Genomic DNA, 56,237 nt, shown 5'->3' on the forward strand with positions numbered 1-56,237 from the left:
TCAGGGTCAGCTCCCGATCTCGTGTGGCATCCCCATCGAGCACGTCGAGGTCGACGGGCATCCCCGAGCTGCCGAGGTGGCCGATCTCGGTGAGCATCTGCTCTCGCTGGTCTTCATCGGCGAAAGCGATGAGAACGGGGTCCTGCCGCCACATCGTATCGGCGACCCCTCCCTGGGCAAGGTCGTCGTAGGCGTCGAGAGCCTGCCGATTGAGGACCGACAATGCTTGCAGGGCTACCTGCCATCGGCGGTGAGTGCAGTTCCTGGCGAATCGGGCGAGAAACCGTGCGAGAGTCGGATCGACTGGGAGGGGCACTCTGACGGGCGAGGTCGAGGAGAAGGCCTTCAGGCCCACCCGCAGCGCAGAGGGCTCGGGCAGTGGCACCGCGAGAGCAGGTGAGAGCCACCCCGCGTTTCCCCATGAAGCGCCGGCGCCGACATGACCACGGTCGACGACCGTGACCTCCACACCCTCCTGCAGCAGAAACCACGCGGTCGACAGGCCGGCAACACCGGCTCCGACCACGACCGCGGTACGCGGCGAGACAGCACTGGACATGTGAAGGTTCTCCTCATCTGAGTTCTAGCACCAGGCCGACTTTTCGGCGCCGGATGGATGGATCTAACGCACCGAGCATCGTCCTAAACCGGAAAGAAATACGCTAGAGCTTTGGCTCTTTCGGCAGAAAGAGACGAAATGATGGCGAATATCCGAAATCTGCAGGTAGCGCCGTCATCCACGTCGAAAGCCGATGCCGCTGGTCGCGGCCGGGAATTGCGACGCCCCCCAAGTCACGCCGCCACAACACCACTACTTTCTGGGGAAGACACGACGCTGTCCGTCGATGACCACCAGGACACCGTCCTCACGGAGGTTCACGAGCGATCGGGTGCAACACACCGTGCTCACGGACCGACGCCACGAACCACACCGACTTCGCGCCGGTCACCAGTATCGGGCGGCGGCGCTCGGTGCGCTACCGAGTCACCGGTCGCGTTCTGATGCTTCTCTCGTTCGCGCCCTGGCGTGCCGGCTGCGTGGCGCGGTTTCGCCGATCGCCGCAGGGTGTCGCTGCGTAGCGGGGGCGGAAGATCTCGCAGGAGTCCTCGAGTCGGGTCCGCACTGCACGTTGTGCGCACGGATTGCGGGTGCGGGACCCGTCGGATAGGTTGCGCCGGTACGGGCGCGGTGGTGTTGTTGTCCGGGTCCACGGCTTCGTGAGCTCTCCCGGCGGGCAATGTCCTCGTGCCTCGTGCGTTCTCGCGGACAAAAGCGACGGGCAGATACGGCAATCAGTACTTGCGACGATGAGCAATCTGCACGCCGATGACGGTGCGCATCCACTCGCGGTGTTCATCCTGTCAACCGTCGCCGGTCGGTCTTGCATCGGACGTGATCGCCACGCTTTCCCGTAATCGGTTGAAGTGACGTGTGACGACGGGGGATTGCACCATCTGCCCGATGTTGTGTTCTTGGGCGGGAGTGTCATGTTGTGCGCACCTGGCCGTCGAGATCGCCACCCCGTGGACCGGTGACGGTGACGCAGTCCATCCCGCGCGTCCTCGTGAATGAAATGGTTTGCCTGACAGACCGACCCGCGCCTGCGCCGGGTGACCGCCCTGTAGATGGGACGGCCAACTCGATGGATCAACCGTCAGATACTGACGACGCGGCAGATTTTGGGGCCGGGCGGGTGAGTTTGCTGGAGCAGAAGTCCCTCAAGTATGTCCGGGTTGGGAAGTCGACGTCGTTGATCAGGGTGCTGGTCACCATCGCGAGAATGCGTTGGTAGAACACGCTTGGGGTGATGCCGAACTCGGGCAGGATGTATTCGTCTCCTCCGCCGAATCGGGACCATTTGGTGGCGAACGCCAGCATGGCCTGATCGTCTCGGGTCATTGTTCCTCCTCGTCCCCCGGCTGGGTGATGCTGATATTGGTCAGAGATCGTCTGCGGTGAAGCCGTTTTCGAGCCGTTGTTTGACGGTGGTGAGGAAGCGGGCGGCGTCGGCGCCGTCGACGATGCGGTGGTCGTAGGAGATGGACAGGTAGGCCATCGACCGCACCTCGATGCGGAGCTCGCCGTCGTGGCGGCTCGGGACCAGTCGTTCGACCACCGCCCCGACACCGAGGATGCCGGTCTGGGGTTGGTTGATGATCGGGGTGTCGAACAGAGCGCCGCGGCTGCCGGTGTTGGTGAGGGTGAAGGTGCCGCCAGATAATTCGTCTGCGGTGATCGTGCCGGTGCGGACCTTGTCGGCTTTGTCCGCGATCGCCCGGGCCAGGTCTTCGATCCCGAGGGTCTGGGCATTCCGAATGACCGGCACCATCAAGCCTTTTTCGCTGTCGACGGCCATGCCCAGGTGGCAGTGGTCGTAGTAGGTCATCTCGGTGACCTCGGTGTTCAGCGAGGCGTTGAGGACCCGGTGCTCGGCGAGTGCGTCGACGGCGGCTTTGGCGAAGAACGGCAGGAAGGAGAGCTTGAGTCCGGTCCGGTGCAGGAATTCGTTCTTGTGGGTGGCCCGCAACCGGGCGATCGCGGTGACGTCGACCTCGAGCACCGTGGTCAGCTGGGCGGCGGTCTGCAGCGATTCGACCATCCGCTGGGCAATCGTGCGGCGGATGCGCGGCAGCTTTTCGGTGGTCGAGCCGGCCACAGGCTGCGACGCAACGGTGCCTGCCGTGTCCGGCTCCGGCGGCGGCGAGGGAACCGCCGCCGGGGCCGGGGGCACCGCTGCTGCGGTCTGTGCCGGTTCCGCCGCCGGTGCCGGTATGGGTGGGGCCGCGGGAGCCGCAGCCGTGCCGCCGGTTTCGGTGATGATGGCCAGTTCGGCGTCGATGGCGACGACGTCGTTCTCCTCGGCGAGGTGCCGGTGGAGAATTCCGGTGACCGGTGATGGGATCTCGGTGTCGACCTTGTCGGTGGCGACCTCGAGGAGTGGTTCCTCTGCGGTGACGTGGTCACCGGGTTGTTTGAGCCACCGGGTGATGGTGCCTTCGTCGACGTTTTCCCCGAGGGCCGGCATCCGCACCGTGGTGCCTGCGAGTTGTTCGGTTGTCATGGTGGTGTCCTGCTCCTGGCCTGTGTGCGTGCGGGTCTCGGTGAAATCAGGGGATGATGTCGAGCGCCGCCCGCACGATGCTGTCGGTGTCGATGCCGTGGTAGCGGTACACCTCGTCGAGGGAGCCGACCTGCCCGAACTTGCTGACCCCAAGGCAGGTGCTGCGCACCTGGTTGATCCCGGCGAGGAACGCCAGCGTGTGCGGGTGCCCGTCGAGGACGGTGACGATCGGGGTGGCGCGATCGGCGGGGAACAGTTGGTCGAGGATCCAGCTCTCACCGGGTCCGCGGCCCTGCCGCGCCTGCATGGCCTCGAACAGCAACCCGGGGCTGGTGATGCAGACGACGTCGGCGGGGATGGCTTGCTCGGCGAGACGATCGGCGGCCTCGAGGCCTTCGGTCATCATTGCCCCGATCGCGACGATGGTGACCTGCGCATCATCTCGGCGGACGAGGGGGTAGCCGCCGGCCACCACCTGACGGCGACGGCGCTCGCGGGCCGCCGGGTCCGTGGGCACCGCGGCCAGGGTCTGATCGACCGGGCGGGTGGACAGCCGCAGGTAGGCGGAGGTGCCGTCCGGGCGGCCGAGCCGGCCGATGCTGGCCAGCAAGGCCCACTCGGTGTCGATCGCGAACGCCGGTTCGTAGCTGATGCACCCGGGCTGCTCGAGACCGATGGACGGGGTCTTGATCGACTGGTGCGCACCGCCTTCGGCGGCGAGGGTGACACCGGAGGGGGTGCCGACCAGGATCGACTGCCCGCCCGCGTAGATGCCGTACGACCAGGGCTCGAGGGCGCGTTCGACGAACGGGTCGTACATCACCCCGATCGGGAACAGCGGCTGCCCCCACCGGCTCCAGGTGGCGCCGAGCTCACCCATCAGTCCGACCAGGTTGGTTTCGGCGATGCCCAGTTCCATGTGCTGCCCGGTGGGCCGCTCATTCCAGTGCATGATGGTCTCGCGGTCGTCCTCGAACCAGTTGCGGCGCTCGGCCGCCGACCACACGCCGACCTTGTTGACCCACCCACCGAGGTTCGTCGTCGAACTCACGTCCGGGCTGACCGTGACCACCCGTTTCGCGGCCTCGGGAGCCTCGCGGGTCAGGTCCAGCAGCACCCGGCCCAGCGCCGCCTGGGTGGTGGCGGTGCCCTTCGGGGTGCGGCCGATGTCGGTCGGGATCGTCAGCGCGGGCAGCGCCGGGACAGGGTTCCGGCGCAGCCGCTCCGCGTTACTCGCGCACCGCCGCCCGGCTGGGGAGTCGGCGTCGAACCGGCCCCACGGCGACGCCGGGTCCATGCCCAGATCGGCCGCGAGCGAGGCGAATTCGTCCACCGACAGCAGCGACGAGTGGTTCTGCGGGTGCCCCTGTGTGGGCAGCCCGTAGCCCTTGATGGTGTAGGCGATGATCACCGTCGGCCGGGTGTCGTCGATCTGCCGATAGGCCGCGGTCAGCGCGGTCAGGTCGTGGCCGCCGAGGTTGCGGATGGCCGCGATCAGGGTGGCGTCGTCGAGACCGGCGATCAGCGCGCTGATCTCGGCGCTGCCGGGGCCGTTCCCGGGCAGGCGGGTACGGACCTCGTCGGCGCTGCACCGCAGCAACCGCTGGTATTCGGGGTTGGGCATATCCAGGATGCGGGTGCGCAGCGCCTGCCCGCCGGGGCGGGTGAACAGTTCTTCGAGGAGTTTGCCGAACTTGACGGTGATCACCTGCCAGCCGGCGGCGTCGAACATCTTCTCCAACCGGTTGGCGGCGATGTTCGGAATCACCCGGTCCAGGGACTGCCGGTTCAAATCGACGATCCACACGACCTCGCCGAGGTCGGCGATGCCCGGGTCGAGGATAGCCTCCCACACCGCGCCCTCGTCGAGTTCGGCGTCCCCGACCAGCGAGTACTGGCGACCTGTGCCGGCGCCGCCGGTGGTGGTTTCGACGTATCGGCGGGCCATGGCCCCCCAGATCGGCGCGGTGGCGCCGATGCCCACCGAGCCGGTGGAGTAGTCGACGGTGTCGGGGTCCTTGGACCGGCTGGGGTAGGACTGCAGACCACCGAATTCCCGCAGGGTGGTCAGGTACTTCTCGTCGAGTTCACCGAGCAGGTAGTTGATGCCATGCAAGACCGGGGAGGCGTGCGGCTTGACCGACACCCGGTCGCCCGGTTGGAGCTGTTCGAACCAGAGTGAGGTCATGATCGAGACAATCGACGCGCAGGAGGCTTGGTGGCCGCCGACCTTGAGGCCGGTGGGATTGGGCCGGATGCGGTTGGCGTGATGGATCATCGAGGTGGAAAGCCACAACACCCGCTGCCGGATCGCTTCGAGCGTGTCGAGATCACCGGAGATACTGGTCTGCACAGGCAGGGTCGCGGTCTGATCGGCAGACAGGGCGTGATTCATCGATCTTCTCCTTCTTGAAATGCAAATGCTGTGCGAAGCGGAAGGTTCGCGTGGTTCGGACACAGGTGGTTCAGTCGGTCGACCGAACGTTGTGGGTGCGATCGAACTCGAGATGACCTGAGGGGAGAGGATCGGATCGGATCCCTGGGCCGTAGAGTGTTCCCGCTGTGCAGGACTCTCATTCAGTCCAACAGAAGGGGGTCTTATGCGCAATACTGTCGGTTCGCATTAATCAAAATGCGCACTCTTGAGGTAACCCGAAGAACGCTGGGTTGGCAGAATGCCCTGAGAGGACGTCGACGGGGCGGTCTATCCGTCGAGCTGCTGATGCGACTAGATGGTGCCCGGGTGATCGGTGACCACTTCGACAACGAGTTCGATCTCCACCGGGGCATCGAGTGGAAGGACCGCGACTCCGACCGCGGACCGAATGTGTGCGGCGTTGTCGCCGAACACCTCTGCCAGTAGTTCGGACGCCCCGTTGACTACGGCAGGCTGATTCGTGAAGTCAGGTGCGGAGGCTACATATCCGACAACCTTGACTACTCGCACGATCGAGTCAATTCCGACCAGGTCGTCTACTGCTGCGAGCGCGTTGAGTGCGCAGACACGTGCGAGTTCGATGGCTGCGGTGACGTCGACATCGGTCCCCACTTTTCCTTGGATCGGGAGTGTGCCTTCAACGAGCGGTATCTGGCCGGACGTTTGGACCAGGTTCCCCACACAGTTTGCCGGAACATACGCCGCGAGCGGCGCAGCGGTCTGTGGGAGGTGAAGAGCCATGGAACTGAGCTTTTCGGTCCACGTGGGCATATCTATCTCCTTCGGAGGGGCATGTTGAGAGAACCCGGTTACTCGGCGAGCCGCGCCATGAGGGAACTCGCCTCCTGCGACGCATCGCCGCTTTCGGTGAGATGTGCCTGTCCTGCAGGCAATTCGCGGCCGTGGTGGGCCATCGCCTGCGCGTAGAGACGCCCGGCGCGGTAGGAGGAGCGGACGAGGGGTCCGGCCATGACGCCGGCGAAGCCGATTTCCTCGGCGGTCGTGGAGTGCTCGACGAACTCCTCGGGCTTGACCCACCGTTCGACGGGGTGGTGGCGGGGGGAGGGGCGCAGGTACTGGGTGATGGTGATGATGTCGCAGCCGGCGTCGTGCAGGTCGTGCAACGCCTGGGTGACCTCGTCGGGGGTTTCGCCCATCCCGAGGATGGACTTGGTGACGAGGTTGTCTTCGCGGGCGGCGGTGATCACGTCGAGGCTGCGCTGGTAGCGGAACGCGGGGCGGATCCGCTTGAAGATGCGCGGGACGGTTTCGACGTTGTGCGCGAGCACCTCGGGGCGGGTGGCGAACACCTCGGCGAGCTGGTCGGGTTTGGCGTTGAAGTCGGGGATGAGCAGTTCGACGCCGGTGCCGGGGTTGAGCTGGTGGATCAGGCGGACGGTTTCGGCGTACAGCCAGGCGCCGCCGTCGGGGAGGTCGTCGCGGGCGACGCCGGTGATGGTGGAGTACCGCAGTCCCATCGCCTGGACGGATTCGGCGACGCGGCGGGGTTCGTCGCGGTCGAGGTCGTCGGGTTTGCCGGTGTCGATCTGGCAGAAGTCGCAGCGGCGGGTGCATTGTTCACCGCCAATGAGGAACGTTGCCTCGCGGTCTTCCCAGCATTCGTAGATGTTGGGGCAGCCGGCTTCTTCGCAGACGGTGTGCAAACCCTCGCGCTTAACGAGGCCCTTGAGCTCGGAGTATTCCGGGCCCATCTTCGCTCTCGTCTTGATCCAGTTCGGTTTGCGTTCGATCGGGGTCTCCGCATTTCGGATCTCGAGGCGGAGCAATTTGCGTCCTTGTGGCGCCACAGTCGGCTCCTCTCAGTGCTTCTGGCGAATCGGTCGTTCGAAAATAGTTCTCGCACTGAGCCGTTGCCGACAGCTGAAAATGAAGTACCGCTGCCCGGGTTAACAGTGCCGCAACCCGTCAGCGACCACCATGCCATCCCGACGCGAGGGATCGCCTCCGTCGCCGGGACCGGCACCGCTGCTGTAGTGGACATGTCACGCCCGTGTGTTGGCGCATCGAACAATGCGACGCTCGGTGGCGATCGCGCGTGGTGTGGAGCTAGCCTCTGAGGATCAGAAGATCCCGCTGTAGGCGTTCAATGCCGGCTGCCCGCCCAGGTGTGCGTAGAGAACATTGGAGTTCTTGTCGATTTCGCCGGTCTTGACGAGGTCGATCAGGCCTGCCATCGACTTGCCCTCGTAAACAGGGTCGATGATGACGCCCTCGAGTCGGCCAGTCAGCTTGATGGCCTCGATGGTCGACTCGACGGGGATTCCGTAGAGGTCACCGGCCCACCCCTCGAGTACGGTGATCTCGTCCTCGCGGAGGTCGCGGCCCAAGCCGATGAGCTCGGCGGTGTTCCGGGCGATTCGTTCGACCTGGTCACGAGTCTCTTTGATTTTGGCCGACGCGTCGATTCCGAGCACGCGGCGCGGGCGGTCCTGGCCGGCGAAGCCGGCGATCATGCCGGCGTGGGTGGATCCGGTCACGCTGCACACCACGATGGTGTCGAAGAAGACCCCGAGTTCTTCTTCCTGCTTCTGGACCTCGTAGGCCCAGTTGGCGAATCCGAGGCCACCGAGCTTGTGATCGGAACCGCCAGCGGGAATGGCGTATGGAGTACCTCCCCGCCGCTTGACGTCCTCGATGGCGTTCTGCCAACTGTCCTTGAATTCGATTCCGAATCCGGAGGGGTCGAGCCGGACGTCGGCGCCCATGATGCGGGAGAGCAGGATGTTGCCGACTTTGTCGTTGACCGAGTCCGGCCAGTCAACCCACTTCTCCTGAACGAGTACGGCTTTCAGGCCGAGTTTCGCGGCCACCGCAGCGACCTGCCGGGTGTGGTTGGACTGGACACCGCCGATGGAGACCAGTGTGTCTGCTCCCTGTTCGAGCGCGTCCGGGATGATGTATTCGAGCTTACGGGTCTTGTTGCCGCCGTAGGCAAGACCCGCATTCACGTCCTCACGCTTGGCCCAGATCTTTGCACCGCCGAGATGCTTGCTCAGCCGATCAAGCTGGTGGACGGGGCTGGGGCCGAACGTCAGGGGGTAACGCTTGAAGTCTTCGATCGCCACGTGCTTCTCCTTGAGTTGGGGAGGTCTTCCTTGTCCGGTCCCGACGTGTCGGGTTCTCTGCTCACACGCGGAGGGTGAAGGCGCTTCCCTTCCCTTGCCGTGCAGCGTGCAATATATTGCACATGGGTCGAGACGGCTTGTCAACCAGTCGCTCGTAGTCCGTGTACGGACAAGAACCCGCCAACCACTAGTGCGACCTGGAGAAACCACATGATGATCGAACGCGATTCGACCTGTTCAGAGGCGCCGCATAACGTCGGGACCTCACGTGTCAAGCGTGGCATGGCCGAGATGTTGAAGGGCGGGGTCATCATGGACGTCGTCACCCCCGATCAGGCGAAGATCGCCGAGGACGCCGGTGCGGTCGCGGTGATGGCGCTCGAGCGGGTGCCCGCGGACATCCGGGCGCAGGGTGGGGTGTCCCGGATGAGTGATCCGGACATGATCGACGGCATCATCTCCGCAGTGTCGATCCCGGTGATGGCCAAGGCCCGGATCGGGCACTTCGTGGAGGCGCAGATCCTGCAGTCCCTCGGCGTCGACTACGTCGACGAGTCGGAGGTGCTGACCCCCGCCGACTACGCCAATCACATCGACAAGTGGCAGTTCACCGTCCCGTTCGTGTGTGGTGCCACCAATCTGGGTGAGGCGCTGCGGCGGATCACCGAGGGGGCGGCGATGATCCGGTCCAAGGGTGAGGCCGGTACCGGTGACGTGTCGAACGCGACCACGCACATGCGGACGATCGGTGGGGAGATCCGCCGGTTGACCTCGCTGAGTGAGGACGAGCTGTATGTGGCGGCGAAGGAGTTGCAGGCCCCGTACGATCTGGTCGTCGAGGTCGCCAAGGCCGGGAAGTTGCCGGTCACCATGTTCACCGCCGGTGGTATCGCCACCCCGGCGGATGCGGCGATGATGATGCAGCTCGGCGCGGAGGGTGTGTTCGTCGGTTCCGGCATCTTCAAGTCCGGCAACCCGGCGGAGCGGGCCGCGGCGATCGTCAAGGCCACCACGTTCTTCGACGACCCGGACGTTCTGGCGAAGGTGTCCCGCGGGCTCGGCGAGGCCATGGTCGGCATCAACGTCGACGACATCCCCGTCCCGCACCGGCTCGCCGAACGCGGCTGGTGATCCCCGCGGGCAAGAGGGGAACGGTGGGGCAGAGGAACGCAGACTGATGTCAGATCCGGGCGTCTCATCCGGGCATCTCCCGCCCCCATCGGTCGTTGCCCGACACGACTTCCGCGCCTGCCACATGCAGTTCCCGAGGAAAAGGTGAGATACGATATTTTGCATGCCGATACCATCAGAGCGCGGTAGGCACAAAAGGTCATTGCTGCGCGAGAACGCCTACGTCTCGCTCCGGGACGCGATCGTCAACGGTACCTTCGCGCCCGGGGAACAGCTGCGTGACGCCGAGTTGGAGGAGTGGCTCGGAATCAGTCGCACCCCGATCCGGGATGCGATCGCGCGGCTGGAGTCGGCGGGTCTCGTGCACACCGAACCAGGCCGGTCCACTGTGGTGTCGACGATCGAGCGCAAGGCGATTCTGGATGCGCAGAGCGTGGCCGCCTCGACGCATGCTCTCGCCGTTCGGATCGCGGTGCCGCTGATGGGTAAGCGGGAATTCGATGCCATGGAGAAGGCGAACAAGCAATTCGCGGCGGCGTTCGCCGCGGGCGATGTAGATCTGGCGTTGCGTAGTGACGACGAGTTCCACGGCGTAGCGGTTACGGCGAGCCAGAATCAGGTCATCCCCACAGTACTCGAGCACGTGACCCCTGTCCTCAGGCGGATTGAACGCCTACGGTTCTCGTCTCTCTCGGGGCGCGAGTCCATCGCTCAGCACAAGCAGATCGTCAAGCTCTGCCGCAGCGGTGATGCGGACGGGGCGGCGGCGGCGGTTCAGCGAAATTGGGAAACCTTGGCCCTGCTAGTCGATCGTGACGAACTGGCAGAACCGCAGAATGCCGACCCGCAGACGGGGAATTCGACTGCTTAAAGGAACTCTCGCTCCTGGTTACTCTCTTAAAAACGCTGTCGTACGGCTCCGCGCAGATAGCCTGTGCGCTTTGTGGTACGCCGATAACGGGATCAAACTGAAAGCATTGGGAATGCCAATCGCGACAATCAACGAAATTCAACTCAACTACGAGGTCAGCGGCGAAGGTCCGCTCGTGGTGTTGATCATGGGGACCGGCAGCCCTGGCAGGGTCTGGAAGCTGCACCAAGTGCCGGCGCTGGTCTCTGCAGGGTTTAAGGTCTGTATCTTTGATAACCGAGGAATCGAACCGAGCAGCGCCAACTTCGATGTCATCACCATCGACGAACTGGTTGCGGACACTGCGGCATTGATCGAACACATCCGGGATACCAGTACTTCGCGAGCTTTCGTCGTCGGGACCTCGCTGGGCGCACGCATTGCCCAGGAACTCGCACTGGCTCGACCGGACCTGGTCGAGAAGGCCGTCTTCCTCGCCGGTCATGCGCGGTACGACGAACTGCAGAGAACCCTTGTCGAGGGCGAACTCGAGAATGCCAACCGGCAGATGACCATGTCCCCGAAATACCATGCCGCCGTCACCGCCGCGTTGAACCTGTCACCTACAACACTAGAAGACGACAGCAGCGCACGGATGAGGCTCGACGTCTTCGAGTACTCGCTTCCAAACAACAGTCGTGGTGTACTCGCGCAGAAGCGAATTGCTCCCGACTTCGATCGCAGGGCGGCGTATCGACAGATCGCTGCGCCGTGCCTGTCTATCGGCTTTGCCGACGACCGCATGATCCCATCGTCATCCGCCGCCGAACTCGCACGTCTCATACCCGGCGCCCGATACATCGAGATCCCCGACGCCGGGCATTACGGCTACCTCGAGCAACCGGACACGGTGAACATCGAAATGGTGAACTTCCTGGCCAACTGACCGGGATAGCGTGGAACCGGCCCTTCAGAGATTAAGGCCCAGTTCAGCGACCGCACGGCGAGGCATCAACCGCAACGGTGCCCCGCATCGTTGGCGTGTGTTCTGCCAACTGTCTTCGAATTCAAATTGGCGAATGGAAATGCTCTCGAAAACCAGGGCGGTTCAACCTCGCCGACCACACCTTCTTTGGTGAAAGTCCGTCTCGTAGAACACCTCTGGTGGGCCTAGGGAGGCCTGGGCAAGTGTGGTCGGGTGGTCACCTGCACCCCTTTCATCGAGTAGTTTCCGGCGCGGCCTTGCCAAAGCAACCTAAACGCAATATTTTGCATGCAGGATGTCGTGAGAGCCACGTCACGTCCGTGTCTCGGCTCCAGGACTACATCTACTCGTAGAAGGAAGCTCATGGCCCCACACCAACCCGAACTGACCGAAGATGGTCTTTCTCGCGGCCTGAACGCCCGACACATCCGCATGATCGCGATCGGAGGGGCGATCGGCGTGGGACTGTTTCTGGGATCGGGCAAAGGCATCAACTTCGCCGGCCCGGCCCTCATCGCGGTGTACGCGATCACCGGATTCTTCATCTTCATCGTCATGCGAGCACTCGGCGAACTACTGATGTACCGGCCCGTTACCGGAAGCTTCGCCGCATACGCGAGAGAATTCCTCGGCCCGTCCTACGGATTCATCACCGGGTGGGGCTACTGGCTCACCTGGACAATAATCGGAATGGCAGAACTCACTGCCGCGGGCATCTTCGTCAAGTTCTGGTTGCCGTCGATTCCGCAGTATCTGACCGCGTTGGTTGCCCTTGTCGCGATTATGGCGCTGAACCTGGCGAGAGTCGGCTTTTTCGGCGAAGCCGAATTCTGGTTCGCCTCCATCAAGATTGTCACCATCCTCGCGCTGATCATCGGCGGTGCGTGCGCATTGATCTTCAACCTCGGCACTGCCGGGCGAGATGGTTCCATCGAGAATCTCTGGTCTCACGGTGGCCTCGCGCCGCAAGGCTTGCTCGCCGTTCTGCTGGCCTTCCAGATCGTCGTCTTCTCCTACCAAGGTGTGGAACTGATCGGTATGACCGCGGCCGAGACCAGCAACCGAGAAAAAGTTCTTCCCAAGGCAATCAACTCCATTCCCTGGCGAATCGGGATCTTCTACGTTGGAACGCTCATCGTGTTGCTCTCGCTCTTCCCGTGGGACCAGTTCAGCGCCAACGAGAGCCCTTTCGTCAAGGGCTTCGCTCAACTCGGTCTACCGGCGGCCGCGTCTGTCATGAACTTCGTGGTCCTCGCCTCGGCACTCTCGTCATGCAGTGCCGGCCTCTACAGCAACGGCAGACTGCTCAAGAAGCTCGCCTCAGACGGCATGGCGCCCGCCCGGTTCCGCAAGACCAACAAGGATCACGTGCCTGCCGCCTCGATCCTGGCATCGGGTGCTGTCATGCTGATCGGTGTAGTGGTAAACGCCATCGTCCCGGAGAAAGCCTTCTCGTACATCTCGGCCGTCGCCACCATCGGCGGCATCTGGTGCTGGGGAATTATCGTTGTGTGCCATCTCGTATACCGATCGCGAGTGGCAGCCGGGGTGGCCGCTCCGAGTCCGTTCCGTCTGCCCTTCGCCAAGCCTTTGTGCTGGGCCACACTGGTCTTCTTCGCGTTCGTGACGGTCTTGCTGGCGTTCGACGAAAGCCAAAGGGTCGCTCTCTATGCGGTTCCGATTTGGGCTGCCGTTCTGCTGATCGGATACCGTGCCTCCCGTTTCCGCCACGCGGTCGACGAACCACAACAGGTCGGTTGGTCGCTGTCCAAGCGGTGACATCGGCCGGGCGCGGAGCCAAGCCGTCCGCCGCCCGCGCTCACGATTGATCGCAGCATTGGTCACCATCGAGTGACCGACAGCGAGTGCGGGATGGGCTAGACCAGTGCCGGGCGCGGCTCACCGCGCCCGGCACGTCTGTTGCTGCTTCGCACCCAGAACTTCGTGGGCCCGATTCCTGCCGTCGGTAGGCATCTTTCAGGATGGTCACTTCGGTCACCTCGAGCTTGGTGCGTCGATTCCGAGCGAGAACTGTGCCTCCTCGAGTGTCAGGCCATCACGTGCGATCTCTCCCGAAACTTCGAATCTGCAGCGAAGCCCAGCGCCCTCTTCCACCCATCGAATAACGATCCCTCGGGAAGAGGCTACGTCGGCCATTCGCTCCTGTAGGCGCAGACGCTCGACAACCTGCTCGAGCCGGATCGCGGCGATAAGCAGGCGCGATTCGCGGGTGGCGCAGTCCGCGGCGTCGTCTCGTAGCATGACCCAAAGGGACTCCGACACCGGCAAATTGACCGGACGAGGCAATCCATGAACGAGTTCTTCGTCATTCTCGGTGATCCGGCGAGGGACGATCGGGTCCATCGTTCTCCTTGGAGAGCGTAACGGTATTCTGGAAGGTGCAGCGGGTCGCGACAACCGTGATCGAGGGACCATATCGTCCTTGTCGCGTGTGCGACGCAACGGCACCCCAACACCCTGTACCGCGTCCTGCGGTTCAAGGCGGACGCGGTACAAGGCGACGGAACATCTTGTGATGGACGGTCGGTTGGACTAGCGAATCGCTCGGAATTTGAAACCGGAGACGAGGGCTATGATGCTGATTCCGGCCAGAAGTGCCAGGTAATAGCCTGGCGCGACCGGTTGTCCGGTCGCCTGAATCAGGAATGCGGTGACCATCGGAGTGAAACCGCCGAAGATCGCGACCGTGGTGTTGTAGCTGAACGACAGGCCCGTCGCTCTGGTATGTACTGGGAACGCGTCGGACATCACGGATGGTAGCGCACCGAAGTACGCGGCCTTCATCGCTCCGAGGGCGATCATCACCAGGCAGAGTACGAGGAATGACTTCGCGGCGATCAACCACATAAAGAGCGGAATGACGGTCACTGCGATGACGACGGCCGCTGGAATCATGATGTTCAGTCGTCCGTATCGGTCGGATAGGTGTCCGACCACCGGTGTTGCGAAGGTGAGGATTGATCCCGTAATCACCAGCGAGATGAAGGAGGTGGACTGTGAGAGTCCGAGTTCCTTGATTCCGTAGGTCGGCATGTATTGCATGGTGAAGTTCAAGGCTGTCGAGATGGCAAGTGATCCGCCCGCGATGACGATGCTCAGCTTTTGGGTGCGGAACAGGGTGCGGATCGGTTGTGGCTGTGTCGATGGGTCGCGTTCGACGGGGACTTCCTCGACCACCCGACGGATGATGTACCCCACTGGTCCTACGAGAAGTCCGAAGATGAAGGGAATCCGCCATCCCCACGAGTTCATATCGTCTTCATTGAGTACCGCGGTCAGGCCCGCGACGAAGATGGCTGCGAAGGTGATCCCGAGGCCCTGGCTGGCGAACTGGAAGCTTCCGAAGAAGCCACGACGCTTGCCGTTCTGGGCGATCAAAAAGGATGTTGCAGCGCCGAATTCGCCTCCGGCGGAGAACCCTTGGATCAGCCGGGCCAGAATGATTCCCAACGGCGCCAGAATGCCGATCTTGTCGTGGCCGGGCATGAACGCGATCAATGCGGTACCCACGACCATGAGCCGAATTGTGAGCATCAGACCCTTTTTCAGGCCATTGCGGTCCGAGTAGGACCCGATGATCAGTCCGCCCAGCGGCCGGACCAAGTACGAAACGCCGAAAACGGCGAAGGTCTGAATGAGCTGGATCGATTCGCTCTCGGATGGAAAGAAGTTGTGACCTATGTAGATCGCCAGGAGCGCATAGATAGTCATGTCGAACCACTCGAGTGCGTTCCCGATAGTCGCGGCTGCAATGCCGCGCGTCCGCGAAACGTTGCGCGCCGCTGACTGTGGTGGTTCTGTTGCCTGATTGCTTACCATTACGACCTCCGGTTGAATGATTCTCGGTTCACGCGCTCTCGACAAGATCCCGAAGGGAAGGGACGCCGCTGTCCCGAGGGGCACCGAGATCGAAGAAGAGCCCAGCGGCGATGCGGAGACCCTCCCGCGCGACCCGGGCGAGCATGTGCTCGTTCGGGGAGTGCTGAAGACACCCCGGGTAGGAATGTGGAACCCAGATCGTGGGTAGACCGAGCGTGGATTCGAAGACGCTGTTCGGGAGCGATCCACCGAAGTTGGGCAGGATCGCCGGTGTTGTCCCCGTGGTGCGCTGGATCGAGTCACTGGCCCAACCGACCCACGGGTTGGTCGGGTCCGTGCGGCTTGCTTCATAGCGGGTCAGTGTGCGGACCGAGACCATGGGGAAGCCGCAACTATCGAGATGAGAGCGGAGTGTGGATTCGATGTCGTCGACGTGTGTGCCCACCACGTATCGCAGTTGAAGAACGGCACGCGCTGCGCCGGGTATCGCGTTGACGGGATCGGCGGTGTTCCCGGCGCTCATGGCGAGCACCTCGAGGGTGTTCGCGCCGTAGACGCGCTCGGCGGCCGTCAAGGAGGTGTCGGCCCAGTCCTCGTCGAGATCGGGATCGTGTTCCTCCGTGACAACCTTGACGTTGGCAAGGGCATCGCGAACCGAACGTGGTATCCCTTCAGCCGGGAGCAATTCGCTCAGTTGTATTCGACCGTGTCCGTCGACGAGAGATCCGATTGCGGCGGCGAGGGTCGTCGCGGGATTTCGCAATAGGCCACCCCAGTTACCCGAGTGATAGTCGCCGGCCCTCAGATCGACGGCGAGTTCGAACCCGATACCGCCTCGGTTTCCGAGAAAGAGGGTGGGAGTGTCTGCCGCCAACCGGGGACCGTCTGAGGCGAGGAAGACGTCTGCTGCAAGCTCTTCCGCGTGGGCTGCCGCGAATTCGTCGAGAGAAGGTGAACCGATTTCCTCCCCGCATTCGAACAAGAATTTGAGGTTGAAACCCAGGTGTCCGCGTTCTTCGAGTACTAAGCGAAGGGCTGTCAGATTGATCCAGTGCTGGCCCTTGTTGTCCGCGATGCCGCGCCCATACCAGTAGTCCCCGTCAGCGTCGAGGACCCAAGGATCGCGCGCCGCGGCCCACTGGCCTGATTGTCCGGGCACGACATCGGCATGACCGTAGAGCAACAGTGTCGGCAGGCTCTCGCCCTCGCAGCGTGTGCCGATGAGAAATGAGTTGCCACTTCCGCGCCAGTTGTCGTAGCGCGCGACCGCTGCCCCGAGAGCTTCCAATGCGGGCGTAAGCACCTCTCCTAGGTATGCGCTTAGCGCAAGGCGCCCGCTTTCGGTTGAGCTTTCGGTGGGATACGAGATCAGGCGCGTCAAATCCTGGAAGAAGTCGTCCGAATCCGCGTGAAGTGCGGCTTTGTTGAGAATGTCTGTTCGCAAGGTATTTTTCCTCACAGCGAGCGGATGAATATTGGTCGATCCTAAGAGCGTGAACCACGCCCTGACCAGTATCATTTTCGCTAACAGGTTTGCGTTCAAGGCAACACAGAGTCTTACGTTCGGGCAACCGCCCGGACACGTGTTCGTAATCGGAGGAGGTAAGGATGAATCTGCTGACGACGGCGCTGGTGTACTTCCACGAGGTCTCGCGTACCGGTTCGATCAGCGAGGCGGCACTAGCTCAGCACGTCTCTCCCTCGGCGATCAGCCGCCAGATCAGCCAACTCGAAGCAGCCGTAGGGACAAAACTTTTCGAGCGACAGCCACGCGGGATGTCCCTCACAGACGCAGGTCTACTGTTGCTGTCTTTCACCCGTCGAGCGGAATCCGAAGGGGCGGCACTAATCGAGCGACTCGCCACGTTTCAAAGCCTCAGCTCGACAGTGATCAAGATTGTCAGCTCCGAAGGCCTCGCAAGATACAAGGTTCCGGCGGCGATCGCGGCGGTGTGCGCCAAATTCGACGGCGTCAGCTTCAAACTCGACGTCATGCCCTCCGAAGAGGCAACACGGCGGGTAGTGGACGGCGACGTGGATGTCGGTGTCGTCTTCACCTCCGGCTTGGATCGCGGCGTGCTGGTCGAGCATTCCGTTCCGATGCCGGTGTACGCGGCAGTCTCGGTCGACCATCCGCTCGCGGACAAACAGACCATCACCCTGGCTGAGCTCTGCCAGTGCAAGCTTGCGTTGCCGGACAGGGGAGTCAGCCAGCGAGATCTATTCGATCTCGCCGTGCAAGTGGAGCAACTGAATCCGGAGATCGTACTGATCTGCGACCAAGTGAACCCGATTCTCGAGTTCGCTCGTTCCGGAGTAGGTGCCACACTGGTCTCGCGCGCTGTGGTCCCGCGGGGAAGCGATGAAGGTTTGGCACTGATCACGATTGACCACCCCGCGTTTCAGCGCCGCGAGGGACAGATTCAGACGATGCCTGGACGAACACAATCGCCGCTTCTGACTGTCTTCATCTCGGAGATGACGGCGCATCTTGCAGGATGAGAGGAATCGTGTCGGCTCAGCACCGCCTCGGTCGATGGTGGTCACTTCCTAGCGGAACTCCGTTTCGGAGTCGTCGCTCCCGCGGCCGTAAACAGTGTGGTCGGCTTCGTGCTGTCGGGCCCGTCTGTCAGAAGGCCGGGATGACAACGTCACCGGTTGTGCATCCTGACCGGTCCAGCAGCCAGCCGATTCGCTTGGGGGTCGCAAAGGCGACGGCGCTGTCGAGGAACCGCAGCGATGGCTGTGCCTCGGCCACCTTCTTCTCGATACGAAGTAGGTCCTTCACGGATCGCGCCCAGACGATGAACATAAAGTTCGATTCACCCGTGGTCGAGAAGCATCCGCGCATCTCGGGGATGGATTGAAGCAGACCTGCGGTTTCACTGGCGTGGTCGGGGCGCACCCGGCAGAACCAGGTGCAGCTGATCGGCCAGCGGGAACTTTCCTGCGATATCTCGCAGCGAAACTTCATGATCCGGGACCCGGCCAGCCGGGCGAATTGACGCCGCACGGTAGCCGGATTGCGTCGGGTCAACCGGGCCAGTTCGGCAAAGCCGAGTCGGCCATCGTGAGCGAGAGGGTCGATCAGCGCAGTGTCCACGGCACTGACCGAGGTCGGGACGGTTGGCGCGGGCGGCTCGATCCGGCCCACGGCCAGTGCCTGGCCCCGGCTGAGCGCGTCCAGTCGCCAGTCGCTCGCCTCCAGATGGATGTCGGTGACCAGGCTCGTGCGGTGCCTCGCACCATGGACGGCCGGCATCAGATTCGCACCGACATGCTCTGACAGCCAGGCGATCTCACCGGCGGGCAGCTACCACCAGGCCTAAGACGGAACCGAACCGTGAGCACCCGTCACCGGCCCACACCTTCCCGAACCAGCAGGGAAGCGTCCCGACATGACCACCACCTCCACCGCCCGACGCGACATCGCCGTCGTCGGGGAATCCCTCATCGACATCACACTCAATGCTGACGGCAACTGCCGCGAACGTGTCGGCGGCAACCCCGCCGCCCTCGCGCGGAGCCTCGGCCGGCTCGGAATAGTCACCACGCTGCTGACCACATTCGGCGCCGACCCTCACGGCCGCACCATCAACCACGAACTCACCCGGTGCGGCGTCCGGATAGTCCAGGCCGGCCATCGCGCCACCCGCACCTCGACAGTGACCGCCCACCCCGACCGACCGGGCGCCCCCACCGTCGACCTTTGCTGGGAACTCGTCCACACCGACGTCCCCTCGTGTGGTCACCTGCACGTCGGCTCCATCGCCGTCGTCCGAGCACCCGGCGCCGATGACGTGGCACGACTCGTCTCGCGGCAGACCCCGGACACGACCATCAGCTACGACGTCAATGTCAGGCCCTCAGCGATGGGCCCCCGGCACATCTCGATCGCACGAATCGACGAGATGATCTCCAGGAGCGATGTCGTCAAGCTGAGCGATGCGGATCTGGCCTGGCTACGGCCAGGCGAGCGCCACGGTGATGCGATCCGGTGGTTGATGTCTCGGGGCCCGGCGATCGTGGTCGTCACCCACGGCTCTGCCGGAGCCACGGGCTACACCAGGAGCGGGTCCGTGCGTGTTCGAGGCCATCGCGTCGACGTGGCCCACGGCGATGAGATAGTGGGGCGAAACCGACGACCGTCCTGGTTCCCTCGCGATCGCCCGAAGGATTGCGAGTTCGTGCACTGCCTGGTCAACGTGACTACCAGGTCTCGCGGGCTGCAGCAGGACCGCACCGCGGTGGTCAGGCCGGCCAGGCCTCGAACAGGGGCCTATTCGAACGTTTCGAAAGGTGTTACGCTTTGTTCGGAAAGAAGGAGGCGTGATGACCGCGCAGGCTCTTGATCAGCAGACATACCTTCCTCACGAGGGTGGGGAGTTGGCCAAGGTATACAGCTTCCTCGATGCACACGAACAGCGCAGCGGCGGCACGATGCAGCCGCGGTATCTGCTGGTCGGTGCGAACGAACACGACCAGGTCGAGCTTCCTGCTGACGTGCACGCCGCCCTCAAGCAGGTGGTTACGGCACTCCAGGCGGGACGGGCGGTCACGATCGCGCCACGCACGACATTGCTCACCACGCAGCAAGCCGCGGATGTACTCGGTGTCAGCCGACCGACGGTGCGACGGCTGATCGATGCGGGAGACCTGCCGGCGGAGAAGGTCGGCAATCGCCACCGTCTGTTGCTCAGCGATGTCCTGGCGTACCAGCAGCAGCGCCGGACACGCCAATACGAGATGCTCGCGGACACCGGGGTCGAAATCTCGGACGAGAATGATCCGGCCGAGGTGGCCCGGCAACTGAAGTCGGCGCGCAAGGCGATCGCCGAGCGTCGCCGGGCCCGAAGCGCAGACCGGTAGAACTGCCTGCCGATACACTGCGGCGATGTTCGCGGTAGTCCTCGATACGTGTGTGCTCTGGCCGAGCCTGGAGCGTGATTTCCTGCTGTCTATGGCCGCCGAGGGTCTGTACCGGCCGCTGTGGTCGCAGGTGATTCTCGATGAACTCGAGTATCACGAGGCCCGCAAGCAACACGAGCGCGGCGCGTCACGTGCGGACGCCGAGGCAGCCGCGCTTAGACTGGTCACGACGATGCGTAATGCGTTCGATGACGCACTGGTCACCGAATGGGAAGGCCTCGACGGAACATTCGGGTTGCCAGACCCCGACGACGAGCATGTCGTCGCCGCTGCTCTGGTGGGTGGTGCCGGTGCGATCGTCACGGAGAACCGGAAGGACTTCCCTTCGGACCGTGTACCGCGACATATCCAGGTGCTGTCCGCGGCACAGTTCGCCGCGGACACCGTGTCGGTATCACCTGCTGCTGCTCGGCGGGCGATCGAGGAATTGGCGGACCGCTACAACAGACCACCGATGTCCGTTGAACAAATACTGGACGTGCTGGTCTCCCGCTACGGCATGAACGAAGCGGTGGAGCTGCTACGCGATCGAATGTAATCACGATCTTGCGACAGCCGCGGGCGTGGTGTCTGAGGTGATGAATGTCTATGCATAGGCGGTCGAGATCGATGTATAGGAACGAGCAGGGTGGAAGGTCCCTATGAAGATAACGACGTTGAGGTTGAGCAACTTTCAGTCGTTCGGGCCGGCGCCGACGACGATCGATCTAGCGGATCTTACGTATGTGCTCGGCCCGAACGGGGCAGGGAAGACTGCGGTACTCGAGGCGCTATCACGGCTGTTCAGCCCGGTTGCTCCGCAACGCACGATCCGTCTGAGCGATTTCCACGTTCCGGGCGTCCGCAGCATTGCCGAGAGCCAGGACGAGGCTCCCGTGTTGTGGATCGAGGTCGATCTCGAGTTCCCCGAAGCAGATACGGACGGCCAGCACGCGTCCGTCCCGCCCCATTTCTCGCACATGGCGATCGACACCGAGGACGGGGTCCCGCGAATCCGGGTCCGGCTGACCGCGGTGCTCGCTCCCGACGACGTCATCGACGAGAAGATCGAATACGTCCTGCACGCCGACGAATTCGGTGAACCGGACACCAGGGCGGCCATGTCCCGGTACGACCGCAGCCACATCGAGGTCCACTATCTTCATGCACGCCGAGACCCGACCGACCACATCTCCTACACGACCACGTCACTGATAGGGCGGACGTTGCGCGCGGTGGACTGGACGGCGGAGCGGGCCACCTTGACCGATCTCACCGGGCAGATCACGAGAGCGCTGACGACGAACAGTGCGGTGGCGAGCGTGGGCGTCCATCTCACTCAGCAATGGCAGGGTCTGCACACGGGTGCGTTCTTCGCTGACCCCTCGATCGCGTTCGGGCGAGGGGAGTTGGACGGGGTGCTGCGGCAGCTGACCGTGACCTTCGCACCCTCGCACGATGGTGCGCACTTGCCGTTCGAACGGCTCAGCGACGGCCAGAAGTCGTTGCTGTACATCTCGCTCGTGCTGTCCTGGCAAGCCCTGGCCAGACGGGTTCTCGCAGGTGAGGAAACCTCCCTAGACCCGGACAAGTTGCGGCCGCCCGTGCACACTGTGATCGCGCTGGAGGAACCGGAGAACAGCCTCGCACCCCAATACCTGGGAAGGATCATCCGGCAACTGCGCGCCGCCTGCGGCGAAGGCGACGTACAGGCACTCGTCGCGACCCACGCGCCGACGATGCTGCGCCGCGTGGATCCGGAGACGATCTGCTTCCTGCGCCTCGACCAAAATCGTCAGACCGTGGTGCACCGCATCGAGCTGCCCGCCGACGACGAAGACGCGGCGAAATATGTGCGAGAAGCCGTGGAAGCCTATCCCGAGCTGTACTTCTCGCGGCTGGTGGTGCTGGGCGAAGGCGCCAGCGAGCATGTTGTGCTCCCGCGCGTGCTCGCCGCGGCAGGAATCGCTGAAGACGATGCCTCGGTATCGGTCGTGCCTCTCGGCGGTCGGCACGTCAATCACTTCTGGCGCCTACTCAACGAGCTGCAGATCCCGCACGTGACCCTGTTGGACCTGGACAGCGGTCGGTACCAGGGCGGCTGGGGTCGCATACGCAACGCACTCAATCAGGTCAATAAGGTTCACCCCGATAGCTATACGAAGGCTCAGGTCGACGCTCTCCCGAAGTGGGACGACGACGTCGACTACCCCATGGTGCACGACCCGAACTTCGGCGGCGGTGGTCCGGTGTTGTCGTTGGAACGGCGGGGAGTGTTCTTCTCGAACCCGGTCGACCTGGATCTGCTGATGCTCGACGCATTCCCCGATGCGTACGGCGTGAACCCCCTCGAACCGGACGACGAGACGATCGTGGCCGTCCTCGGCAAAGCACACTCCCATGAAGAACGCCTCGGCAAGGACGTGCTTGCCCTGTTCGACGACTACCACGCCAAGTTCGACCTGAAGAGCAAGCCCGCCACCCACCTCGCCGCACTCTCGACCCTGGAAGACAAGGAGCTCATGGACGGTCTCCCGGACGTCCTGTCCCGGCTCATCGACCACCTGCGGGCGATGCTGGCGGAGCTACCGGAATGATCCGGGCAGAAGATTGGGCCCCGATCGACGGTCTGGTCCTCGAACCCAACGCGCTCATAGCGGCCACCACGCTCGAAGGGAACGTCGTCGTCGCGGCCGGCCCCGGAGCAGGCAAGACATCTGCTGATACGCCAGGGCACGGTTCGGTAGCCCGGTCAATGAATCGTGCAGGCTCAGATGCCGCAGCGCCTGCTCTGCCTCGATGCGCCGGATCGCCGCGGCCAGTACGGCGGCCACCGAGCGCAGGAACATCACCTCCCGGTCGGAGTAGTCGCGGGGGCGGGCACTGTGTGCGGTGAGCACTCCCCACACCGTCTCGGCGCCGATGGGAACGCAGACCCCGCTCCGTAGCCCCCGGGAATTCATGGCTTCGGTGGAGAACCGGTGCTCGCCGTACCGGTCGGGGCAGATGATGATCTGATCGGTGGCGGCCGCGTATCCGGGCTGGGAATCGGTACCGGGGGCGAAGGTGTCCGGGACGGGTGGTTGACCGCGGTAGGCGAGCACCCGCAACACCGCGCCCGGCTCCTCGGCCCGGGCGACCGAGGCGCAGTTGACTCCGACCAACGCGGCGGCTGCGTCCGCCGCGGCGACGAGGACGTGGTCGAGGTCGCCGTCGACGGCGAGCTGACTCAGGTCGGCGAGGGCGCGTTGTTCGCGGACCCGATACGCGGCCGCCTCCAACGCGGTGTGCAGGCGCTGTTCGTGCTCCTGGGCGGTGCGCAGGTCCTGGGCGATGCAGGCGATCACCGCAGGGCGATGGTCCTCGGTGCGCTCGATCACGTAGGTGGACAAGGTCACCGGGATTGGTTCACCGGTCAGGAAGTGCCGGAACTCCGACCGGCCCTCCCATCGGCCCTGTTCGAGCAGGGCTGATTCCATCTCGGGGGCCTGGACGAATCCGACGTCGGTGAAGAATTCCGGCGCCCCGGGCGGCGACGGCGGCCTCGTCGGTCAGTCCCATCAGCTGCATCCCGGCGGGGTTGAGGTAGCGCAGGCGTCCGGTGTCGTAGTCGGCGAGTGCGACCAGGTTCTGGGCTTCCTCGATCGCCGACAGCAACATGCGGGCTTCCGCTGTTTCCGGTTTCATCCTGGCCGTCCTCCCAGCCTCGATGTGCGGCGCCGCCGTGGTGTCCACCCCTGCAGGTCGAGCCTTCGCATTGCTTGTGATGAGTCGAGTGAACACCGACAGATCCGATCAGTCGATGGGCGATGCGTCCAGATCGCGGGTGCACCGTCCCTCGCTTGCATCGTGACGGTGCCGGTGGTCGGGTCCAGTTACGTTTTCGGGTTCGGCGTTCGGGGCCCGTCGATTCCCGCACCGCCGCCTACGTCCGCAGATTCGGCCGAACATCCGGACGATCGGGCTATTTCAGGAGCAGCAGGGTGAGCAACACGCACCGCTCTCCGACCCCTTATGTTTCGACATATATCAATATAGACAGAGGTCGAATCAGGAGGTAAACCCAACAGGCGAACCGATACCCGGCCGAAGACCGGGGCGGCGCCTCCAACAGGCCTCGATGCTCGTAGTCCCGCAGCGTCTTCCGCATTCACTCCGGCGCGGGCGGCGACCTCCCAGTGGTACGCATGCCGCCATTCTCAAACTCTGCGGCGAAGGCGGTGAGTTCCGCGATCCTGGGACCCGCTGCCGGTGACCGAGGGCGGGCTACCGCTTGCGTGCGGTGACGAGCAGGTACTCGGCCTCGTAGAGTGTCCGACCGGGCGCATCGGCCCGATTCCATGCGGTGAGGAACTGCAGGAAATCTCGCTCGAGATTCGCGATCCGATCCGGGTCCGCGGCATTGTGGCGGTACACGGCGATCGTCGGGCCATAGTTGCGTTTCCAGAACTCCCGGAACTCGGTCGGGTCTGCGAAGCGGTCGATCACGAGCGACTGGCGGTGCGCGTCGAGCGCGGTCACCCGGTCGCCGAACAGGTCGCGGACGTGTTGCTCGTCGCCCCACAACGGCGGCGGGGTCGCACCGCGCGGCGGGGGCGGTGCGTAGGGTCCCATGGTCTTGAACAGGTTGCCGATCAGGCCCTGCGGTGTCCAGTTGATCATCGCGATGGTGCCGCCGGGCCGGCAGACTCGCAGCATCTCGTCGGCGGTCTGCCGATGGTGCGGCGCGAACATGGCTCCGACGACCGAGATGACGGCGTCGAAGCTGTCGTCGTCGAACGCCAACGCCTCTGCGTCGGCCTCGACCCAGTCCAGCTCGACGCCGCGCTGGGCGGCGATCGCTCGCCCGGCGTCGAACAGTTCCGGTGTCAGGTCCGACGCGACGACGGTGGCGCCGCGCGCCGCGGCCGGGATCGCGGCGTTGCCGCTGCCGGCGGCGACGTCGAGCACCCGCTGGCCGGAGCGGATATCGGCTGCCTCCACGAGCACCTCGCCGAGGGTCGGGATCAGCTCGGTGGCGACGGTCGGGTAGTCGCCGGAGGCCCACAACGCCCGGTGCTTGGCCTTGAGCGCGCGGTCGGTGTCTGTATCGGTGGGAATGGTGGTCATGAAAGTGTCCTCGTACTCGATGTCGGGTGCCGGGATGTCGGCACACCTATAGACGCCGGTTGGTTCGGAAGGATGCACGCGAGGTGATCGGCATGGTCGCCTACGTGCGACTGATGCCTCGACTCGTTGCCGTGAACCGGGCCCCGCCAGCTCCCGGAGTCGCTGGCGGAGTCCTCCTCAGGAAGCCTGACTGCGCGCTGTGGCACTCGGCTGAATGCGTCAGCCGAGTGTGAGCTGGTCGCGGTGGAAGTCGAAGTGCTTGCCCGGGTATCGGTAGACCTGTTCGAGGGTCATGGTCTCGGTGAAGAACGGATCCCAGCGCACCGGGAATGCCATGCTGCGCCGCAGATTCGTCTCCGATTCCTTGGACAGGGAGCGTTGCAGTTTGGCGATGACACGGTCGCAGTGTCGGCCCATCCGGCGGCGGTTGAACACGGTCGCCGCCGCGCACGATCCGAGGTAGTTGATCTGGTGGAACACCGGTGTTCCGGCGTCCAGGGCGCGGGCGAATCCGTGGCCGATCGGGTCGGGCAGCCGGGAGAACACCCGGACCAGCACCAGGAGTCGGCGTGCCACCATGTAGCCGAACACCATGTGGAACAGCAACTGTTCGTTGGTCCAGCGGGTGCCGTTCGAGCGGCGCTCGAAGTCCTCCGGCGAGGCGTGATCGAGGAGGTCGTGCAGTGCCCGCCGGGCGCGGTCGAGGTCGGCGGCGATTGCGGCACGATCAACAGGTGGCGGCTCGGACATCATGTGCCACAGGCGGTTCGAGGGGATTATCCGGCCACTGGGGAGCGGCGTTCGAGGAAGACGGTGTCGCGCCAGATGCCATCGAGTTGGGCGATGCGTTCGCGCACTCCGATGGTGCGGAATCCGGCGGAGTGGTGCAGGGCGATGCTGGCCCGGTTCTCCGGGAAGATCGAGGTCTGCAGCGTCCACACTCCGGCCTCGTCGGCGGCGATGACCTGGGTGCGCAGCAGGGCCTTGCCGACGCCGCGACCGCGCATCCCGTCGGCGACGTAGATCGAGTTCTCGGCGACACCCTGGTAGCAGTCCCGCCCGGAGGTCGGGGTCAGCGCGGCCCAGCCGACCACGACGTCGTCGATCTCGGCGACCCACCGATGCCCGGGCAGCCACTGTGCGTCCAGGGTTTCCCGGGTGGGGACTTCGGTGGTGAAGGTGGCGGTGCGGGTGGCGATCCCCTCGCCGTAGATCCGGCGCACCGTCTCCCAGTCGCCGTCTGCCATGGGGCGGACGGTGACGTCGTCGGGGAGGTCGTCCGGGCAGCACGGGCGCGGGGTGAGCACGCCCATCACCGCGTCGGCGGCGTGCGGGAGTCTGGTGCAGCAGGACGGGTTGACCACGACGACGGTGCTGGTGCCGTTCTTTTCGGCGGTGACGAACCCGACGTCGGCGAGCTTGCGGACGTGGTGCGAGACGGTGGGCTGCCCGATCCCCAGCGCCTCGGCCAACTCACCGACGGTGATGCCCGCGGGATGGCTGGCGACCTGATGCAGCAGCCGGACTCGGGTCGGGTCGGCCAGGCAGGCGAACCACCCGGCGTAGGTGACCGCATCGTCCGGCGCCAACGCATCCACCTGATCGGCGCCGGGGGTGCGGACGGCCGGCATGTCCAGGGAAGTCATGAGTTCACTATATCGATATCCGTCGATGGTTGCATTCATCGACGGATATCGATACTCTCCAAAATCATAGGATCGATGAACATCGATGGAAGGATTTTCGAGATGAACACCATGCCCGTAGTCGTCGTAGGGGCCGGACCGGTCGGCCTGGCCGCCGCCGCACAACTGCGTGAACGCGGCCTGACGCCGCTGGTCTTCGAACGCGGTGAGAGCGCCGGTGCGGCGATCGCGGAGTGGAATCACGTGCGGCTGTTTTCCCGCTGGGGTGAACTGATCGACCCCGCCGCCCGCCGCCTGCTCGACACCACCGACTGGACCGCCCCGGACGACGACGGATACCCGACCGGCCAGGACTGGACCCGCGACTACCTGGTCCCCTTGGCGACCGCGCTCGGCGACGACATCGTGCAGCTGAACACCGAGGTGATAGGGGTGGCCGCCGCGGCCGCGACCGGGTGGTCGACGCCGGCCGCGACACCGAACCACTGTCGGTGCACCTGCGCCGATCGGACGGCACCGAGGGCCGCATCACCGCGCAGGCTGTCATCGACGCCTCCGGCACCTGGACCACCCCCAACCCTCTCGGCGGGGAGGGCCTGCCCGCCCTCGGCGAGCGCGACGCCGTCGATGTCATCGAGTACCGGGTCCCGAATCTCGCCGACCAGGCAGTGCGAGCGAGGTATGCGGGCAAGCACATCGTGATCGCCGGCAGCGGGCACTCGGCGCTGACCGCGATCGTCGCTTTGGCCGACTTGGAGGAGCAGGCGCCGGGCACCCGGATCCGTTGGGTGCTGCGCCGCGGCGACGTCGGCTCCACCTTCGGCGGCGGCGACGACGACCAGCTGCCCGCCCGCGGCGCCCTCGGCCTGCGCGCCAAGGCGGCCGTGGACGCCGGACTGCTGACGGTGGTTCCCGGATTCCGCACCGCCACCATCGAACCCGCCGACGACGGTGACCGGGTGGTGTTGGTCTCCGACACCGGTGCCCGCATCGACGACGTCGATCGGGTGGTGGTGCTCACCGGGTTCCGGCCCGATCTGTCCTGGCTGTCGGAGATCCGCCTCGGCCTCGACCCGGTGCTGCAGGCCCCGACCCAGTTGGCGCCGTTGATCGACCCGAACGTGCACTCCTGCGGCACCGTCTACCCGCACGGGGTGGCCGAGCTGTCGCATCCGGAACCGAATGTGTTCCTGGCCGGGATGAAGAGCTACGGCCGCGCCCCGACCTTCCTGGCGATGACCGGCTACGAGCAGGTCCGCTCCATCGCCGCCGTCCTCGACGGGGACCACGAGTCCGCGGCCCGCGTTGAACTCACGTTGCCCGAGACCGGGGTGTGTGGCGGGGCGGGGGTGTTCGACGACCCCGACAACACCTCGGCCGACGCCGAGGACGCCTCCGGTGGGTGTTGCCCCGCTCCGGACCTGGCGCTGATCAATCTCACCGCCCGTGCGGGCGGATAACCGATGACGGACACCAGGGCCCTGCCGCAGACCACGTCTCTCGACGGGGCCGGTCTGCGGCGGGTCCTGGCGGTGCTGTGCCTGACCGAGATCACCAGCTGGGGCATCCTGTACTACGCGTTTCCGGTGCTGTCGGTGTCCATCTCGGCGGACACCGGGTGGTCGCTGCCGGTGATCGTGGCGGCGTTCTCCCTGTCCCAGCTCGCCGCCGCCCTGACCGGCATCCCGGTCGGGCGGATCATCGACCGGATCGGCCCGCGGGCGGTGATGACCACCGGATCCGTCCTCGCCGTCCCGTCCCTGTTGGTGGTGGCGGCCGCCCCGAACCTGCCGGTGTTCTACGCCGGCTGGATCGCCGCCGGCATCGCGATGGGCGCGGTGCTGTATCCGCCGGCGTTCGCGGCGCTGACCCGCTGGTACGGCGACGGCTACGTCAAGGCGCTGATGATCCTCACCCTCGCCGCGGGGTTGGCCAGCACCGTGTTCGCCCCGCTGACCGCGGCCTTGGTGGACCGATACGACTGGCGGGCCACGTATCTCGTGCTCGCCGTCATCTTGGCGATCATCACCGTGCCCGGGCACCTGCTGGGTTTGCGTGGGCGGTGGCCGCACCCACCCGTCCCGACCGGGACGCATCCGGTCGATCACCGCGATGCCTCCCGCAGCCGCGCCTTCGCGGCCCTCGTGATCGCACTGAGCCTGGGCGCGTTCGCCGCGTTCGCTGGGGTGTTCAACCTGGTGCCTTTGCTGATCGAGCAGGGCTTCTCCCCATCCCTGGCCGCGCTTACCCTCGGTCTCGGCGGTGCGGGGCAGGTCCTCGGCCGCCTCGGCTACCTGCCGTTGGCGGCGCGCACCACCGCGCACCCGGATCGTGGTGATCCTCGCCGCCACCGCCGCGTCTACGGCGTTGCTCGGGATCGCGTCCACCACCCTCGCGTTGATCGGGGTGGCGATCGGTGCCGGGCTGATCCGCGGGATCTTCACCCTGATCCAGGCCACCGCGATCACCGACCGGTGGGGTGCCACCCATTACGGGCGCCTCAACGGTCTGATGTCCGCGCCGGTCGTCATCGTCATGGCCCTCGCCCCGTGGGCCGGGACAGCCCTGTCGTCGCTCACCGGCAGCTACGCCCACGCCTACCTCGTCCTCGCCGCCGCAGCCGTGCTCGCCGCCATGGTGGCGACCGTAAGCATGCCCCGCGTGGGCGAAAAGGGTCCAGGGCAGACGATCCCGCAAGCCAGGACGCGAACTGCCCGAGGTGACTTGACTACTCGCCGTGATCTGCAGGCGGGGCGGCGATGTTGCGGAGCCCACGGCTGTGGTCAACCATGGTCGGGCGTTTCGCAGCCGCTGTGGATTCACTCGCTTCGGCATTCTCGCCGGCGTGCGCTTCCTCGAAGATTTGCTTCTCCCAGTACGCATCCGATCGTGCCCGCGGCACCAACGGAACGCTCATGCGATGTCCCCTCGGTGTAGGACGAGAGGAGATCGCTCCACCAGTCACGTATTTCGCGCGGGTGGTGGCCTCTGTTGCCACCGTGCCGGGCCTCATCGGTGTCTTTCCTTTGTACGCCTCTGGGGTGAGGTCTGTCGCCCCCAGCGGATCAGGTCGGTGACCTGTGCGGCTCGGCTACAGGATGAGCGGGAGGCATCGCCCGGGGGCGCCCGGATGCACGTCCATTGCCTTAACGGGATATGCGGGGTAGACCTGAGGTACGGATCCACGGCAGACCAAGGTCGAATCGGAAGAGAAGATTCCACCTCTCGGTCGTGGCACCCAGCACGAGTTGTAGGCACCCACGCATAAGCACGGCCCACTAACTGGGCTCAGCGCGGTGGGCCTGCGTCAGGACGAGGGGGTTCTCTGACGCCGAGGCCGCATTTCACCCCGCGCAACCATGCAGCTTGGTAACCAGATGTTCGTGCTCGCGGACGGCGTCCCCCTGATTAGGGGCGCCGTCCGACGTGTGTGCGGTGGGGGTCGGCAAGATCGCCGTGGACGAGCTGCTCACCAAACCCGCGATCGAGGCCATCTCCTTCGTCGGCTCCACCTCGATCGCGCGGTACGGGGTGGTGATTCGGCCGAATGGCAATAGCGGGCTTTTGAATGTTCTGCGCGGCCTCCGGACGAAGCGTCCGATCTCGTCGAGCGTGCCGGTGGTGCTCGACCGGGTCGCGATGGCTGCCCAAGATCGGCAATGACCGAAGAATCTGCCCTCCGGGCAGCGGTCGATCGGAACGCGTAGGCACCGAACCCCACGAAATGTACCTGCTTTCTGCAAGTGCCGACATAAGGGATTCGATCCGGCGCGCCCGACAATTTCCGGTGTGCGTTGCCTACTCGCCCCCACCGGTGTCCGCGATCGCACATCCAGACGAATCATGCCGACGACATGTCGAACGCCATCCTTCAGCGACGCGATCTGGTGTGCTCGCTGGTCGTTAGGCCTGGGTTCGTGTTGACGCGGCGCCTGACCGGGGATAATCCCTCACCGGGACGGATCAGGCTGCGGGGACGGCCACCGGATGAAGAACCGCATTGGGTCAATCCGTGTATTCGGCGAGACCGCGTGTATTCGGCGCCGGCAGGGGTATCCACCGTTCACGCTGCCCGCGGGATCGTCGGCTGGACCCGCGGCAGCTAGACCCTCTGGCCGCTACCCCTCGGCCGCTGAGGGCCGTCACCGCCGCGCGCGGCCCTGGGGGCGAGTGCACGCCCCCAGGCCGCCGCGGCCCGACGTCCCACGAAACACACCCCACCTCATCGCGCAGGCGGCGCCATCGAAGTCGAATCGGCCGTCCACCAACCTCGGAGCGACCTCGTCTTCGAGGATCTCGCCGTGTGGGGCCTCGAGCGCTTGACTGAGCGCGCCTATCTCGTCACGGTGACGCCGTTTGAGCTCGGTGAGCTGGACGGTGAGGGTGCGGACGACGCCGCTCGCGGAGTCGTCTCCGATCATGGCCGATGCCGATGCCGCTGCCGCTGCCGCTGGTGCTGATGGCGGTGTGTTCTGCAGTGGGGAACCTCCACGCGAGCGGATTTGTCGCATTGGCTCATCCCACATTCCCGGGAATGGCGGTGAATTCGAGGACGGCATTGAAGCAGAGCCCATTCACACCGGCGGGTCCCGAATAATAACCCGGGAGTGCGGGACCAAATCCGACATAACCGCCAGGGTGGGTGACAACGCCCAATCCCGGCGGTACGACGGCGGTCCCTATCCCCGCCGTTGCGAACACCGCGCACGTCCATGCAGGGTCCTTGGCGTCGTCGAGGTACAAAGAGCCCTGGACGCCGGGGGTCGGGTCGCCGCTTATCAACACCGGGTCGGCTGAAGCGAGCCCCGACGAGAGGGCGATCGCTATTGCAAGGCTGACGGAAACACCGACGGCTCGCCACACGCTGTTCATGATTCGATCCCTTCTGATGTACGTCCAGGAGTTCGGCTGCCAACGGTTGGCCCATCCCGCCGGATACCTTGGACGCGTGGTGGTCTGAAGGCGGTCCTGAGACTGCCGGGGTGAAGATCCGGTGGATCGGATGCAATCTTTTTGATTCGAGGTCCGCTCGAAAAAGGCTCGACAGATTCCGAGCGAAGCCCGGTCGCGTGACACGGGCCACACTCCACGCCGGAAAGCCTGATTACCCGGACATTCCGGATGGAAATGCAACGCCACCTGATCCTTAAGTAGACGCTGTTCACCGGCCCCGCCGCATAGCTACCGACCAGCGGCGTGACACTGTACCCCTGGGACCGGCTGAAGTCTGTGTGCGAGACCGTTCCTAGGGGAGGCCCTGGTACATGGGGCAGGTCCACGATTCGGTCGACGCTATCGCCCCACCGGGGAGGGCCGACCTTGGGAAATGGAGTCGGCTTCAGAACCGGTGAGGCACGGGCGACGCCCGATCCGAGGAGGCTCGGGGGCGGAAGGGCAGCAGATGCGAGGGTCTCCCGAGTGATGTTCTTGTTCATTGTTCTTCCCTTGTCCATGGTCGGCATCGCTGTGGCCGTTATGTGGGTGCTGCAGGGATTCGCGCCCTGGCCGTTCGGTGGTCAGAGGGTGATCTGTGTCGAGGCCTGCGCGGGCTTTGCCGGGTTGCTGTTCTCCCACAGGAAGGTGTATGCGCCGGGGGTGGGTTCGTCCATGACGAAGACGATCCACTCGCCTTCGATCTTGTTGATCGAGGAGACGTTCTCGGAGATGAATCCGCCGCGTTTGTCGCCGCGGCTGGACTGGCCGTCCGGTCCTGTCAGTTCGAAGTCGCCGGGGTTGACATCGGAGAAGCCGCCGGTCGAGCAGCGTCCGCAGTGTGCGTGGATCTTGACCCAGACCTCGTGCTTGTCCTTCTCCCCGGTCTGGTAGCTCGGCCAGAGGAACGCCTCGTCCAGGGTGATCTCCATGTCGGTTCCGAATGTCATCCCGGCCGGGATGCCCCTGGGCTCGATGCTCTCGACGCTGTCGTGTTCGGCGAGCGGGATTCGGGTCTGGTTCTGGTCGGCCTGGCCGTAAACGAGGACGACGCTGTCGACGACGTCGTCGACGTCGGGTGCGTCCGACGAAGTCTTCAGGGAGGCGGTCGCCGTGCCGGACGCTTGTCCGCCGCCGGCGATCTCGGGGCTGTCGAAGGACAGCTTGACCACGGCGCCATCGACTTCGAGGTAGGCCTTGTCGGTGGGGGTGTGGCTGACTCCGACCAGGTTCTTGTAGTTCAGGTCGAAATCGAGTGTCGTCGTGGCATCGTCCGGCTTCGCGGTCACCTTGTCGACGGTGATCTCGAAGCCATCGTGCCACCCGATCTTGTCGATCTCGCGCTCGAATGCCGACTGGCTACCTTCCGCCGTGGGTTCGGCGGCCGAGGCCAGTGCGGGGAGTAGGAGAGCTGCGGGTACGACAGCACTGATCAGAAGAGCCTGGCGAAGGGCGGTGGGCCTCATGGTGAGTCTTTCTTTGACGGGGGTGGCAGCGATCCGTGCCGATCAACGCTTGCTAGCTTCTCCCGGACAAGCAGTGGGATCCTCGACAGCGGGGTGGAAGTTCCTCACCCCATGGAGTTCGTGCACCCGCTCAACCCGCTTCGTGTGCGCATCCACGACCGGGCCCGACATCGGACGAACACACCCCGATGCGGACACGACTTCCACCTCAGGGTCAGCGGAGAGTCCTCTCCTCGGCGCGGTCGCCTGTCGAGTTCGGGCCGATCGATCTTCCTGCCGATCATGCTGCAAGGCGTTGTCCCCGAAGGGGTTGCGTTGGATCGTCTGCGGAGCGCCGGATGTCCTGTGCGGTCCCGCTGGTGGTGTCATCGTACCGAAATCGGCATTACACCAATTCGTTTGGAGATCCGTCTTGTGCCGGGCGAAGGGTGTGTGTCAACGGGTTCGGGGGCGCCGCGACACAACAGCGCCGGGCGCGGGCGTATCGATGCCCTGCCGATGCAGGGGTGAGGAACTTCAGACCTGCCGAGGATATCAATTCGCTTCATTTCGCGGGAATCTTGTCAGGACAGCAAAACCAGCAAGCAACACAAGGGGTTTCACATGGCGAACATCAAGAAGCGCACCATCACGGCGATTGCCATTGCAGCCTTCGCGCTGTCGGCGGGTGCGGGAATCGCGTCCGCCGAACCGGCGGCGCCCGGGGGTGCGGGGGGTAGCGCTCCGGGTGCACCCGGTGTCGGGGCACCGGGTGTCGGAGCGCCCGGTACGGGCGGCGACGCGCAGAGCAACGCCGAGAGCGGCGACGCCAATGCCGGTGACGGCGGCGCCGGTGCCCCCGGAATTTCCTTCGGCGGTCCGACCATCGGGCTGAACAACGGCGGCGGCAACGGCAACAGCGAGGTGGGCAGCGGCGGCGACGGCGGCAACGCACGCTCCGGTGACGCCACCACGGGACCGACCACCGGCGGCGGCGGGTTCGGCGGCTGGGGCCTCGGAGGCAACGGTGCCGGCGGCAACGGTGGAGTGGCCCCCGGAGGCGACGGCGGCACCATCAAGCAGGCACCTGCGCAGGGCGGCGGCCCCGGCCCCTGCGTCATCCCGATTCCGTTCGTCTGCTGATCCCGATCCACTGCCCATAAGGATCGCGAACTCCCCAGGGCCGGCCCACGGAGACACAGGACCGGCCCTGGGGGTCCAGATCCACGCCATTGGACCTGCGGCGAGCCATTTATCCCGAGAACACCGGGGCATCGGGCCATCGGGAGGATGGTGCGCGGGGCGGTCTGCCTCCGCCACGACGATCACACCGAGCATGGCAAGGCGGCGGGCCGACCCGAACACGCTGCGTCGAAACTCCCCTTCCGGCGGCATCGACCACTGCTGCGGCAACCACCCAGCCGGGGACGAGTGCCGCATCCTCATCCATCGAACCCACGTCGACGCGCACGACATCGCGACCGGGCCGGTAGGAGGCCCGCGGGGCGGTCACGACCGCTGAAGTTGCCGCAGACCACCGGCTTCCCTACCCGCCGGAGCGCCCAATCGAAGCACTTTTCTCGGGATCGACGGTGAGTCCAAAGGCCGAAGGCTGATCTCGGCGATATCCGTACCGTACCGGGAGGCCCCAGACCTCTCACGACCTCATCACGTAAGGAGTTTGACCATGTCGAACACTATGAAATTCGCTGTCCCGCTGATCGCGTTCACCGCAGTTGCCCTGTCCGTCGGCGGGGGAATCGCCGGCGCGGTAACCAACGACAGCGGCCCGCGGGAGAGCTACAGCCGGCAAGAGCCGGAGGAGGCTACCGCGCCCGAGCCCTCGGCTGCGCCGCCCGCACCGACCGTCTCCGTCTCCATCCCCGGTGTTTCCCTGCCCGGGATCACCGTCGGTGCTGTCGGTGTCGGCACCGACGGGATCGCCTTCCCGGGCCCCACCATCGGCCTGCCCGATCCTCCGGAGATCCCGTAGCCGCTCCATCCACTGTGCGACAACCTCTTTCATCCTCAGGTGGATGCCGCGATCCGCGGCGACAGTCCCACTTCCGCCGTTCACTTCGTGCTGCGGACGAGGACCGGATGGCCCGGCATCGGGCCGCGCTCTCCGGAGATTCGTGGCTCGCGGCTGGCGCCACGGGTGGCCGCGCCCGGGGGATGGGTCGTTCCCGGGCGATGCGGTCGGCGGGTACGCGTCTTACCGCTGGTCGGTGGTGGTGCCCGCGGATCTGGTGTTGCGGTGGGTTCGGCGGTAGCGGCGGCGGCGGCCGATGCGGGCGGCGCCGATGGCGGCGGCGGCCCCGGCTCCTGCCGCGACTGCCGCACAGACCACCACGGTGGTGGTGGTCGGTGGACGAGCGGTGAGAATCCAGAGGGCGCCGACGATCACGGCGCCGAGCACGCCGGCGGTGACGGTGGCACCGATGATTCCGGTGATCCGGCCCCGGCCCCGGCGCAGCGAGCGCAGGAACGATTCGAGGTAGGCCACGGCGAACAGCGCCAGGGCGGCGAGTCCGACGGCGGCCGCGGTGGTCGTCGCCAGCTGCGTGGTGCGGACCGGGAACGTCCACGTTTCGAGCACCTGACCGGCCTGGAGCAGGGTCAGGGTTCCGGTGAGGGTTCCGGCCACGAAGTACTGTCCGCCGAGTGGGGGCAGTGTCGCGGCCGCGGCACCGCCCTGGTTGATCAGGGGTGCGGCGTCGGTGTTCTTGACCGGGATGTCGAGGACGTCGAGGGCCAGGGTCGCGGCGTCGGCGAGTCCGGCTCCCGCCACCGTCACCGGTATCGGCGCGGTCAGATCGAGGGGGACGGGCGCACCGCCGGCCGGGTCCGCGCCGGCGACGGTGACGGCGCCGATCGGGGGCACATCGATCGGGGGCGAACCGAGACCGAGCAAGGCCACCAGAACGGTGATGACTGCCAGGGCGGCGGCGATGAGCAGCGGAATGCGGGGGGAGGGGAGCTTCACGACCGTGCGGACGTTGACGAGGTCGGCGCCGGAGACGTCGGCGAGGCGGGCACCGCGGGCGTGGACGGTGATCGACGGCCGCACCGTCGGCGGCGGCTCGGTGGCACGCGACCCGGGTGCCGTCACGTCGGGTGAGGCGGTCGGTGCCGTCGGGTCGGCGGTTGCCGTCGGATCAGTGGTTGCTGCCGGGTCGGCCCGGTGCGATTCGGTGCCGGGAGAGCCCGGGACGGGCCGCCGGGGTGCGGCGTGTGGGCGCGTCAACGGCAACGGTGGATGCTCGTCGCCGTCGGTCATAGTCGGGGTGTGCGGGGGGCCGAGACCGGTCGCCGAGACGATGGTGTCGGCTCCCATCACCGGGATGCCCTCGGTGGTCAGCCACCCCGGACCCCAGCGTCCGGTGGAGGCGCAGGCCAGCGCGATCCCGAAGGCCTCGGCGGACGGGTAACGCAGGGTCGGATCGGTGGCGAGTCCGCGCATGACCACGTCGGCGATCGAGTCGGGGACGGCGGGGGCGGTCTCCTGCAGCGGGGTGGGGTCGTCGAAGGCGTGCATGAACAGCAACGCCATCGCGTCGTCGGCGGCCGGGAACGGCAGTTCCCCGGCGAGGAGTTCGTAGAGCATGGTGGCCAGCGCGTAGACGTCGGTGGCGGGGGTGAGCTCGCCGCCGCGGGCCTGTTCCGGCGCGATGTAGGAGGGGGTGCCGAGGACGTCGCCGGCCTTGGTCGCCAGGGTTTCGTTGCCGCCGATGACCTTGGCGATGCCGAAGTCGGTCACCTTGATCGCCCCGGAGGCGGCGAACAACAGGTTTTCGGGTTTGATGTCGCGGTGCAGGATGGACCGGTTGTGGGCGGCGGTCAGCCCGGCGGCGCAGGCCAGGGCCACCGCGACGGCGGCATGCGCGTTGAATCCGGTGCGGGTGAACCGGTTCCATACGGTGCCGCCGGGGAGCAGTTCCATGACCAGCAGGCACAGGCCGTCGTGTTCGACGAAGTCGTAGACGGGCACCACGTGCGGGTGGTCGAGGGAGGCGAGCAGCCGGCCCTCGGCGGTGAACCGTCGCCGGATGGCCGGGTCGGTGGCGAAGGCGGGCGGGAGTTGTTTGATCGCGACCGGGCGTCCGAGGGCGCGGTGTTGTCCGGCGAGTACGACTCCCCATCCGCCGTGGCCGAGTTCGCCGCCCACCTCGTATGCGGGGAGGGCGGCGGCGACACGATCGATGTCGGTTTCCATGTGCCGGTCAGGGGGTGGGTCGGTCGGTGAAGGGGCGGGTGTCCGGCGGCCGCACCGGGGTAGAGGTGCTCGGCGAGAACCGGTCGGTGGCGGCGTCACCGATCCGCCCGGTCCGTTCGTCCTCGTCCATGAGGTCTTCGTTCTCGTCCATCTCGTCGCCGAAGTCCTCGTCCAAGTCTTCCGCCGTGTCCGGGGTCGGGGTGAGGTAGCCAAGCAGGAAGAAGCCGGCCGCGAACCCGCCGGCGAGGAGCAGCCACCGATCCAGGGTCGGCACCCACACCCGGGTCGCCGACAGGGTGAAGGCCAGCACCAGCCCGATCCCGATGCCCGGGGTGAGCATCCGCATGGCCCGTCGCCACCGGTTCTCGTGCAGCCGGCGCCGGGCAATGCCGAGAGCGGCGTCGAGCACCGCCAGCGCGGTGAGGATTGCCAGGGCGAGCCCGAACAGCCCGTACACCGACACCATTGAGCCGCGCACATCGGTGACGGTGGCCGTCTCGGCGAGGACGGCACCGTCTACGTCGGTGACGGTGACCGTCCCGTTGATCAGGCCGGTGGCCTGCCCGTCGAGGCCGGATGGATCGAGTTCGAAGTCGAGGGTCTGGGTCTGTCCCGGTTCCACGGTCAGGCCGACCGCGGTGTGATACGAGAAGAAGGTCAACCCGAGGACATGACCGGACACGTCGACGGCACCGACGGTGACAAGATCTGCGGTGTTGTTGGCGAGTGTCATCTGGACGCGGGCCGGACTGTGCGGGTCGAGGCGGACGGGGTTGGTCGGGCCGGCCGAGGCAGCGTCCTGACCGTTGACGGTCACCGACATCTGAACTGGCTCGGCTGCGCCGGCGCCGGGAGCGGCGAATACCGCTGCGCCGAGGGCCACCGCGACCGCAACGAGCCACCGGGCGATCATGACCGCTCTCCAAGATCGGGCTGGGGCTCCTCAAGATCCGACTGCGGCTGCGCGCGGTACGACTGCGGTGTGAGCAGGCGGCGTCGGTAGAGCAATAGGCCGATGAGGAGGAAGAAGACGATCACCACCGAGGTGGCGGTCGATCCGGTGGCCTGACTGACCAACACGATATCGAGTGGCGCGGTCAGGACCGGCCCGCATTCGGCGGACACCTGATGGCGCCCAACGTCGGCGACAACCGGGTTGATCGGGGCCTCGAATGCACCGGCCGCATCAGCCTGGGTTTCGCCCGCCCGGACACCCTCCACCGAGAGCGCCACCCCGGCACCCGGGGGGCACCCCGAACCCGAGGCCGTCACGAGGGCGCCCGGCGCCACCGCCGGATCACTGAGCTCGAGGCCCTGCACCGGTATTGGCTCCGCGGCACCGGGGATGACGACCCCCGGAACTGCTGGTACCGGGGCGGCCCCCGGAACCGGCACGATCGGCCCAGGAACAGGGACTACCGGACTCGGGATCGGTCCCAGCGACGGGGAATCGGGAATCTCCCGTGCCGGTGTGCAGGGTGGGTCGCAAATGCCCTCGTTGGTTCGAAGCGGGGGGATCTCCGGCGGCGTGCACAGTGGATTCGGCGGAGAACAAACAGTGCCGCCGTTTTGCTGCTGTTGTGGCAGCTCCTCGTACTGTTGCTGTTGCTGTTGCTGTTGTTGCTGGGGCAGCTGCGGAATCTCCTCGTACTGCTGTTGCTGTTGCTGGGGCAGCTGCGGAATCTCCTCGTACTGCTGTTGCTGTTGCTGGGGCAGCTGCGGAATCTCCTCGTACTGCTGTTGCTGTTGCTGGGGCAGCTGCGGAATCTCCTCGTACTGCTGTTGCTGTTGCTGGGGCAGCTGCGGAATCTCCTCGTACTGCTGCTGCTGTTGCTGGGGCAGCTGCGGCAGCTCGTCGATCTGCAGCTGCGGTTCTTGCGGAATCTCGAGCGGCGGTGGGGAACACTGCACACTTCCGGGTACGCAGATCGGCTGTTGATGGTCAGCAGCAGGGTACGGGGCCGGGTCGAGACTCTCTCCCAAGCCTGGGAGAGGAAGCTGGGGCATCGTCGGCCACGGCGCGACGGGTTGTTGCCGCACACCATCGGTGGCCACCGAGTGTGGCGCCGCGACCGCAAGCGGGGGCCCGGAGAGGAACCCGAAAAACCCGAGAGCGCCGACTACCCCAAGGGTGGACATCACCATGACCGCCCGCCGCCAGCGGGTAGGTCGGGGCATCTGCCCCACCCCCTCGGGTGCGCGTTCGGTACCTTCAGTCTGCGCCGGTGCTGCGCGCTGGGGCAATACCCGACGCGCACCGAGTTCCTGGCGGACGTGGTGGGTGTGGTGACGGGTTCGAGGCATGGCATCTTCTCGGGTCGAAGTGGTCGACTTTCAGTGTGATGTGCTGGCCGCGGGCGAATCATCACCCGCCGGGTGGATCCTTATCACCCCTCGTCGGATGCGGCACGCCGGTGCGGGAGGGAACCGCACACCGGCCATGGTGCCGCGTCGACCTGCGGAATTAGACTGGCAACAGGGCGAAGCGTCCGACCGAAAGTCGTGTGCCCGAAATTGCGCGGAGGACGGCGATGAACGCACTGAGCGAACCGACTCTCTGCTATCTCGATGGCGGATACGGCACCCGCGAATTCGTGTTGTCCGTGGACGCACCGCGGATCACCGTGGGCCGCTCGGAGAAGGCCGATATCGCGCTGCCATCGGATCCGAACGTGTCGCGGCTGCACGCCACCATCGAATGGATCGGATCCTATTGGACGGTGACCGACGACGGACTCTCCCGCAACGGCACCTTCGTCAACGGCGACCGCCTTAGTGGGCGCCGACGACTCCACGCCGGTGACGTCATCCGAATCGGATCCTCGTCGTTGACCTTCCGCACCTTCATTGCGGCCAGCGGGGAGATGACGGGCACCGCCGACGCCCTGCCCACCCGCGCCGCCCTGACCCCGGCGCAATTCGCGGTCCTGGTGGAGCTGTGCCGTCCCTACAAGAACGACGCCGCCTATGCCCACCCCGCCTCGAACCAGGAGATCGCCGACCACCTCTTCTTGACTGTCGACACGATCAAATGTCATCTCCGCGTGCTCTTCTCGAAGTTCGGCCTCGAGGATCTGCCGAACAATCAGAAACGGATGCAACTCGTCGCCCGCGCCCGACACAGCGGCATCATCACCACCAGCGACCTGTGAATCCGAGAAAATCCCCCGACCCTCCGGCTCTCCCCCGCTCCGTGCGGGGCCACCACAAGTCGGTGCACTGGGAGCCGCGCCGCAGCCCCACGAAATGCTGAGGTGGCGGTAGTACGCGCCGAAAATCAGGCGGTAGACCTGGGTAGCCTCTCCGAGGTGGGGATTCGGGGTTCTTGCTGGAGGTGCTGATCAACGAGAACCGACTGCACCGCCTATGGCCCAGGCGTCCACCCCTGGCCCTGTACACACAAGAGCGGAACGCCCTCCGGCGTTTGTGAGGCGTTGTCGGTCGAGGGTTCGCATGGTTCGCCAATGTTGTGGACGCCGACGATGTGGGCGGTGACCCAGACGCCATCCGGGTAATAGTCGCGGGAGTAGACGCAGACGATGTCCTCGCCGGTGTTCACGTCGACTCCGACCCGATTTCCTGAGCACCGCTGATCAGCCGCTCCGGGGATGGGTTCGGGCTGAGCTGCACCGGTGACGTACGCGACCGCGCTGCTGCCGACGGTCGCCGATGGGGTGGCTGAGGCGATGCCGGATCCGAAGGCAATGAAGGGCACGATCGTGGCCGATGCAACAGCGAGCCCGTACAAGTATCTATTATTCATTGTCTCACTTACTAGTTCGTGCACTCGTCCTGACGCCGAGCGCGGTGGTGGACTTCGTCGTGATAAGTGTTCGCGGGCATCACAGTCGAAAGGTCGGGGTACCGCTTTGCGTACACAATTCTGATGGCTGACACTTCGCAAACCATCCACACCAGGATGGAACACGTCACCCCTGGATGATCCCTCTGACGCCTGTCGATCCCGATCTGCACCAGGTTGTTGCGTGCACCGATGGGGTGATCTCCGAGATCTACCGGTGACATCGGACAGTGGAATCAAGAAGTTGCTGATCGCCATCGACAAATCCGCGACAAACACATGGACCGGATTGCCCAGGACTTCGCGGTCGCATTCGGGCTCTGTTTCACAGAGCGCCGGACCAACATGGTCGACGTTAACGCGTGTGGCCTCAGCGCGGGCCCTGGCGGAGTTGCCATCGGCGGCCCCGCCGTCGGGCTCCCCACAGAACTGTCTCCTAGCCAATAGGAGCAGGTCGACTCCTGAACGTAGGGATCAGTTTCTACGACAGCACGAGTCCAGGAAGGTTCGCGAAGAAGACAAAGATCGGTTCAAGCCACGGCCGAACCTCGCGGGGCATCCAGGCGTACGGGTCGGGCCCGGGGGGTGAGGCATTGGCGCTAGCAGTTCCGAGAAGTGCAAGCACTCCCACCAGCGCGACGGTCATGGCCATCCTTGGTTTCGACACTTTCAGTCCCTCTCAACGTGCCGCGTTCGGGCGGCGAAAGCACCGCCCGAGACCGGCCCGCGTTGTTCTCTCGTCGAATCGGGGATGGCAGAAATCAACCTGGCCGTTCTGCGGCGCGGTAACTTCGCCATCTCCCGACACGACCGAGAAGCAGCAGTTGGGATTCGGTGCAGACCGCCCTTTCTGATGCTTGCCCAATTCGGCGGCTAGTTAGTGCACATCGCCCACAACTGGAAGTTGAGGAAGGACACATTCCACTCATTCTGGCCGGCTGGGCATGAGTTGTTCGGATCGTTCCACACATGGTAATGCGGAGCTGCGTCTGGGTGGGCTGTGGCGATCGCCGGTGCTCCGATGATCACACCTGTTGCCAAGGCGGCAACCGCTGCCGCGTGGCGGGTTCGTTGCAATGGTGACATGACTGCTCCTCTAGGGATTTGGAATCCGTTCTCGGTGGAGTTGGATTCTCGGTTCTTGTGACGCTTAATAGAATGCGGCGACGCGGTGCCGAGAAACATCAGCACTAAGTTGGAACCTGCTCACACCGGAGCAGCTGGACCCAGTGGATCTCAGAGTGCGTTTGAAACCGTCAGGTTCGGGCGAGCCGCCTCGTCATGGTCGCAATCGTCGCGATGTGAACCATGTCCTCGTGGTGGTCGGGTCTGGTTTCGTAATCTCGCACGCAGCGGCGGTGCTTGTTGATCCACGCGAAACTTCTCTCGACCACCCACACGCGGGGCCGGACGTGGAAACCCGTGCTGCCGGGGATGCGTTTGATGATCTGCATAGGCAGGGCGAGAACGTCTTTCGCCCAGACGGGTAGCCGTCCGGGATAACCGCCGTCGGCCCAGGCCAGCCGGATGGTGGAGAACCTGCCGCGCAGTGCGGTCAGGAGTCGGTGCGCGGCGTCGCGGTCCTGGATCGAGGCAGCGGTGACGACGACGGCGAGCAGCAGTCCGTTCACATCCACGGCAACGTGTCGCTTGACGCCGTTCGTTCTCTTGCCGCCATCCCAGCCGCGGCTCGATCGGGGCACAGTGTCGGCGGCTGGCACCGTCTGCGAGTCGATGATCGCCGCGGTCGGGCACCGGTCCCGCCCGTCACGCACCCGCAGGCGGTCGCGCAGCGCGTCGACGATGCGCTGCCACCCGCCGCTGTGGGACCAGCGGGCGAAGACCGCGTACACCGTCCCGGCCGGCGGGGAACTCCATCGGCAGTTGCCGCCACGCGATACCACCGCGGACGATGTACAAGATGGCGTCCACTATCAGACGGCGGCAATGCTTCTCGGGTCTGCCGCCGCGGCCTGCCGTGCTGCCGGGCGCGGGCAACAGCGGTTCGAGGGTCGCCCACTCTGCGTCGGTGACCGACGACGGGTACACCGCGCAACCGTGCCCACCCGCCGAGTGGGGTGGGCACGACGGGCATGGCGGAATCGGCGATGATGTCATTGTGGGCTCCTGGTGTGGTCGGGGACTTGGTACTCACCGACCCAACCAGGAGCCCTCTTTCTTCGATTCTCAGCGAGGCACACGCCCGCTATCGCGGGTTCTCAAACACCCTCTCAGTCGGACAGTTGGCGCGGTGTTTGGCGCGAAGACAGTGAATCCGCTAGGTGACGGTTTCTCCAAGGACCCCCGCACGCGCTCGGGCGTGTCGCTCAGCCGGCGACGGACGGGCGGTGACGGCCGTGTGGTTGTCGCGATTCTGAAATCGGCGACGAGTTCGGCAGAATTGGGTTTGACCTGCGATGACGACAGGTCTGTCGGCGACAAGGTCAAGGTTCATGCTGAGGGAACCTCGGTGTTCACGATCGTGAGCATTGACGGTGACGAAGCTCTGATTGAGTCGGTTCTCCCCGCTCCAGGGACTTACCCGTTCCACTGCAAGCTCGAACACCTAGTTCCGGTCGAGTCCTGACACAGTAAAAATGCACCCTGAACTGCGTAGATGACGTCCCCTCGGAGAGGGGGACGTCACCAGTTCTGACCGAACGATCACGTTCTGTCGAGCGAGATGTTCGGGATATGCATCTTCGCTTTCATCCGCGCTGGCATGCTCGAAGAACTTGCAGCGCAGCTGCTGCCGTTGATCGTGCAACGCTGGCGGCCCGGTCCACTTCCTCGTTGCGAATGTCCTTACGGCGCTGAGCGGTGGCGTCGTCTACATCGGCCTGGCCCTCTACACCCGCTCGTTGTGGCCGGCGATCATGACGCGCATCTACGACCTGATCGTCTTCTGGGTGATGATTCGGATGTGACGGCCGGGGCCCTGATCTGCGTGGGCCACCACTCCCGGACGGGTTGTGCCATGCTGTGGGCACAGTGACGAAGTCGCGGGGGTGACATGACTGTTCATATGTTGGTGCGATCCACAGGCAGGCGTGGATGGACGGTGCGGTGCGATCTGTGTGAGCACACCTTCGCCGCGGCCGTCGCCGGCCGACCCGAGGCGGTGGCGTTCGCCGAGACGAACGGGTGGATCGTCGGCGAGTGCACGTGGTGCCCGATGTGCGCGGCGGCCCACACCTCCCGCCGCACAGCCTGAAATCGCCGGTCCACAGCCCTGACCCGGAACTCCGGGGTGGTTGTTGGGCTGTGAGGATGGATTCGAGGATTTCGTCTTGCATTGAAGGGAACAGGGTCTGATAGGGGAGCTGGCCGCGGCGAGCGAGGTGCATGTGATGGTGTCGTTCTGGTGGAGTCGCGGCGACGGTCTCGCCAACCACCAGCTCGGCCAGATCCTCAGCCGCGCATCAGGTGTGGATGGGGTGGACATCACTGACCCGCAGTCGCTCGATCGGGCGCTGCGGATCGCGGTCGCCGATCCCGCGGTGCTGGCCGAGCTGGAAGCATGGTGGCAGATGGTCGAAACCCGGCGGGCCGGAAACGGCACCCGCAACCCGGGTCTGGGCCTGGATCAGTCGATTCGGTACCTCCCCGACCGGCTCGACGCCGACACCGTCACACCGGAGGCACTCGGCGAGTGCCGCCGGCAGGTCGCCGCCGTCGATCAGACGATCATCAGTGCGAAGAACCTCCCCGAACTCGCGCACCCGGACGCCGAGATGCTCGACCTCCTCGGCCGCTACCTGGAGGCACGTTCCCGAGTTCTCGCCCTGGCATGACCCCACCCGGGTGAGCCGCCGGCTCCAGGTGCGGGCCACAGGGGTGGACGGAGAACCGCCACCCGCGGACGCGACCTGCCAGCATTGCCATAATTGCGTGCATTGCCGGCGATGATGGCGGTTCGCTGGTCAAGGTGGGGACGTGTCATTTCCGCCGGTCACGCTGCGTATTGGCCGCGGTGGTTCAGAGGTTCCAGAGTTGGAGCAGAGCGGTCCGCAGGCTGGCGGAGGCGATCCGGTGGTCGGCCCGTAGCCGGGGATTGGGGTGTCCGAGGTCGGCGAGGGTCTGCTCGGCGTCCGGTATCGGGATGGGGGAGAGGTCCGCTCGGCTGCGCAGGAGGTGACCGATGGCGCCGTGGGCGTGGAGGATGGCGATTGCCTCGGAATCGACGACCGCTGGGGGGTAAATCCACTCGTTGTCGGCGGTGACGAAGATCAGGACGTCACCGCGCTCGAGGCGGGTGTCGGATTTGTTGTGGTGGAACCATTCGAGCTGGTACTTCGCGGCCGGCCCGGCCGGGCCGCGGTGCCGGCGGGCCTGCGTTGCCCAGGTGTGCTGCTCGGTCGGACCGGGTGTGTAGTCGACGGTGTGTCGCAGAAACATCCGGGGGATCTTGGCGGGCAGGAACCCGGGGTCGGCGCACCCGGCCACCGACCCCGGGGATCGGCACAGACCGACCGATCTGCCACTGGATTGGAAGTGGCATACGTTCGTTCTCTCGGAAATTCCCTGCGAGCTGGTCATTCAGCCCGGTTTGGGGAGTCCACTGTTGTCGAGGTGGGATTCCGTTCGTGTCGGTACCACCTTGACGAGCAAGGTGGCCTTAACCTGTGTGGTATGAGTCACACATTTCGTGTGGTGCAGGGCAGGACGGTCGAGGTCGCCCACGCGTCGACCGATCCGCTGACCTTTCAACTCGAATGCGTCGAGGCGTTCGTGACCTCGCGGGTGGTCCGAGGCTTCAGTGCGGTAACCATCGAGAACGAGACAGGTGAGCTCGAGCGGATGCTGGCGGCGCTGGGCAAACCGGTGTGGGAGGCCACCGCCGACGATGTCGATCGAGTGGTCGGAGCGATGGCCGCGGACGGCTTGCTGGCGTCGACTCGACGCAGATATGTGCAGGCGCTGAGCAGTTTTCACCGGTTCCTGATCACCCGCCGCGCCGGGGAGATCGAGGCGTTGTTCGGGGTGCGGTTGACGAACCCGATCGACGAGTTCAATGCGAGCCGTCATGTCGGTGACGATTCACCGAGGCTGCTTCCACCTCCGAGCGTGAGTCGGGTGGCCGTCTTCTTCGACTTCCTCAAGGAACGGATCGGCTCGGCTCGCAAGTACGCGCCAGCGGCCCGGGATTATGCGCTGTTCCGGACCTTGTATCACGCCGGGTTGCGCTCCGATGAGGCGTCCAAACTCGAGATCGCGGACGTCTACCTCGGGCAGGGCCCGTTCGGAAAGTTGCATGTGCGGTTCGGCAAGGGTGCCCGCACCTCCGGGCCGCGGCCGCGGTGGGTTCCGATGCTCGACCACCTCGATCTGGTGGTGCGGTGGTATCTCGAGGATGTACGACCGAAGTTGCCGGAATCGGCGGTGTTGTTCTGCGATCAGAGTGGTGGTGCGATGGCCCGAGGCACGATCCGCAACCGTCTGCGGTATCTGCAGGATCTCGAGCACTGCTCGCCGGCGGACCGGTTCAGCCCGCACGCGCTGCGCCGGGCCTGCGCCACCCACAACTACGAACGAGGAGTCGATCTCGTTGCGATACAACAGATGTTAGGGCACTGGACGGTGGGATCGACGATGCGGTACGTCCGTCCGTCGGAGACGTTCATCGAGGACGCCTACCGCAGCGCGGTGTCCGACACCGTCGCGTTCCTGCAGGGAGATGACGATGCACATTAGATGGAAACTGCGGATGGCCGCGGCGCAACGGGAAGTATGGACCGGCACCGAGCTGCGCCGTCTGCTCGCCGAACGCGGCGGACTCGAGCTGTCGTCGGCGTCGGTGTCGGCGTTGTTCACCAAGGAACCCTCGCAGATCAAGCTCAGCACGCTGCTGGCGTTGTGCACTGCGCTCGACTGCACCCCGAACGACCTGTTCGACCTCGACACCACGCCCGATCGGGTCCCCGCCGAGCCCTCGGCGCCGACAGCGTCGGAGCCCGCGGCGCGGCGAGTCGGCGGCCGGTCGATGCCGCCGGTGTGACGAAGAAGGTCGGGGACTGCACCCGCTGCGGTCGGCCGCGGGGCCGACTGGGCCGCGATTTGTGCTGCCGGTGCTGGCGCAACGCGGTCGCCGCTGCGGCGAAGTCGCCGTGTCCGGGCTGCGGGATCGAGCGGGTCTTGAGTCCGGACACCGGGCGATGCCGGTCGTGTTCGCGCACCTGCCACGACTGCGGTGCCGCCGTGCGCGGCAAGGACGAGGCCCGGTGCCGGCGGTGCCGCCGCCGCCGTGACCTCGCCGCCGCCCGCCGACGCTGTCCGCGTTGCGGCCGCGACGGCTACTTACGCGAACGCACCGGTTGGTGCGGACCGTGCTCACAACCGGGGCCGGCGCCGAAGCCGGCCGCCGCATGCACCGAATGCGGGCGCGTGATCCGCGGCGGCGGGGCGAGGCTGTGCAACCGCTGCCGGCAACGCCGCCCCCAACGCCCCTACACCCGCGCCGAGCACCTCCTCGCCGAACTCGATGATCCGCCGAATTGGCTGTGGGACTTCGCTATCCATGTGTCGACTCGGTATTGTCCGGCGCTGGCGACACGTCTGGTGAGTCAGCTCGGGGCGCTGCTGCGCACCGAGCCGCGGGCATTGCCGCAGACCTTACTCGACCGGGCCCGCATCCCCGGCCGCTCGATCGGGTCGCTCGCGAAGGTGCTCGAGGACTTCTTCACCGCCCGCGGCCTTGCCCTGCCCACCGACCAGTCGCAGCGGCTCGCGGCCGGTCGCCGGGAGCGACGCGTGCAGGCCGTGCCCGAACCGTTGCGGCCCGCCGTCGCCGCGTTCGAACGCGCAATGCTCGACGAACGAGGCCGCGCCCGCCGCGCCGGGACCCGGCCCCGCGCCGACACCACCATCGACAAGCGATTGGCCCAGATCCGTGACCTGTCATGTCATCTCGTCGGACGCGGGATCGAGGACTGGGCGCAGGTCGATAAGGCCGTGATCGAGGACTACCTCGCCGAGGTGTCGCCGGCCGGCCGCCCCCTGGACGGACTTCGCCACTTCTTCCGCTTCGCTCGCCGCAGCAAGCTCATCCTGATCGATCCCACCGCCGAGCTGCGCGTGCGCACGCCCCGCGGATTCCATGGACGGACCCTGCCGCGCTCGCGACAGCGCGAACTGTTCACGCGCTGGTGCACATCAACCGAGGTGGCGCCGAACGAGGCCCTCGTCGGCCTGATGGCGTTGATCCACGGTGCCTCACAGCACGAACTGCGTCACCTGCAGCTCGCCGACATCGATCCCCAGCACCGCACGGTTCGGCTCGGCCGCCGCCCACAACCGATCCCGCTGGACCCGGCGACCTGGGCCGCACTGACCCAATGCCTCGAGCACCGCACATCCGGCACCCACAATCCCCACGTCATCGTCACCATCCGAACCCGATCCGGGCGGACACCGGCGTCCCGGCCCTACCTCAGCCACCTCCTCGACCCCGCCGACACCACGATCTCCACGCTGCGCGCCTCCCGACTGCTGGCCTTGGCCAACAGCCACGATCCCAATCTGATTGCCACCACCTACGGCATGAGCGCCGAGGGCGTCCTGGCCTACTTCGCCGACCGCGTCGATCCCACCCTGCTCGCGGACCTGTGAGATTTCAGGCGTCACCGTGCACACGTTCGCACGAACCTGTGCGCTTTGGTGGTGGCGTTGTCGAGAAACACCGGATCGACCTCGGTGATCTCCTCGATACCGTCGATAAACTTCCGCACGCCGGCAACGACCTCGGGGTCGTCGGTGATGACCACGGCATCATCGGCGATCGTCGAGCTGTGGGAGGCATTCGCGGAGCCGATGACCGCCCGCCGACTGGTGGCGATGACGTTGGCGTGCAGGTTCGGCGACGACAGGACCCTCACCCCGGCCTCGACGTAGTACGCAAGCGCAATCGGCGAGGTCACATGCGCGCGCACCGCCGCCCGGGAGGCGTTCACGACGAGGAGATCGCCGGCCCGCAACGGCAGCAGAGCGGGTGCGTCCTCGCCCAGGTACGCGATCGCGGCATGGCGCGGCCCCCTCACTCGAATGGCGCGGGTGATGTGCGGCCAGGGACTCGGCCCGTGAAATGTCGTCCCCATACGTCGAACGGTAGCGCGGGCGTGATGCGCTGTACCCCTATTGGCTCGGGCCCGGAGCGTACGGTGCAGCCCATGAGGCCAATTGCATCGCCGTGCTCGCGGAAAGTGGTGATGAACTGCGGATATGACACGTCCCCATCTGAGACATCGAACCGGCGCATCTTCGACCTCCCGACCGCGTACTGGTTCAAGGCCACGCCGTAAGGGCACACACAACGAACTCCCCCACTCTCATTCGAGGGTGGGGGCTTTCGTCGTTCTACGGGACGGTTAGGTCATCATCTTCTGCACGAGAGCGGCCAACCCTCCTCCGCTGAGGAGAACGATCAGGACGTTCACTCCTACCTCTGGGGCGGGAGAGTAGAGAACCACAGCGGTGATGGCGCACAACACAACTGCGATGCACAGAAGCATCAGGCAGCGGTGCCACAGTGCGGCAGAGTTGACGTGCACCTGAGGGCGCGCGGTGCTGGACTGTCGGGTAGCGCGTATTGTCGGAATGGAGGACCTCCGGATGTCTAAGCCGCGGATGGATGGTTTTCGAGAAGGTGCCCCGCCCTGCAAGGCGGGGCTTTTCTTGTGTCAGGACCGATCTCGGCGGAGCAGGTCTTCGTACGGGGTCGGCACAGTCACGGTGTTTAGTTTAGGCGCTTCGCGCCCGTGCGCCTTTTCGGTAGCTGGAGCAACCGGAAGGGTGCCCGAGCGATAGCCAGCCCACATGCGTGAATTCTTCGTGATCGGCATCGGTGCGCGCGACCCCGACCAGGTGACGGTCCATGCGATCAAGGCGGCAACCAGGGCCGACTCGGCGAACTACGTGACGTCCGCCACGACGAGGGGGTCGAACTTTTCGTCCTTGGGGTGGACGATGTCGTCAGGGGCGCCGATCTCGTAGGGGGTGTTCCTGAGATTCGGTTGTTGCCGAGGAGTAGGGGCCCGGCGCGGAGCTTCCCTCTCCGGTCGGGGCGACCACACCGTGTCGCCTTACAGCGGTGGTGGCGGTTCGTCGCCGTGGATGAGCTTCCACCATAGGGTCGCGCGCTGACGAGGGATCGGGTCGACGATGATCACGTCGGCCCGATCTGCGGCGGCGAGCATGTAGGGCCGGCGGCGTTCGCGCCATTGCGCGGTGACATCCTCGAGGCCGTCGATGCTCATGGGACTGTCGAGGGTCTCGCAGGCCAGTTTCAGCCACGGGGCGAGGTGGCGTTCGGCTTCCCGGGTGATTCCGTTGCCCGCTAGGGCGTTCTCGACGAGAAGGCTTGTCAGATCGCGGCGGATCCGCCACCGAAGTTCAGGTTGATCGACAATGCAGGACCGCTCGGTGGCCCGATTGCGGTCGGCGCCGGCCGAGTCGCCGGGGGCGGTGCGGAGCCGTCGGGTGGCCGTGCGCGGTACGGCCCCGAACATCTCGGGCCGTTGGTGCTGGTCAAGGGTGCGGGCATGGGTACAGGCGTCACACAGTTCGGTGAGCGCGGGCAAGACGGGCGCCGGTGGGTGGCGAGTTGGGCGAGCATGTCGGCGCCGAGGTCTTCGGCGCGCGCAAAGACCTCCAGCCCGTACCGGTAGCGCAGGACCGCGGCGTTCTCCCAGTGGCCGGCGGGTGTGCGCTCGCGGCGGGGGAGACTAGCGACAGCTGCGAAGAATCGTTCCTCGGCGTGATGCGCTCTGTTCCGTAACTCGGTGGCTGCGGCATCGCAGCGGTCGGGTGTGATGCCCTGCAGCGGAATCAGCGCTTCCCGGAACTCGTGTGCAGCGTAAGCGAGGTTTTCGAGATCGACGGGGTGGGCGCGCGTGCGTCGCGTGAGTCCAAGCGCCATGCCGGGAAGCTTAACCGGACCGGTAGGAGGCGATGTGATGCCGGCCGGCCGCGACCGAGCTTGCCGTCCGTGTGAGAACTCGCACCGCCGGCACCGGCTCGACATCAGTGCTCGTGGTGCGTATCCGACCCTGGATTTCTCTTTGACCAGCAGAAATGACACGTCCCCTCCCCTCGGTTCCGTGCGCTGGTAGTGTGGTCGCCGCGCTCCCACCCGGGAGATTCCTGAGGTCTGTCGTGGTCGGCTTCAGAAGTGGCAATGAGCTTGTGGCACAAGTATATCCACGTTCCGCGGCCCTCCCCGGGTGGATCAACTGTCTCGATTCCGCCCCAGGGCGTCGTCCTCGCGTGTGGGGCAGCGGCGACCAGGTGTCTTTGGCAGGGGATCGGATCGAGACGGATGGAGGAATTGCATGAGTGAGCAGCGTGGACGTGACTTCAAGGTCGCACCCTTCGGAGGTCGCGCAGATCGGACAGCGGAGGAAGCGGCGCCCGCAGACCGTGGTCCGGCTCCCGGCCGGCCTGCCGGGTCAGGCCGTCGTGGGAATGGTGATCTCGGCTCTGCCGTCGATGGCCGATAGTTGGTAGTGCGGGCAGGTGACCACCTGCCGAGGAACGGGAATCGCCTGACGGTCGGTGTCGAGGTAGAGGCGGTAGGCGAGCTGCCCGCGTCGATGGCTGCCGGTGCCTGGGTCGACGGCGCCGAGGAAGTACCCGTGCGCGGAGTCGATGGTCGAGAAGATCGTCCGCGCCCACTCGGCGGGCTCGGCGGGCGGCAGATACCGCGGCACGCCCGTCTGCGCGTCGACGGTGTGCACGATGACCGTGACGGCGAACCCGGTCGCCGCGGGAAACCACTCCTCGGCCGCAACGTCGAACGGTGCGACGGACGTGTGAATCTGCAGCTCGATGTCCGTTCCGGTGCGCGCCGTCGCTGTGATGATGTGGGGATCCGCCGAAGCATCCTGTGCGGCCAGGTTCGGCAGCGCCTGGTGGCCGTCGGCGCGGATGCTGCCTGGATCAGCGGACATGGGGCAAGGGTACGGGCCCGCCGATACACCGCCCGCGGGGTGACGGCGATTAGTCCGACCGGCGCCCGATCCTGAATAATGGGGTTTGACCTGCAGTGATGACAGGTCCCTGACGGAAGGACTGGGCCGGTGAATGTGGGTGACCGCGTCAAGGTGCATGCCGACGCCACCTCGGAGTTCGTCATCGTGAGCATCGACGGCGAGGGCGCGGTCATCGAGTCGGTACGCGACGACGTCCCCGGTCAGTTCCCCTTGCACGCCCGCGTCGAGCGGTTGGTCCCGGTCGAGTCCTGATCTCGAAGAATGCCACCTGAACTGGCGGAGGTGGCACGCACCCAGGAGATTAGCGCGCCGGCCCGGCGGGTCCCTGGCGGTCATCTGTCCGCTGCAGGGCAAGCCTTCTGCCATGGCCTCGTGGTGGCCTACATACTGGGCCTCTCCACGGTCTGCTTCTGTGCTTGCAGGTAGGACAATGACGGTCTCGGTGGCCTATTTGGCTGGAGCGACGGTTGAGATGTCGAACTGCAGCGCGTCATCACCGCAGGTCATAGCGTATTGAGTGACCCATTGTTGTAGTGATTCATATTATGAGTCATAATGTGAAACATGGATGTGAAGCGGCTACCAGTCACTTTGGATAGCGACGATCAAGCGGAACTCGCTGTATTCGGCGATCCGGAACGCCTTGAATCCGACATCCTCAGGCAGTGGGCGCAGCAGCATCACATCACTGTCCGGGACAACTCCGAATCCGGCATCGCCCGTGCGTTGCTTCGAGCTGGGGCTGAATCCCTGAGAGAAAAGGCTCTCGAAGCCGGTTACGCGCGGCTTGCGGAGGAGCAGCGGTCTGAAAGCCGCGAAGAGCGGCTTGCCCATCGTGCGCGCTACGCGAATCGTGTCGACCGCTCTTACGCCGAATGACCACGGCGCTCCGTGGGCAGATCTACTGGTTCGATATGGGGCATGGAGAGAAGCCGTGGGTAGTCGTCTCGAATAACCTTCGAAACCGGAACCTGCATACGGTGCTGGCCGCTCGAATCACTACCACTCCGAAGCCGGGTATCCCGACTGCAGTCCCGCTCGGTCCCAACGATCCGCTGGTCGGATCCATCCTCGCCGATGACATCGTTCAACTTTTCGACGACGAGCTGGAAGCAAGCAGGTCGGGCGGCGCATTGTCGCCGTCGACGATTGTCGAGTTGAACAAAGCCCTGGCTATCGCGCTTGCCCTGCCGTGAGCTGCACGGCCCGAAATGGTGTGCCCTCGTAGGTGGTGCGGGCACAGTGTTGTGAATGGCGATCGGGCGACGTGAAAAGTTGCTGGAGGCTATCAGGTTAGAATGGCGTACTGGGTGAGCGGGACAACGATGGCCAGGTACCGGTCGTCGGCACACAGATCACGGTAGACGGTGAATTGGTCGTCGTGATCGTTGGCACTAAGCTTGATTTTTAACCTGGGCAGGCGGCCCCGACGGGTTTTCTAGCTTTGGTTTCGGCGCGTTTGCCCACGTGGTGATGCGGTGCGCGGTGGGTGTTTTTCGATCCGGGTGGGCGTCCGGGTCCGGGTCGACTGGGTTTCGGTGCACTGGCCGGAACAGGCATCGTCGCACGGGTGCGCGAAAACCCTCGACGAACCCGTGCCGGCGTCAATCGTGTTGGTGGGACAGGCCGTTCCCACGGGCGGCGTAGGTCCTCGGCCAGAGGACGGGCGAGCCGGAGTTGGGCGTAGGCCACCAGCACGATCCAGGTCCAGCGGTCGGCCGCCTCGGGACTGCGGAGCCGAGGTGCGGTCCACCCCAACGTCTGCTTGAAGAAGCGGAAGGTGTGCTCGAGATCGAAGCGCCGCAGAAACAGCTGCCACAACCGGTCGAGATCGTCAGCACTGACGCCCGGGTCCGAGCACCACAGCCACACCGGGGTGGGATGCCGGTCCCCAGGAAGGTGGTCGACGGTCAACCGGATCACCGTGCCTTCCACGATCGGTGGCGGCCCCGGGTGCTGAGCCCACGAGCCACGATGAACGAGTCGAGGGTGCAACCGATTCCACGCCGAAGCGGAGGCTGTGCCGTATCGGTCCGTCTCGGTGCTCGAGGTGGTCTCGGGTGTAGGCCACGTAATCGGGTCGGCGAATCGAAACTCGGGGCCGTGCCGGGGTGGGCGCCCAGTACGGCCCGGTGGCGGCGCCGGGAAGCACAGCACCCGGTCCGAACGCATCCGACCCAGCACCTGCACCGGGAGATCGGCGAGCACGAACGCCAACCGCGCCAACTCGTATCCGGCGTCGAACACCAGTAGAATGTCCGGGTCGCCGTCGCGGTGGTGCCCGGCCTCGCGCAACCGCGTGATCACTTCACGCACCTGGGTCGCCGTCACAGCGGTTTCGTCATCGTCGGGGTGCAAGCGGACCGCGTCGAGCACCGACGTCCACGAGGTACGCCCGGTCTCGAGTGCGGCGACGAACGAGTACGGCCACCCCGGGATCAGCTGCGCCTGATTCTTCCCGGGCCGTAGACGTGGCAGAACCCGCGCTGCGGACTCGTCGGTGCATCCGGGCGCAACCAGGCACTGACATCGACGGCCAGAACGATCCGGCCGCCACGATCACACGGGATCGTCAGCCCGCCAAGTGCGCGGCGCAGCCGAGTGAAATCTACTCTGCCGCAGTTGATTGCGTCGTACAAGGCGCCGTGACCGCGCCGATGCTCTGCGGCCAGTGACAACTCGACCAGGGTGCGAACCGCGGTGCCGGAACACAGCAGCGCATCGGTCAACTCGAACAATGCATCACCTCGGGACGGAAGACACCGGTAGAACTCTTCGCGGAACGACACCAGGTCGACACGCGGATCGGGGACCGATTCTTCCCCGACCGCCCACCGATCGGGCACACTGATACTCACGGCCACCGCCTGTTTTCGTCTCGAAAGTTCTCTGGAAGGAACCTCAAGATGATCAGGCGGTGGTCGCCTCATGCCGCGGCGACACGCCGAACAACACCAGCACCAACTGCCCCACGCGATGGCCGAGGTTAAACGACAAGCTAAGAAAGTGTTCTGAAAGTGTCACGCCGCGCGGGTCGACTGCCAGGGGTGTCGTCCGCGTGCGGGGGCGAGTCGTCGGGTCATCAATCCGATCATTGCCCATTTGATCATCGCCTCCGAGTGCGCCGGGAGGCGTTCGTAGTCGTGGTCAAGTCGACGGCAACGCACGATCCACGCCAGGGTCCGTTCGATTAGCCAACGGTGCGGCAGAACACTGAATCCCAGCTTCCCCTTGGGTTTCCGCACGATATCGAGCGTCATCCGGCAATGCTCCGCGACCCACGCGACGAGACGTCCGGCGTAGCCGCCGTCTGCCCACACCATCGACGGCATCACTGTCTTCGCCCGAGACAACGCCAGGCGCCCGCCGTCGCGGTCTTGCACGCTCGCCGCGGTCACCAGCACGACCACCAACAGGCCCAGCGAGTCCGTGACCACGTGTCGCTTCCTGCCGTGGACCCGTTTCCCGCCGTCCCATCCGCGGGTTTCCGTGCCGACCGTGTCGGCGCCCTTGACCGCCTGCGCGTCGACCATCCCCGCCGACGCCATCGGATCCCGGCCGCTACGGTCACGGAGCTTCGCCCGCAGCGCGTCGTGGATGCGGTCGGTCACCCCGGACTCGTTCCATCGCTGGAAGTACCCGAAAACGGTCTGCCAGGGCGGGAAGTCATGCGGGAGCTGCCGCCACGAGCAACCGGTGCGGTTGACGTAGAGGATCGCTTCCACGATCCGCCGACGATCGTGGATCGCCGGGCGACCGCCCGGCAGCGCCGCGGGCACCATCGGTGCGATCAACTCCCATTG

50 protein-coding genes and 7 pseudogenes (2 of these 57 cut by a window edge) are annotated in these 56,237 nt (G+C 65.4%); 25 read left to right on the forward strand and 32 right to left on the reverse strand.

The genetic code is table 11. From position 1 onward, the window contains the following. From JWS13_RS01310 to JWS13_RS01340, 7 genes are all read right to left on the reverse strand, one after another. On the reverse strand, window positions 1-559 hold the 5' end (the start) of the coding sequence (locus JWS13_RS01310; protein ID WP_206004014.1) for an NAD(P)/FAD-dependent oxidoreductase. 692 nt of this gene lie to the left of the window's left edge; only the first 559 of its 1,251 coding nucleotides appear in the window; it begins with the start codon at window positions 557-559; its stop codon lies beyond the left edge, outside the window. Between the two features lie 1,089 nt (window positions 560-1,648). Then, window positions 1,649-1,900 carry a DUF3263 domain-containing protein gene (locus JWS13_RS01315; protein WP_206004015.1) on the reverse strand — a complete coding sequence of 84 codons (252 nt, stop codon included), beginning with the start codon at window positions 1,898-1,900 and terminating at the stop codon, window positions 1,649-1,651. A 40-nt stretch (window positions 1,901-1,940) separates the two neighbouring features. Next, entirely contained in the window at window positions 1,941-3,062 is a 1,122-nt protein-coding gene (locus JWS13_RS01320) for a 2-oxo acid dehydrogenase subunit E2 (protein ID WP_206004016.1), read from the reverse strand. Between the two features lie 46 nt (window positions 3,063-3,108). Beyond that, window positions 3,109-5,457, reverse strand: a complete 2,349-nt coding sequence (locus JWS13_RS01325) for a transketolase-like TK C-terminal-containing protein (protein WP_206004018.1) — start codon at window positions 5,455-5,457, stop codon at window positions 3,109-3,111. A gap of 333 nt (window positions 5,458-5,790) precedes the next feature. Next, the gene (locus JWS13_RS01330) at window positions 5,791-6,270 is read right to left on the reverse strand and encodes a RidA family protein (RefSeq protein ID WP_206004020.1); all 480 of its coding nucleotides are present in this window, start codon (window positions 6,268-6,270) and stop codon (window positions 5,791-5,793) included. 38 nt (window positions 6,271-6,308) lie between these two features. Continuing rightward, the gene (gene lipA / locus JWS13_RS01335) at window positions 6,309-7,307 is read right to left on the reverse strand and encodes a lipoyl synthase (RefSeq protein WP_206004022.1); all 999 of its coding nucleotides are present in this window, start codon (window positions 7,305-7,307) and stop codon (window positions 6,309-6,311) included. Window positions 7,308-7,580: 273 nt separating this feature from the next. Further along, complete coding sequence (locus JWS13_RS01340; RefSeq protein WP_206004024.1) at window positions 7,581-8,585, reverse strand: 1-aminocyclopropane-1-carboxylate deaminase; 1,005 nt, start codon at window positions 8,583-8,585, stop codon at window positions 7,581-7,583. A 210-nt stretch (window positions 8,586-8,795) separates the two neighbouring features. Here JWS13_RS01340 and pdxS point away from each other — a divergent pair, with 210 nt between their 5' ends. The 4 genes from pdxS to JWS13_RS01360 all read left to right on the forward strand — a co-directional run bounded on the left by pdxS (window position 8,796) and on the right by JWS13_RS01360 (window position 13,330). Then, window positions 8,796-9,716 carry a pyridoxal 5'-phosphate synthase lyase subunit PdxS gene (pdxS, locus tag JWS13_RS01345; RefSeq protein ID WP_206004026.1) on the forward strand — a complete coding sequence of 307 codons (921 nt, stop codon included), beginning with the start codon at window positions 8,796-8,798 and terminating at the stop codon, window positions 9,714-9,716. 163 nt (window positions 9,717-9,879) lie between these two features. Next, window positions 9,880-10,587 carry a GntR family transcriptional regulator gene (locus JWS13_RS01350; RefSeq protein WP_037206834.1) on the forward strand — a complete coding sequence of 236 codons (708 nt, stop codon included), beginning with the start codon at window positions 9,880-9,882 and terminating at the stop codon, window positions 10,585-10,587. Window positions 10,588-10,699: 112 nt separating this feature from the next. Continuing rightward, entirely contained in the window at window positions 10,700-11,512 is an 813-nt protein-coding gene (locus JWS13_RS01355; RefSeq protein ID WP_206004243.1) for an alpha/beta fold hydrolase, read from the forward strand. Window positions 11,513-11,914: 402 nt separating this feature from the next. After that, a complete protein-coding gene (locus JWS13_RS01360) occupies window positions 11,915-13,330 on the forward strand; it encodes an amino acid permease (RefSeq protein WP_206004028.1) in 1,416 nt (471 codons plus the stop codon). Window positions 13,331-13,546: 216 nt separating this feature from the next. Here the strand turns inward: JWS13_RS01360 and JWS13_RS01365 are convergent, their stop codons facing one another. From JWS13_RS01365 to JWS13_RS01375, 3 genes are all read right to left on the reverse strand, one after another. After that, complete coding sequence (locus JWS13_RS01365; RefSeq protein ID WP_206004030.1) at window positions 13,547-13,915, reverse strand: hypothetical protein; 369 nt, start codon at window positions 13,913-13,915, stop codon at window positions 13,547-13,549. A gap of 189 nt (window positions 13,916-14,104) precedes the next feature. Then, window positions 14,105-15,391, reverse strand: a complete 1,287-nt coding sequence (locus tag JWS13_RS01370) for an MFS transporter (protein WP_206004032.1) — start codon at window positions 15,389-15,391, stop codon at window positions 14,105-14,107. A gap of 28 nt (window positions 15,392-15,419) precedes the next feature. Beyond that, the gene (locus JWS13_RS01375) at window positions 15,420-16,934 is read right to left on the reverse strand and encodes a M20 family metallopeptidase (RefSeq protein ID WP_241031994.1); all 1,515 of its coding nucleotides are present in this window, start codon (window positions 16,932-16,934) and stop codon (window positions 15,420-15,422) included. A 65-nt stretch (window positions 16,935-16,999) separates the two neighbouring features. Here JWS13_RS01375 and JWS13_RS01380 point away from each other — a divergent pair, with 65 nt between their 5' ends. Beyond that, window positions 17,000-17,893, forward strand: a complete 894-nt coding sequence (locus JWS13_RS01380) for a LysR family transcriptional regulator (RefSeq protein WP_206004034.1) — start codon at window positions 17,000-17,002, stop codon at window positions 17,891-17,893. Between the two features lie 127 nt (window positions 17,894-18,020). Here JWS13_RS01380 and JWS13_RS01385 read toward each other — a convergent pair whose 3' ends face one another. Then, window positions 18,021-18,653: an Lrp/AsnC family transcriptional regulator gene (locus JWS13_RS01385; protein WP_206004035.1), complete on the reverse strand. Its 633-nt coding sequence runs from the start codon at window positions 18,651-18,653 to the stop codon at window positions 18,021-18,023. A 136-nt stretch (window positions 18,654-18,789) separates the two neighbouring features. On the opposite strand from JWS13_RS01385, the gene JWS13_RS01390 reads away from it, so the two are divergent. The 4 genes from JWS13_RS01390 to JWS13_RS01405 all read left to right on the forward strand — a co-directional run bounded on the left by JWS13_RS01390 (window position 18,790) and on the right by JWS13_RS01405 (window position 22,896). Beyond that, a complete protein-coding gene (locus tag JWS13_RS01390; RefSeq protein ID WP_206004036.1) occupies window positions 18,790-19,743 on the forward strand; it encodes a PfkB family carbohydrate kinase in 954 nt (317 codons plus the stop codon). Next, complete coding sequence (locus tag JWS13_RS01395) at window positions 19,724-20,260, forward strand: helix-turn-helix domain-containing protein (RefSeq protein WP_206004037.1); 537 nt, start codon at window positions 19,724-19,726, stop codon at window positions 20,258-20,260. The genes JWS13_RS01390 and JWS13_RS01395 overlap by 20 nt, the downstream gene beginning before the upstream one ends. A gap of 25 nt (window positions 20,261-20,285) precedes the next feature. Then, the gene (locus JWS13_RS01400) at window positions 20,286-20,858 is read left to right on the forward strand and encodes a PIN domain-containing protein (RefSeq protein WP_206004038.1); all 573 of its coding nucleotides are present in this window, start codon (window positions 20,286-20,288) and stop codon (window positions 20,856-20,858) included. Between the two features lie 103 nt (window positions 20,859-20,961). After that, complete coding sequence (locus JWS13_RS01405; RefSeq protein WP_206004039.1) at window positions 20,962-22,896, forward strand: ATP-dependent nuclease; 1,935 nt, start codon at window positions 20,962-20,964, stop codon at window positions 22,894-22,896. A 105-nt stretch (window positions 22,897-23,001) separates the two neighbouring features. Here JWS13_RS01405 and JWS13_RS01410 read toward each other — a convergent pair. The 5 genes and pseudogenes from JWS13_RS01410 to JWS13_RS01430 form a co-directional block, all read right to left on the reverse strand. Continuing rightward, window positions 23,002-23,986, reverse strand: a pseudogene (locus tag JWS13_RS01410) (GAF domain-containing protein); the annotation flags it as partial. Between the two features lie 325 nt (window positions 23,987-24,311). Then, window positions 24,312-24,449 (reverse strand): MerR family DNA-binding transcriptional regulator, encoded by a 138-nt coding sequence (locus JWS13_RS46610; RefSeq protein WP_338050630.1) that lies wholly within the window; start codon window positions 24,447-24,449, stop codon window positions 24,312-24,314. 116 nt (window positions 24,450-24,565) lie between these two features. Further along, a complete protein-coding gene (locus JWS13_RS01420) occupies window positions 24,566-25,408 on the reverse strand; it encodes a class I SAM-dependent methyltransferase (RefSeq protein WP_206004040.1) in 843 nt (280 codons plus the stop codon). A gap of 219 nt (window positions 25,409-25,627) precedes the next feature. After that, window positions 25,628-26,158 (reverse strand): DinB family protein, encoded by a 531-nt coding sequence (locus tag JWS13_RS01425; protein ID WP_206004247.1) that lies wholly within the window; start codon window positions 26,156-26,158, stop codon window positions 25,628-25,630. 26 nt (window positions 26,159-26,184) lie between these two features. Then, window positions 26,185-27,054, reverse strand: a complete 870-nt coding sequence (locus JWS13_RS01430) for a helix-turn-helix domain-containing GNAT family N-acetyltransferase (RefSeq protein ID WP_206004042.1) — start codon at window positions 27,052-27,054, stop codon at window positions 26,185-26,187. Between the two features lie 102 nt (window positions 27,055-27,156). On the opposite strand from JWS13_RS01430, the pseudogene JWS13_RS01435 reads away from it, so the two are divergent. Then, window positions 27,157-28,514: pseudogene (locus JWS13_RS01435) on the forward strand (FAD-dependent oxidoreductase). A 3-nt stretch (window positions 28,515-28,517) separates the two neighbouring features. Further along, window positions 28,518-29,715: pseudogene (locus JWS13_RS01440) on the forward strand (MFS transporter); the annotation flags it as partial. A gap of 67 nt (window positions 29,716-29,782) precedes the next feature. Here JWS13_RS01440 and JWS13_RS01445 read toward each other — a convergent pair. Then, window positions 29,783-29,971, reverse strand: a complete 189-nt coding sequence (locus JWS13_RS01445; RefSeq protein WP_241032020.1) for a hypothetical protein — start codon at window positions 29,969-29,971, stop codon at window positions 29,783-29,785. 518 nt (window positions 29,972-30,489) lie between these two features. Here JWS13_RS01445 and JWS13_RS01450 point away from each other — a divergent pair. Then, window positions 30,490-30,717 (forward strand): hypothetical protein, encoded by a 228-nt coding sequence (locus JWS13_RS01450; RefSeq protein WP_206004278.1) that lies wholly within the window; start codon window positions 30,490-30,492, stop codon window positions 30,715-30,717. Between the two features lie 479 nt (window positions 30,718-31,196). On the opposite strand, the gene JWS13_RS01455 is transcribed toward JWS13_RS01450, so the two are convergent. The 3 genes from JWS13_RS01455 to JWS13_RS01465 all read right to left on the reverse strand — a co-directional run bounded on the left by JWS13_RS01455 (window position 31,197) and on the right by JWS13_RS01465 (window position 33,452). Further along, window positions 31,197-31,475 (reverse strand): hypothetical protein, encoded by a 279-nt coding sequence (locus tag JWS13_RS01455; RefSeq protein ID WP_206004044.1) that lies wholly within the window; start codon window positions 31,473-31,475, stop codon window positions 31,197-31,199. Window positions 31,476-31,569: 94 nt separating this feature from the next. Beyond that, on the reverse strand, window positions 31,570-31,926 hold the full coding sequence (locus tag JWS13_RS01460; protein ID WP_206004045.1) for a hypothetical protein: 357 nt from the start codon (window positions 31,924-31,926) through the stop codon (window positions 31,570-31,572). 644 nt (window positions 31,927-32,570) lie between these two features. After that, a complete protein-coding gene (locus JWS13_RS01465) occupies window positions 32,571-33,452 on the reverse strand; it encodes a hypothetical protein (RefSeq protein ID WP_241031995.1) in 882 nt (293 codons plus the stop codon). Between the two features lie 603 nt (window positions 33,453-34,055). On the opposite strand from JWS13_RS01465, the gene JWS13_RS01470 reads away from it, so the two are divergent. Further along, window positions 34,056-34,574: a hypothetical protein gene (locus JWS13_RS01470; RefSeq protein WP_206004047.1), complete on the forward strand. Its 519-nt coding sequence runs from the start codon at window positions 34,056-34,058 to the stop codon at window positions 34,572-34,574. Window positions 34,575-35,118: 544 nt separating this feature from the next. After that, window positions 35,119-35,424 carry a hypothetical protein gene (locus tag JWS13_RS01475; RefSeq protein ID WP_206004049.1) on the forward strand — a complete coding sequence of 102 codons (306 nt, stop codon included), beginning with the start codon at window positions 35,119-35,121 and terminating at the stop codon, window positions 35,422-35,424. Window positions 35,425-35,646: 222 nt separating this feature from the next. On the opposite strand, the gene JWS13_RS01480 is transcribed toward JWS13_RS01475, so the two are convergent. The 3 genes from JWS13_RS01480 to JWS13_RS01490 are packed head-to-tail and all read right to left on the reverse strand — an operon-like array spanning window position 35,647 to window position 39,792. Continuing rightward, the gene (locus JWS13_RS01480; protein ID WP_206004051.1) at window positions 35,647-37,647 is read right to left on the reverse strand and encodes a serine/threonine-protein kinase; all 2,001 of its coding nucleotides are present in this window, start codon (window positions 37,645-37,647) and stop codon (window positions 35,647-35,649) included. Between the two features lie 7 nt (window positions 37,648-37,654). Next, window positions 37,655-38,560 (reverse strand): hypothetical protein, encoded by a 906-nt coding sequence (locus JWS13_RS01485; RefSeq protein ID WP_241031996.1) that lies wholly within the window; start codon window positions 38,558-38,560, stop codon window positions 37,655-37,657. Then, the gene (locus JWS13_RS01490) at window positions 38,557-39,792 is read right to left on the reverse strand and encodes a hypothetical protein (protein ID WP_206004053.1); all 1,236 of its coding nucleotides are present in this window, start codon (window positions 39,790-39,792) and stop codon (window positions 38,557-38,559) included. Before JWS13_RS01490 ends, JWS13_RS01485 begins: the two co-directional genes overlap by 4 nt. Before the next feature lie 386 nt (window positions 39,793-40,178). Here JWS13_RS01490 and JWS13_RS01495 point away from each other — a divergent pair, with 386 nt between their 5' ends. Beyond that, a complete protein-coding gene (locus JWS13_RS01495; RefSeq protein WP_160098405.1) occupies window positions 40,179-40,799 on the forward strand; it encodes an FHA domain-containing protein in 621 nt (206 codons plus the stop codon). Window positions 40,800-41,011: 212 nt separating this feature from the next. Here JWS13_RS01495 and JWS13_RS01500 read toward each other — a convergent pair whose 3' ends face one another. From JWS13_RS01500 to JWS13_RS45245, 3 genes and pseudogenes are all read right to left on the reverse strand, one after another. Beyond that, a complete protein-coding gene (locus JWS13_RS01500) occupies window positions 41,012-41,395 on the reverse strand; it encodes a hypothetical protein (RefSeq protein ID WP_206004055.1) in 384 nt (127 codons plus the stop codon). Window positions 41,396-42,705: 1,310 nt separating this feature from the next. Continuing rightward, window positions 42,706-43,353 carry an IS5 family transposase gene (locus JWS13_RS01505; protein WP_241031997.1) on the reverse strand — a complete coding sequence of 216 codons (648 nt, stop codon included), beginning with the start codon at window positions 43,351-43,353 and terminating at the stop codon, window positions 42,706-42,708. A 16-nt stretch (window positions 43,354-43,369) separates the two neighbouring features. Continuing rightward, window positions 43,370-43,567, reverse strand: a pseudogene (locus JWS13_RS45245) (transposase); the annotation flags it as partial. A 133-nt stretch (window positions 43,568-43,700) separates the two neighbouring features. Between JWS13_RS45245 and JWS13_RS46325 the strand changes: the two are divergent. The 3 genes from JWS13_RS46325 to JWS13_RS01520 all read left to right on the forward strand — a co-directional run bounded on the left by JWS13_RS46325 (window position 43,701) and on the right by JWS13_RS01520 (window position 45,243). Further along, a complete protein-coding gene (locus tag JWS13_RS46325; RefSeq protein WP_420854980.1) occupies window positions 43,701-44,036 on the forward strand; it encodes a cupredoxin domain-containing protein in 336 nt (111 codons plus the stop codon). Window positions 44,037-44,462: 426 nt separating this feature from the next. Beyond that, window positions 44,463-44,663, forward strand: a complete 201-nt coding sequence (locus tag JWS13_RS01515) for a hypothetical protein (protein WP_206004280.1) — start codon at window positions 44,463-44,465, stop codon at window positions 44,661-44,663. A 136-nt stretch (window positions 44,664-44,799) separates the two neighbouring features. Further along, window positions 44,800-45,243, forward strand: coding sequence for a hypothetical protein (locus JWS13_RS01520; RefSeq protein ID WP_241031998.1), 444 nt, complete (start codon window positions 44,800-44,802; stop codon window positions 45,241-45,243). A 184-nt stretch (window positions 45,244-45,427) separates the two neighbouring features. Here JWS13_RS01520 and JWS13_RS01525 read toward each other — a convergent pair. Then, a pseudogene (locus tag JWS13_RS01525) lies at window positions 45,428-45,935 on the reverse strand (phosphatidylserine/phosphatidylglycerophosphate/cardiolipin synthase family protein); the annotation flags it as partial. A gap of 146 nt (window positions 45,936-46,081) precedes the next feature. On the opposite strand from JWS13_RS01525, the gene JWS13_RS01530 reads away from it, so the two are divergent. The 3 genes from JWS13_RS01530 (at window position 46,082) to JWS13_RS01540 (ending at window position 49,057) form a co-directional block, all read left to right on the forward strand. Beyond that, complete coding sequence (locus tag JWS13_RS01530; RefSeq protein ID WP_074933673.1) at window positions 46,082-47,143, forward strand: tyrosine-type recombinase/integrase; 1,062 nt, start codon at window positions 46,082-46,084, stop codon at window positions 47,141-47,143. Next, on the forward strand, window positions 47,133-47,447 hold the full coding sequence (locus JWS13_RS01535; RefSeq protein ID WP_206004057.1) for a helix-turn-helix domain-containing protein: 315 nt from the start codon (window positions 47,133-47,135) through the stop codon (window positions 47,445-47,447). Before JWS13_RS01530 ends, JWS13_RS01535 begins: the two co-directional genes overlap by 11 nt. Window positions 47,448-47,647: 200 nt before the next feature. Further along, window positions 47,648-49,057 (forward strand): site-specific integrase, encoded by a 1,410-nt coding sequence (locus JWS13_RS01540; RefSeq protein WP_206004059.1) that lies wholly within the window; start codon window positions 47,648-47,650, stop codon window positions 49,055-49,057. Window positions 49,058-49,104: 47 nt separating this feature from the next. Here JWS13_RS01540 and JWS13_RS01545 read toward each other — a convergent pair. Then, window positions 49,105-49,542: pseudogene (locus JWS13_RS01545) on the reverse strand (phospholipase D-like domain-containing protein); the annotation flags it as partial. 718 nt (window positions 49,543-50,260) lie between these two features. Between JWS13_RS01545 and JWS13_RS01550 the strand changes: the two are divergent. After that, window positions 50,261-50,437 (forward strand): hypothetical protein, encoded by a 177-nt coding sequence (locus JWS13_RS01550; RefSeq protein ID WP_241031999.1) that lies wholly within the window; start codon window positions 50,261-50,263, stop codon window positions 50,435-50,437. Window positions 50,438-50,526: 89 nt separating this feature from the next. Here the strand turns inward: JWS13_RS01550 and JWS13_RS01555 are convergent, their stop codons facing one another. Further along, window positions 50,527-50,952 (reverse strand): hypothetical protein, encoded by a 426-nt coding sequence (locus JWS13_RS01555; RefSeq protein WP_206004066.1) that lies wholly within the window; start codon window positions 50,950-50,952, stop codon window positions 50,527-50,529. A gap of 939 nt (window positions 50,953-51,891) precedes the next feature. Continuing rightward, window positions 51,892-52,392, reverse strand: coding sequence for an N-formylglutamate amidohydrolase (locus JWS13_RS01560; RefSeq protein ID WP_206004067.1), 501 nt, complete (start codon window positions 52,390-52,392; stop codon window positions 51,892-51,894). 129 nt (window positions 52,393-52,521) lie between these two features. On the opposite strand from JWS13_RS01560, the gene JWS13_RS01565 reads away from it, so the two are divergent. The 3 genes from JWS13_RS01565 (at window position 52,522) to JWS13_RS01575 (ending at window position 53,630) form a co-directional block, all read left to right on the forward strand. Continuing rightward, complete coding sequence (locus JWS13_RS01565) at window positions 52,522-52,686, forward strand: hypothetical protein (RefSeq protein ID WP_206004069.1); 165 nt, start codon at window positions 52,522-52,524, stop codon at window positions 52,684-52,686. A 312-nt stretch (window positions 52,687-52,998) separates the two neighbouring features. Then, on the forward strand, window positions 52,999-53,313 hold the full coding sequence (locus tag JWS13_RS01570; protein WP_206004071.1) for a hypothetical protein: 315 nt from the start codon (window positions 52,999-53,001) through the stop codon (window positions 53,311-53,313). Then, window positions 53,310-53,630 carry a type II toxin-antitoxin system PemK/MazF family toxin gene (locus JWS13_RS01575; protein WP_005254557.1) on the forward strand — a complete coding sequence of 107 codons (321 nt, stop codon included), beginning with the start codon at window positions 53,310-53,312 and terminating at the stop codon, window positions 53,628-53,630. The genes JWS13_RS01570 and JWS13_RS01575 overlap by 4 nt, the downstream gene beginning before the upstream one ends. A gap of 211 nt (window positions 53,631-53,841) precedes the next feature. Here the strand turns inward: JWS13_RS01575 and JWS13_RS01580 are convergent. Next, a pseudogene (locus tag JWS13_RS01580) lies at window positions 53,842-55,292 on the reverse strand (NF041680 family putative transposase). Window positions 55,293-55,454: 162 nt separating this feature from the next. Then, window positions 55,455-56,237, reverse strand: partial view of an IS5 family transposase gene (locus tag JWS13_RS01585; protein ID WP_012687208.1) — the 3' portion only. It continues 72 nt past the right edge of the window; 783 of the gene's 855 nt are visible here — the last part of the coding sequence; the start codon falls outside the window, past its right edge — the gene reads right to left on this strand; the stop codon is at window positions 55,455-55,457.

The organism is Rhodococcus pseudokoreensis (assembly GCF_017068395.1).
GTDB classification, from domain to species: Bacteria; Actinomycetota; Actinomycetes; order Mycobacteriales; family Mycobacteriaceae; genus Rhodococcus_F; species Rhodococcus_F pseudokoreensis.

Excerpts from the sequence above, each read along its gene's own strand:
- JWS13_RS01315 (WP_206004015.1), bottom strand. The coding sequence starts at position 1,900 with ATGACCCGAGACGATCAGGCCATGCTGGCGTTCGCCACCAAATGGTCC.
- JWS13_RS01320 (WP_206004016.1), bottom strand. The coding sequence starts at position 3,062 with ATGACAACCGAACAACTCGCAGGCACCACGGTGCGGATGCCGGCCCTC.
- JWS13_RS01325 (WP_206004018.1), bottom strand. The coding sequence starts at position 5,457 with ATGAATCACGCCCTGTCTGCCGATCAGACCGCGACCCTGCCTGTGCAG.
- JWS13_RS01330 (WP_206004020.1), bottom strand. The coding sequence starts at position 6,270 with ATGCCCACGTGGACCGAAAAGCTCAGTTCCATGGCTCTTCACCTCCCA.
- pdxS (WP_206004026.1), top strand. The coding sequence starts at position 8,796 with ATGATGATCGAACGCGATTCGACCTGTTCAGAGGCGCCGCATAACGTC.
- JWS13_RS01350 (WP_037206834.1), top strand. The coding sequence starts at position 9,880 with ATGCCGATACCATCAGAGCGCGGTAGGCACAAAAGGTCATTGCTGCGC.
- JWS13_RS01355 (WP_206004243.1), top strand. The coding sequence starts at position 10,700 with ATGCCAATCGCGACAATCAACGAAATTCAACTCAACTACGAGGTCAGC.
- JWS13_RS01360 (WP_206004028.1), top strand. The coding sequence starts at position 11,915 with ATGGCCCCACACCAACCCGAACTGACCGAAGATGGTCTTTCTCGCGGC.
- JWS13_RS01365 (WP_206004030.1), bottom strand. The coding sequence starts at position 13,915 with ATGGACCCGATCGTCCCTCGCCGGATCACCGAGAATGACGAAGAACTC.
- JWS13_RS01370 (WP_206004032.1), bottom strand. The coding sequence starts at position 15,391 with ATGGTAAGCAATCAGGCAACAGAACCACCACAGTCAGCGGCGCGCAAC.
- JWS13_RS01380 (WP_206004034.1), top strand. The coding sequence starts at position 17,000 with ATGAATCTGCTGACGACGGCGCTGGTGTACTTCCACGAGGTCTCGCGT.
- JWS13_RS01385 (WP_206004035.1), bottom strand. The coding sequence starts at position 18,653 with ATGCCGGCCGTCCATGGTGCGAGGCACCGCACGAGCCTGGTCACCGAC.
- JWS13_RS01390 (WP_206004036.1), top strand. The coding sequence starts at position 18,790 with ATGACCACCACCTCCACCGCCCGACGCGACATCGCCGTCGTCGGGGAA.
- JWS13_RS01395 (WP_206004037.1), top strand. The coding sequence starts at position 19,724 with ATGACCGCGCAGGCTCTTGATCAGCAGACATACCTTCCTCACGAGGGT.
- JWS13_RS01400 (WP_206004038.1), top strand. The coding sequence starts at position 20,286 with ATGTTCGCGGTAGTCCTCGATACGTGTGTGCTCTGGCCGAGCCTGGAG.
- JWS13_RS01405 (WP_206004039.1), top strand. The coding sequence starts at position 20,962 with ATGAAGATAACGACGTTGAGGTTGAGCAACTTTCAGTCGTTCGGGCCG.
- JWS13_RS46610 (WP_338050630.1), bottom strand. The coding sequence starts at position 24,449 with ATGCGGAAGACGCTGCGGGACTACGAGCATCGAGGCCTGTTGGAGGCG.
- JWS13_RS01420 (WP_206004040.1), bottom strand. The coding sequence starts at position 25,408 with ATGACCACCATTCCCACCGATACAGACACCGACCGCGCGCTCAAGGCC.
- JWS13_RS01425 (WP_206004247.1), bottom strand. The coding sequence starts at position 26,158 with ATGTCCGAGCCGCCACCTGTTGATCGTGCCGCAATCGCCGCCGACCTC.
- JWS13_RS01430 (WP_206004042.1), bottom strand. The coding sequence starts at position 27,054 with ATGACTTCCCTGGACATGCCGGCCGTCCGCACCCCCGGCGCCGATCAG.
- JWS13_RS01445 (WP_241032020.1), bottom strand. The coding sequence starts at position 29,971 with ATGAGCGTTCCGTTGGTGCCGCGGGCACGATCGGATGCGTACTGGGAG.
- JWS13_RS01455 (WP_206004044.1), bottom strand. The coding sequence starts at position 31,475 with ATGATCGGAGACGACTCCGCGAGCGGCGTCGTCCGCACCCTCACCGTC.
- JWS13_RS01460 (WP_206004045.1), bottom strand. The coding sequence starts at position 31,926 with ATGAACAGCGTGTGGCGAGCCGTCGGTGTTTCCGTCAGCCTTGCAATA.
- JWS13_RS01465 (WP_241031995.1), bottom strand. The coding sequence starts at position 33,452 with ATGAGGCCCACCGCCCTTCGCCAGGCTCTTCTGATCAGTGCTGTCGTA.
- JWS13_RS01470 (WP_206004047.1), top strand. The coding sequence starts at position 34,056 with ATGGCGAACATCAAGAAGCGCACCATCACGGCGATTGCCATTGCAGCC.
- JWS13_RS01475 (WP_206004049.1), top strand. The coding sequence starts at position 35,119 with ATGTCGAACACTATGAAATTCGCTGTCCCGCTGATCGCGTTCACCGCA.
- JWS13_RS01480 (WP_206004051.1), bottom strand. The coding sequence starts at position 37,647 with ATGGAAACCGACATCGATCGTGTCGCCGCCGCCCTCCCCGCATACGAG.
- JWS13_RS01485 (WP_241031996.1), bottom strand. The coding sequence starts at position 38,560 with ATGATCGCCCGGTGGCTCGTTGCGGTCGCGGTGGCCCTCGGCGCAGCG.
- JWS13_RS01490 (WP_206004053.1), bottom strand. The coding sequence starts at position 39,792 with ATGGTGATGTCCACCCTTGGGGTAGTCGGCGCTCTCGGGTTTTTCGGG.
- JWS13_RS01495 (WP_160098405.1), top strand. The coding sequence starts at position 40,179 with ATGAACGCACTGAGCGAACCGACTCTCTGCTATCTCGATGGCGGATAC.
- JWS13_RS01515 (WP_206004280.1), top strand. The coding sequence starts at position 44,463 with ATGACTGTTCATATGTTGGTGCGATCCACAGGCAGGCGTGGATGGACG.
- JWS13_RS01520 (WP_241031998.1), top strand. The coding sequence starts at position 44,800 with ATGGTGTCGTTCTGGTGGAGTCGCGGCGACGGTCTCGCCAACCACCAG.
- JWS13_RS01530 (WP_074933673.1), top strand. The coding sequence starts at position 46,082 with ATGAGTCACACATTTCGTGTGGTGCAGGGCAGGACGGTCGAGGTCGCC.
- JWS13_RS01535 (WP_206004057.1), top strand. The coding sequence starts at position 47,133 with ATGCACATTAGATGGAAACTGCGGATGGCCGCGGCGCAACGGGAAGTA.
- JWS13_RS01550 (WP_241031999.1), top strand. The coding sequence starts at position 50,261 with ATGCGTGAATTCTTCGTGATCGGCATCGGTGCGCGCGACCCCGACCAG.
- JWS13_RS01555 (WP_206004066.1), bottom strand. The coding sequence starts at position 50,952 with ATGTTCGGGGCCGTACCGCGCACGGCCACCCGACGGCTCCGCACCGCC.
- JWS13_RS01560 (WP_206004067.1), bottom strand. The coding sequence starts at position 52,392 with ATGTCCGCTGATCCAGGCAGCATCCGCGCCGACGGCCACCAGGCGCTG.
- JWS13_RS01570 (WP_206004071.1), top strand. The coding sequence starts at position 52,999 with ATGGATGTGAAGCGGCTACCAGTCACTTTGGATAGCGACGATCAAGCG.
- JWS13_RS01575 (WP_005254557.1), top strand. The coding sequence starts at position 53,310 with ATGACCACGGCGCTCCGTGGGCAGATCTACTGGTTCGATATGGGGCAT.